The sequence below is a fragment of the Delftia sp. K82 genome (assembly GCF_002193035.1).
In the GTDB taxonomy this organism is placed as follows: Bacteria; Pseudomonadota; Gammaproteobacteria; order Burkholderiales; family Burkholderiaceae_C; genus Comamonas; species Comamonas acidovorans.
The window spans coordinates 2,626,441-2,680,919 of sequence record NZ_MYFL01000001.1 but is presented as its reverse complement, the minus strand read 5'-3'; the positions used below and the strand labels follow the sequence as shown (position 1 = coordinate 2,680,919).

The following is a 54,479-nucleotide window of genomic DNA, read 5'->3' as shown; positions in this document are numbered from 1 at the left end:
CGCCCTGGTGGGCGGTTGAGCCGCAGCGGCGCTGCTGCCGAGGTGACAGTTTTTCCCGCAGATCGGGCCGCCGCGCGCGGTGGCGCCTGCCGGCGCCCTTATGCTCGGCTCCATTGCGATCTGAACTGGAGAATTTCGTGCTGGATTTTGGCCACCCCATCCCCTTCGTCGACCACCTGGGTTTCACCCTGCACCGCATGGAGGACGGGGAGTCCGAACTGCGCTTCGAGGCGCGTCCCGAGCACCTGAACACCTTTGACGTGACCCACGGCGGCGCCACTATGACCCTGCTGGACGTGACCATGGCCGTGGCCGCACGCAGCCTGCAGCGCGACATGGGCTGCGTGACCATAGAGATGAAGACCAGCTTCATGCAGCCGGCGCGCGGCCCCCTGGTGGCCAAGGGCGTGGTGCTGCACCGCACGCGTTCCATGGCCTACACCGAGGCGCGCGTGTTCGATGCCTCGGGTCGGCTGTGCAGCCATGCGACCGGAACGTTCAAGTACATGCCGCGCGTGGCCAAGCCGGCCGCCGCCGAGACAACCCTCGCCACGGACTGATCCGCACGGCGAATTTGCCAGATACCCAATGCCACACGCCAGCCCCGGCAGCACCGGGAACTGGTTCCATTGTTTGTGATGCCACCGGAGGTTTTCCCATGCCCGTGAACCAGCAGATCCTGCTCGACAACCGCCCCGAGGGCGAAGCCGTGGAAAGCAATTTCCGCCTTGCCAAGACCGAGACCCCCGCGCTGGCCGAAGGCCAGGTGCTGGTGCGCCACCACTACCTGAGCCTGGACCCCTACATGCGCGGCCGCATGAATGACAGCAAGAGCTACGCCCAGCCGCAGCCGCTGGGCGAGGTGATGATCGGCGGCACCGTGGGCGAGGTGGTGGAAAGCCGCCATCCCAAGTTTGCCGTTGGCGACAAGGTCGTGGGCATGGGCGGCTGGCAGGAATACAGCGTGGTCGATGGCGATGCGCCCGGCATGCTGCGCAAGGTGGACACTACCCATGTGCCGCTGTCGCACTACCTGGGCGCCGTGGGCATGCCCGGCGTGACGGCCTGGTACGGCCTGGTGAAGATCATCGCCCCCAAGGCCGGCGAGACCGTGGTGGTCAGCGCCGCCACGGGCGCCGTGGGCAGCGCCTTCGCGGCCCTGGCCAAGGCACGCGGCTGCCGCGTGGTGGGCATTGCGGGCGGCCCCGAGAAGTGCCGCTACGCCACCGAGGAGCTGGGCTTCGATGCCTGCATCGACTACCGCGAGCACCCCGACACCAAGACCATGGCCAAGGCGCTCAAGGACGCCTGCCCGCAGGGCATCGACGGCTACTTCGAGAACGTGGGCGGCTACATCCTCGACGCCGTGCTGCTGCGCACCAACGCCTTTGCGCGCATCGCGCTGTGCGGAATGATCGCCGGCTACGACGGCACGCCGTTGCCCATGACCAATCCCGCGCTCATCCTGATCAACCGCATCCGCATCGAAGGCTTCATCGTCAGCGAGCACATGGAAGTCTGGCCCGAGGCGCTGCAGGAACTGGGCCGCCTGGTGGGCACCGGCAAGCTGCGCCCGCGCGAGAGCATTGCCGAAGGCATTGCCTCCGCACCTTCTGCTTTCCTGGGTCTGCTCAAGGGCAAGAACTTCGGAAAGCAACTCGTCAAATTGATCTGAACCACCACAAAAACCAGGAGACAAGGGAATGATCAAGAACTTCAAGGGCAAGACGGCGGTGCTGACGGGCGCGGGCTCGGGCTTCGGCCTGGAGTGCGCGCGCATCGGCGCGAAGCTGGGCATGAACCTGGTGCTGGTCGATGTGCAGCAGGAGGCGCTGGACAGGGCCGCCGCCGAGTTCGAAGGGCAGGGCGTGCGCGTGCTGGCGCGGCGCGTGGATGTGTCCGACGCGGGCCAGATGCAGGCCCTGGCCGACGAGGTGCGCCAGCAGTTCGGCGCGCCGCACTTCGTGTTCAACAACGCAGGCGTGGGCGCGGGCGGGCTGGTCTGGGAGAACACGCTGGAAGATTGGCAGTGGGTGCTGGGCGTCAACCTCTGGGGCGTGATCCACGGCGTGCGGCTGTTCACGCCCATGATGCTGGAGGCGGCCAAGGCCGATCCGTCCTTCGAGGGCCACATCGTCAACACGGCCAGCATGGCCGGCCTGCTGGCGCCGCCCAACATGGGCATCTACAACGTCAGCAAGCATGCCGTGGTGAGCCTGACCGAGACGCTGTACCAGGACCTGGCCCTGGTCTCCGACCAGATCAGCGCCAGCGTGCTGTGCCCCTTCTTCGTTCCCACGGGCATCAGCCACAGCGAGCGCAACCGGCCCAGCCATCTGGCCGCCCAGCCGCTGACGGCCAGCCAGAAGATCGGCCAGGCCATGAGCGAGAAGGCCGTGGGCTCGGGCAAGGTCACGGCCACCGATGTGGCGCAGAAGGTTTTCGATGCCATTGCGGCCAACCAGTTCTACATCTACAGCCATCCGCAGGCGCTGGGCTCGGTCCAGACCCGCATGGAAGATGTGGTGCTGGGGCGCAATCCCACCGACCCGTTCGCGCACAAGCCCGAACTGGGCGCCAGCTTGAAGGCCTCGCTGCGCGCGGCCTGAGCGTCAGTCCTCCTCGTCCGGGTCCGGCCTGTGGGGGGCTGGCCTGGCGGGAGCCTCGGCCTTTTCATCGGGCGGCGCGGAGGGCAGGGGCCGCACCAGCCGCACCATGAGCTGGTTGCCGCGCCCCATGTCGGGCCGCGTCTCCAGGCTGTCGAGGTCAATCGCCCAGGCCTGCTGGGCCGACAGCTGCGTACCGGCGCTGCCCGAGATGTTGCTGTAGTTGTAGGGATTGACGGGCCGCGCGTTCACCGCTGCCGTGCCCGTCCAGTGCCAGCCGCGCGGTGCGCCCGGAAACAGCTCGGGCGACAGGCCTTGCGGCCGTATATCGCGTGAGATCAGCCGGCGCATCTCGTTGACGCGCGGCAGCCGCCAGCGCACGCCGTCCTGCTTGGCCCGCTCGGCGGCCAGGGCCTGCGCCTGCTTGTGCGTGAACAGCTCCGGCAGGCCCGTGCAGGTCTTGCCATTCCACTGCATGCCTTCCACGCAGCGTGGCCACAGCAGGCGGGCGCGCCGGTCGATCACGTCACGGCCGTCTTCGGATACTTCCAGCATGGCAGTGGCGCTGGCCTTGGCGTCACCGCGGGCCTGCGGGGGCGCCGCATGGGCCGGGCCCTGCATGCACGCGCCCAGCAGCAGGGCGGCGAGCAGGGGCCTTGGCAATGCGTTGAGGGTCGGTAGGAAGAGGGGCGTGGATGAGTGCATGGGGTGTCTATGCTGCTGTGGTGGCAATCTCGTATCCGAGCGTAACAGGGTTGCAGCCCCGCAAACTTGTGCCACGGCAAGCCACCAGCGCCGCGCGCGCCGGCCTGCCTGCCCAGGAAATGTGAGCACCGCCCTGCAGCCCTCAGCGCTTGCCGCCACAATGGCGCGTCTATGTCTTCTCCCTCTTCTTCTCCCGCTTCCCCTGATTCCCACACGCTGCGCCTGGTGCTGATCCTGGGCCTGCTGTCGGCCATCGGTCCGTTTGCCATCGACATGTACCTGCCCGCGCTGCCCCAGATCGGCAGCAGCCTGGGTGCCCAGGTGGGCGCGGTGCAGGCCAGCCTGACGGCCTTCTTCCTCTCGCTGGGCGTGGGCCAGCTGCTGTACGGGCCGGTCTCGGACATGGTGGGGCGCAAGCCTCCGCTGTACTTCGGCCTGACCGTGTTCGCGCTGGCCAGCGTGGGCTGCGCCATGGCCACCAGCATCGAGACGCTGGTGGTGCTGCGCTTCATCCAGGGCCTGGGCGCGGCCGCCGGCATGGCCGTTCCGCGCGCCGTGGTGCGCGACCTGCACACCGGCCACGCGGCGGCCCGCATGATGTCGCTGCTGATGCTGGTGTTCAGCGTCTCTCCCATCCTGGCGCCGCTGGCCGGCAGCGGCGTGATCGCCGTCAGCAGCTGGCGCGGCGTGTTCTGGGCCGTGGCCGTGGCGGCCGTGATCGGCCTGGTGGCCGTGTTCATGGGCCTGAAGGAAACGCGCGGGGCCGCCGCGCGGCTGGACAGCAGCGTGGCCGGCGCACTGCGCGCCTACGGCGTGCTGCTGCGCGACTGGCATTACCTGGGCCTGGTCTTCATCGGCGGCTGCGCCATGGCGGGCTTTTTCGTCTACCTGGCTGGCTCCCCCTTTGTGCTGATCAATTACTACGGACTGAGCTCCACACAGTACAGCCTGGCCTTCGGGCTGAACGCCATCGCCTTCATCGGCGCGGCGCAGTTCACGGGCTGGCTGGGCCAGCGCTTCGGGCTGGTGCGCGTGGTCAAGGTGGCTGCCACCGGCTCGGGCCTGGTGATGCTGTCGCTGCTGTCGTACTACCTGCTGGGCGGTGAACGGCTGGCCGTGCTGATCGGCCTGTACTTCGTGGCCAGCGCGCTGATGGGGCTGGTGATTCCGACGACCTCGGTGCTGGCGCTGGAGGAGCACGGCGCCATTGCCGGCACGGCCTCGGCGCTGCTGGGCACGCTGCAGATGCTGTCGGGCGCTGCGGCCATGCAGATCGTGGGGCTGTTCTCCACGGGCAAGCCCCTGCCCATGGTGGTGGGCATGGCCACGGGCGCGCTGATCGGTGTGGCCCTGGCCTGGATCACGCTGGGCGGTGCGCGTGCCCATCGCGTGGGCGCAAAGGGCCATTCATGAGCCTGGCACCCGCGGCAGAGGCTGCGCCTGTCCACGATGGACTTCCGTCAGGCCCTCGCGGCCAGGCGATGCTGGTCATCATCCTGGGGCTGACGCTGTCGGTGCTGGACAGCACCCTGGTCAATCTGGCACTGCCGGCCATGGCGCGCGAGCTGCAGGCCAGCTCGGCCCATACGCTGTGGGTGGTCAATTCCTACCAGCTTGCCAGCCTGGTGCTGCTGCTGCCGCTGGCCGCCCTGGGCGAGCGCCTGGGCTACCGCCGCGTGTATCTGGTGGGCATGCTGGTGTTCTCCCTGGCCTCGCTGGCGGCCATGCTGGCCACGTCGCTGCCCACGCTGGTGGCGGCGCGTGCGCTGCAGGGCCTGGGCGCTGCCGGCGTGATGAGCGTCAACGCCGCCCTGGTGCGGCTGATCTATCCGCGTGCCCTGCTGGGGCGCGGCATGGCCGTGAATTCGCTGGTGGTGGCCACGGCATCCATGGCCGGGCCCTCGGTGGCGGCGGCGATTCTGTCGGTGGCCAGCTGGCCCTGGCTGTTTGCGGCCAATTTGCCGCTGGGCCTGTTCACGCTATGGCTGGGGCGACGCGCGCTGCCTGCCAATGCCGTGGCCGGCCATGCAGGGGCGCGGCTGTCGCCGCTGGATGTGCTGCTCAACATCCTCATGTTCAGCCTGATCTTCCTGGGCGGCGAGCAGCTGGGCGTGCGCGCCGGCGGTGCCGATTCTTCCCTGCCTTCGGGCTGGTGGCTGCTGGGCGCGGGCCTGCTGGTGGGCGCCTGGTATGTGCGCCGCCAGTGGCGCCTGCCCGCGCCGCTGCTGCCGGTGGACCTGCTGCGCATTCCGGTGTTTGCGCTGTCCATGTGCGGATCGGTCAGCGCCTTTTGCGCGCAGATGCTGGCCTACCTGGCGCTGCCGTTCCTGCTGCTGGAGTCGCACGGCATGTCGCCCATCGAGGCCGGGCTGCTGATCACGGCCTGGCCGCTGGCCACGGTGCTGACGGCGCCCATCGCGGGCCGGCTCATCGGCCGCTATGCGGACGGGCTGCTGGGCGGCATCGGCATGGCCATGTTCGCCTGCGGGCTGTGGGCGCTGGCGGCCATGCCCGATGCGCCTTCGACCGTGGACATGGTCTGGCGCATGCTGCTGGCGGGCAGCGGCTTTGCGCTGTACCAGTCGCCCAACAACCACACCATCGTGACCACGGCGCCCCTGGCGCGCAGCGGCGCGGCCGGCGGCATGCTGAGTTCGGCGCGGCTCACGGGGCAAACCCTGGGCGCCGTGGTGCTGGCCACCATCTTCACCTTCGCGGGCGGGCATGGTGGCCATGCTGAAATCGTGGCCCTGGCCGTGGCGGGCTGCTTTGCGGCCATGGCGGGCGTGTTCAGCCTGCTGCGCGTGCGCACGGCACCCGTGCCTAAGCACTGAACAGGCCCCTAAATGGCATTGAACTTGCATGTGTCGGCGCGCTCCGACACATGCATCATCCTGGATGGACTTGCCAGGAGATTTCGGTGGCATGCCATCCGCTTTACAAACAAGAAATATGGGCACTGCACAATCGTGCGATGCCCCCAACGACTTCGCTGCTCCCATGATTTTTGACGTGCCCTTTTCGCCGAGCCCGCGCCTTGCGGCGCCTTCCGATTCCCAGCCCGGCGCAGGGCACGTACAAGCTTTCGCCTCGCCGGCCGGCGGCCGGCGCATCGGCACCGCCGTGCTGTGCGCACTGGCGCTGGCCGCAAGCCTTGCGGCCTGCTCCAAGAAGGATGCCGCACCTGCCGCCACGGCCAAGGCCGCGACCGAGGTGGGCGTGGTCACGCTGCAAAAGCAGAGCCAGCAGCTGGACGCCACGCTGCCGGGCCGCACGCGCGCCTCGCTGACCGCCGAAGTGCGGCCCCAGGTATCGGGCATCGTGCAAAAGCGTTTGTTCACCGAGGGCGCCCTGGTGCGCCAGGGCCAGCAGCTCTACCAGATCGACGCGGCCTCGCTGCGCGCCACCGAGGCCAGCGCCCAGGCGGCGCTGGCCAAGTCCGAGGCCAGCGCCCGCACGCTGGAGGCCACGGCGCGGCGCAACGCCGAGCTGGTCAAGATCGATGCCATAAGCCAGCAGGCCTTTGAAGAAAGCCAGGCCGCCGCAGCCCAGTCGCGTTCTGACGTGGCCGTGGCCAAGGCCAATCTGGAGACCGCGCGCATCAACCTCAAGTACAGCCGCATCGAGGCGCCCATCAGCGGGCGCATCAGCCTGTCCACCGTGACGCCGGGCGCGCTGGTGACGGCCAACCAGACCGAGGCGCTGACCTCCATCGTGCAGCTGGACCCCATGTATGTGGACTTCACCCAGTCCACCAGCGAGCTGCTGCAGCTCAAGCGCGACTGGGATGCCGGGCGCTTCCAGAAGGTGGAGGGCGACAAGGTGGCCGTGCGCATCCGCCTGGACGATGGCACGGACTACAGCCACCAGGGCAAGCTGCAGTTTGCCGGCGTGATCGTCAATGCCACCACGGGCAGCGTGACGCTGCGCGCCGTGGTGCCCAACCCGCAGGGCGTTCTCATGCCCGGCATGTATGTGCAGGCGCTGCTGCCCACGGGCCTGGCGCCCGAGGCGCTGCTGGTGCCCCAGCAGTCGGTGACGCGCGACCTGACCGGCAAGGCCAGCGTGCTGGTGGCCAAGGCCGACGACGTGATCGAGCGCCGGCCCGTGAACATCGACCGCGCCGTGGGCAATATGTGGCTGCTGCAGGACGGCCTGTCGGCCGGCGAACGCGTGGTGGTCGATGGCTTCCAGCGCATCAAGCCCGGCGACAAGGTGCGCGCCGTGGAGGTGGACCTGCGCGCCAAGGCCCAGGCCCGCAAGGGCAAGCCGGCCGACGGGCCGGCAGCACCTGGCGCGGCGGACAAGGCGCCTGCTCCAGCACCGGCAGCGGCTCCTGCTCCGGCCGCCGGCTAAGCCGCAGGAACCCGTCACATGGCTCAGTTCTTCATCAACCGGCCCATCTTCGCGTGGGTCATCGCCATCGTCATCATGCTGGGCGGCGCGCTGTCCATCTTCACGCTGCCGCTGGAGCAATACCCCGACATCGCGCCGCCGCGCGTGACCATCGGCGCGCAGTACACGGGCGCCTCGGCCGAGACGGTCGAGAACTCGGTGACCCAGATCATCGAGCAGCAGCTCAAGGGCATCGACAACATGCTCTACATGAGCTCCACGTCCGACGCCTCGGGCCGCGCGCGCACCACGCTGACCTTTGCGCCGGGCACCAACATCGACGTGGCCCAGGTGCAGGTGCAAAACAAGCTGCAGTCCGCCGTGAACCGCCTGCCCGACGCCGTCAAGAGCCGGGGCGTGTTCGTGAACAAGGGCGGCCAGGACTTCCTGGTCACCTACAGCTTCTTCTCCAAGGACCCGGCCATGACCGCGGTCGACATCGGCGACTACCTGACCAGCAACCTGGTCGATGTGATCGGCCGCCTCGACGGCGTGGGCGATGTCAACGTCTTCGGCACCAACTATGCGATGCGCATCTGGATGGACCCGGCCAAGATGGAGAAGTACGCGCTGATGCCGTCGGACCTGGTCAATGCGCTGAACTCGCAGAACGCCCAGGTCTCGGCCGGCCAGCTGGGCGCGCTGCCCGCCGTCTCCGACCAGCAACTGAACGCCACCATCACGGCGCGCACCAAGCTCAAGACGGTGGAGCAGTTCGAGGACATCGTCCTGAAGTCGTCCGTGGACGGCTCGGTGGTGCTCATGAAGGACGTGGCCCGCGTGGAGCTGGGTGCCGACAACCTGACCATCAAGGCCAAGCTCAACGGCCTGCCGGGCGCGGGCATGGGCATCGTGCTGGCCGATGGCGCCAACGCCATGAACGTGGCCGACACCATCGCCGCCAAGCTGGCCGAGCTCAAGCCGTTCTTCCCCAACGAGATCGACTACTTCGTCAGTTCGGACTCCACGCCCTTCGTGCGCGCCTCCATCAAGGAAGTGGTCAGCGCGCTGGGCGAGGCCATGATCCTCGTGGTCATCGTGATGTTCATCTTCCTGCAGAACTTCCGCGCCACGATGATCCCCGCCATCGCCGTGCCCGTGGTGCTGCTGGGCACCTTCGGCGTGCTGTCGCTGGCCGGGTACTCGATCAATACGCTGACCATGTTCGCCATGGTGCTGGCCATCGGCCTGCTGGTGGACGATGCCATCGTCGTGGTGGAGAACGTCGAGCGCGTGATGCACGAGACGGGCATGTCGCCCAAGCAGGCCACGCGCCAGTCCATGCGCGAGATCACGCCGGCCCTGGTGGGCATCGGCGTGACGCTGTCGGCCGTGTTCGTGCCCATGGCCTTCTTTGGCGGCTCCACGGGCGTGATCTACCGGCAGTTCTCCATCACCATCGTCGCGGCCATGGCGCTGTCGGTGTTCGTGGCGCTGACGCTCACGCCTGCGCTGTGCGCCACGCTGCTCAAGCCGCCCGCAGCGGGCGGGGCCGGGCATGACCGCCCCATCCGCAGCGGCATCCTGGGGGTGAACGACCGATTCTTCCGCTGGTTCAACCACCATTTCGACGCCACGGCTGCGCGCTACCAGGGCACGGTGGCCTACTCGCTGCGCCGCGCCAAGCGCATGATGCTGATCTTCCTGGCCGTCTGCGGCGTGGTCTGGCTGCTGATGGCGCGCCTGCCCACTTCCTTCCTGCCGGACGAGGACCAGGGCTTTGTCTTCGTCAACATCAACCTGCCTTCGGGCGCGGCCGATACGCGGCTGCAGGGCGTGCTCGACGAGGTACGCGACTACTTTGCCAAGCAGCCCGACGTGGTGAGCTTCTACCAGGTCTCGGGCCTGAACGGCGACCAGGCCTCGGCGCGCGCCTTCGTGCGCTTGAAGACCTGGGAGGAGCGGCCGCTGCCCGGCCAGTCGGCCTCCGAGATCGCGCACCGCGCGACCAAAGACCTGTCCTCCATCCGCGATGCGCGCGTGCTGGTCATGCTGCCGCCGGCCGTGCGCGGCCTGGGCTCCAGCTCGGGCTTCAACTTCATGATCAAGGACATGAACGGCCTGGGCCACCAGGTGCTGCTGGAGGCCAAGGAGAAATTCCTGACCGAGGCCCGCAAGCGCCCCGAGCTCACCAATCTGCGCATGACCAACCTGGAAGACGCCAGCGAGCTGCGCCTGGACATCGACGACCGCAAGGCCGCCGCACTGGGCCTGTCGTACACCGACATCAACAGCGTGCTGTCCAGCGCCATGGGCGGCACCTATGTCAACGACTTCCTGAACAACGAGCGCGTCAAGCGCGTCTACATCCAGGGCGATGCGCCGCACCGCATGCTGCCCCAGGACATCGCCAAATGGACGGTGCGCAACGCCAAGGGCGAGATGGTGCCGTTCAGTTCGTTCTCCAGCAGCTACTGGGCCTACGGTTCGCCCCAGCTCATGCGCTACAACGGCAACCCGGCCTATGAAATGGAAGGCCGCGCCGCGCCGGGCGTCAGCTCGGGCACGGCCATGCAGATCGTGGAGGACATCCTGCGCACGCTGCCGGCCGGCATAGGCTACGAGTGGACCGGCGCCTCGCTGCAGGAGCGCCAGTCGGGCGCGCAGGCGCCGCTGCTGTACGCCATCTCCATCCTCTTCGTGTTCCTGTGCCTGGCGGCGCTGTACGAGAGCTGGACCGTGCCGCTGTCGGTGATGCTGGCCGTGCCGCTGGGCGTGGTGGGCGCGCTGGCCGCCACCTACACGCGCGGGCTGACCAACGACGTGTACTTCCAGGTGGGCCTGCTGACCACGGTGGGCCTGGCGTCCAAGAACGCCATCCTGATCGTGGAATTTGCGGTGCAGCTGCAGGAGCAGGGCAAGAGCATCTTCGACGCCGTGGTCTCGGCCGTGCGCCTGCGCCTGCGTCCCATCTTGATGACCTCGCTGGCCTTCGGCTTCGGCGTCATCCCGCTGGCCATCGGCACCGGCGCCGGCGCGGGCGGGCGCAATGCCATCGGCACGGCCGTGCTCGGCGGCATGCTGGCCTCCACGGTGCTGGGCATCTTCCTGGTGCCCGTGTTCTTCCTGCTGATCCGCAGCTGGTTCAAGAGCCATTCGCGCACCGAGGACGATGCGCCCCAGCCGACTGCCGGATCACCTGATTCACCGCATACCGCAAAGGAGAGCGCAGCATGAGGCGCCCAACGAATGTCTCCGCACTGGCCGCAGCGGCGGCGCTGGCGGCGCTGCTGACCGGCTGCAACCTCGCGCCGCAGCACCGCACGCCCGACATGCCCGTGCCCGATACCGTGGGCAGCACGGCCGCAACGCCGGCCCAGGCCGACGAGGCCAGCCTGCAGGCCGCCGCCGCGCTGGGCTGGGTGCAGTCCCAGCAGCTGCGCGAGGTCATTGCGCTGGCCCTGGCCAACAACCGCGACCTGCGCGTGGCCGTGGAAAGCATCGAACGCGCGCGCGCCCAGTACGGCATCACGCGCGCCGACCTGCTGCCCAGTGTCAACGCCCAGGCCCAGGCCAGCCGTGCGCGCACGGCCGCCGGCATGACCAGCGCCACCCAGGCGGCCTCGGTCAGCACCCAGTACACGGCCCAGCTGGGCTTTGCCAGCTATGAGATCGACCTGTGGGGCCGCGTGCGCAACCTCAGCGAGGCCGCGCTGCAGCAGTTCCTGCAAAGCGAGCAGAACCGGCGCAATGTGCAGATCGGCCTGGTGGCCGATGTGGCCAACGGCTGGCTCACGCTGGCGGCCGACCAGGCCCGCCTGCAACTGGCGCGCGACACCCTGGCCAGCCGCGAGAAGGCCTACGAGCTGACGCGGCGCATGCACGAGATTGGCTCCACATCGGGCCTGGTGCTGGCCCAGAACCAGACCACGGTGGACACGGCGCGCGGCGACGTGGCCAGCTTCACCTCCCAGGTGGAGCGTGACCGCAACGCCCTGCAATTGCTGGTGGGCGGCCCGTTGCCCGAGGCCCTGCTGCCCGGCGCCGCCACGCTGCGCGCCGATGCCCGGCCCGCGGCCGCGCTGCAGCCCGTGCCGGCGCCCTTGCCCTCCAGCGTGCTGCTGGTGCGCCCCGACATCCAGGCCGCCGAGAACAACCTGCGCGCCATGGAAGCCAACATCGGCGCCGCACGCGCTGCCATGTTCCCCACCATCAGCCTCACGGCCAGCGTGGGATCGGGCAGCCGCGAGCTCGATGGCCTCTTTGGCGGCAGCAGCAGCACCTGGAGCTTCATCCCCCTGGTGCGCCTGCCCATCTTCGACGGTGGCCGCAACCGTGCGGGCGTGCAGGTGGCCGAGGCCAACCAGCGCATCGCCATCGCCCAGTACGAGAAGGCCGTGCAGACGGCCTTCCGCGAAACCGCCGACGTGCTGGCCGACCGCGCGCAGTGGGACGAGCGCCTGGCCGCCCAGACCAGCATGGTCGCCGCCACGCAAAAGGCCTTCGACCTGTCGGAGGCCCGCTTCAAGGCCGGCGTGGACAACTACCTGACCGTGCTGGATGCGCAGCGCAGCCTCTACACGGCCCAGCAGACCCTGATCGGACTGCGCCTGTCCGAGCAGCTCAACCGCGTCACGCTGTGGAAGGTGCTGGGCGGCGAGCAGGTGCAGGCGTCGTCCGCCTCGGCACCGGCGAATTCCTGAGCGCGGGCGGTGTATTGCGCGGTCCCGCAGAACATGCCGCCCCGACCACGATGAACCCCTTTGCCAACACCCCCGAGCCGCCTTACTACGCCGTCATCTTCTCGTCGCGCAGGACGCGTGACGACGATGATGGCTACGGCCTCATGGCCCAGCGCATGGTGGACCTGGCCGCGCAGCAGCAAGGCTTCCTGGGCGCGGAAAGCACGCGCGGCGAGGACGGTTTCGGCATCACCGTGTCGTACTGGTCCACGGCCGAATCCATTGCGCGCTGGAAGCAGGATGCCGAGCACCTGGTCGCCCAGCAACTGGGCAAGGACGCCTGGTACGAGCACTATGAATTGCGCGTGGCCCGCGTGGAGCGCGCCTACGGCAAGCGCTGAATCCGGGCCACCTCCGCTTGCACCACGGCCTCGGCCAGCAGCGCAATGGAGCGCGGCGCGCAGCCTTCGGCATCGTTGCTCACCGTCACGAAGGCGGGCAGCCCGCGGCTGGTGATGCCATCGATGGTCTTGGCGAGGATGGCGCGCGTGTGCACATCGGGCGTGCGGATCTCGTCAAAGGGATCGTGCTTGGTTTGCGCATCGGGGTAGCCGTAGGCCCCGAACTCGCGGTTCAGGTTCCAGCGGCAGACCAGGGGGCTGGGCCACAGCCGCCGCAGAAAAACCAATTGCTCTTCGATGGGCGGCATCTTGCCGTGCAGCCCCAGGCAGAAGGTGGCGCCCGCAGCGCGCAGCGTGTCCGCCAGCTCGGGCGTCAAAAGCTCCGGGTCGCGCACTTCCACCGCCACGATGATCTGCGCGCCCAGCGGATGGGCGGCCAGCGCCGCTCGCACCGCGTCCAGCATGGCCTGCAGCCGCGCCAGCAGTTCGGTGGGGCGGCTCAGCAGGCCCCAGGTCATGGGACTGAGCTGGAACACCAGCACGCCGAGCTGCTCGCCCAGCCCTTCGAGCGTGGGCTCGACGAAGCTGGTCACGGCCAGATCGGGTTGAAGGAACACGGGGTTCAGCGACATGCCCTTGCCATCCTCGTCGCGGACCTGCGCATCGGTGACCACCGAAGGGCACTTGACCACGAAGCGGAAATCGGCCGGCACCTGGCCCGCGAAGGCCAGGTACTGGCTGGCCGTCAACGGCCTCCAGAAGCTGCGGTCCACGCAGACCGTTCGCATCAGCGGATGCCGGCCATAGGCCTCCAGTCCCTTCTTGGCGAGCACGCTTTTGTCATAGGCGCCATCCCAGATCAAACCTTCCCAGCCCGGGTAGGACCAGGTGGAGACCCCCATGCGCAAGCCCTGCGGAAGCTGGTCCGCCAGCGCCTGCCACTGCAGGGCCTGGGGCGCCAGCTGCACGGCGCCGACGGCCTTGCGGGATGCCGGCTTGCGGCCGCCAGGCGCCGCGCTGGCGGCAGGCGGGACCGGGGCTAAAGAGGGTGGGGAAGGCGGCGGTGAGGGCGGCGCGCCAAACAGATCGTCTTGCATGGGCTGGAGCATGGATTGTCCATGATGCCGCTGCGCCAGCGCAGCCCGCGTAGGCACTCAGGCCACGCAGGCCCCGGCCGCACTGGCGATGTGCTTGCAGGCCAATGCCGCGTCGCAGGCCTGGGGCGGGATCGATTGACGGAGCCTAAGGCGCTCTTGAGGAATCACAGTTTTCAGTGATTGCCACCCACCCGCTTCCTTTGAACAATCCGCACTGACACCTCACGGGCAGCTGTACCGCCGTGTCGGGGTGCCCCAAGACATGCGAAACACGCAAAACACGCAAAGGAGAGGGTGATGCTGACCATAGAACAGGTAGTGGCGGGCCCGCAGCGGTCCGTGCTCATCACATCGGAGGGCGTATTCGCCTGGGGCAATCTGGAGGTGTTGCGCACCCTGCCCGAAGGCGTGGACGCTGCCGAGGTCTGTGCGCCCGATGCCACGCGCATCGGCCACCGCAGCTTTTTCCAGCCCGTGCCCCAGCGCCTGAGCCCCCGTGGCACGCGTTGGGAGGGGCTGGTGGACGCGGGCCATTCGCTGCTGGCCTGGGCGGATGGCCATGCCTATGCCGTTGCGCCCCAGGTCCGCGATGCCGCGGGCGCCGTGCCCAGGCCTTTGGCCTTGGGCCGGCAGGATGCCGGGGTGCGGCGCATCTGGGCGGGTGAGCAGCAGGCCTATGTGCAGGACCGCGAAGGCGCACTCTGGGGATGGTCGGATGCCATGCCCGGTGCGCAGCGCGTGCAGGGCCTGCCCTCCGTGCGCAGCGTGTCCGTGGGCATGGGCCATGTGCTGGCGCTGGATGCCAGGGGTCAGGTCTGGTCCTGGGGCGCCAATGCTGCGGGCCAACTGGGGCAGGGCGATCTGGTGCAGCGCAGCCGTGTGCAGCGCGTGGTGCTGCCGCAGGGCGCTGCGGCCGTGGTGGCGGTGGCGGCGGGGGCCACGCACAGCCTGGCGCTGGATGAGAAGGGGCGGCTGTGGGGCTGGGGCTCCAACCACCAGGGCCAGCTGGACCAGGGGCTGCAGGCGGCCTACAGTCCCGGCCCCGTGCGCATTGCCGTGCCTGAGCGCCTCAGCAGTCTGGCGGCGGGCCTGCATTTTTCGGCGGCGACCACGCAGGGCGGGCAGGTGCTGGCCTGGGGCTGGAATGGCCTGGGCCAGTTGGGCCAGGGCGATGCGGCACCCCGCGCGGGCTTTCGCACCGTGCCCGGCCTGGAGGCGGTGCAGCAGATCAGCGTGGGCGGCACGCATGTGCTGGCCCTGGAGCGCGGCGGGCGCTGCTGGGCCTGGGGCGACAACCGCCATGGCGCCTGCCAGGGCGAGGACGGGGCCCAGGCCCAGTCCCGCCCCCATGCGCTGGCCTTGCACGCCCTCAATGACCTGACCGAAACCAACGCATTCGCCGGCACGGCAAAGGAGGCCCTGTGAAGCACCTGCAACAGGAACAGTCAATGCCAGCCCCGGGCCTGAACCGCAGGGCGCTGCTGCAATGGGGCGCCTTGCTGACGGCGGGCGCCGTGCTGCCCGGCTGCGGCGGTGGAGGCGGGCCGCGCGACGATCTGCCCGAGCCGCAGGCGCTGCGCTCCGTCAACGGCGTGCTGGAGCTGCACCTGAACGTGGGCTATGCGTCCATGGACATGGACCTGCCGGACAGCGATATTGCGCGCTGGGCCCGCTATCCGGCCGATCGGCAGCCCGGGCGGCGTCTGGAGCTGCGCAGCTTCAATGGGCGATACACGGCGCCCACGCTGTGGCTGCGCCCCGGCGACACGCTGAAGATGTGGGTGCACAACCAGCTGCCGGCCTCGCCCCAGGGCTCGGACTGGGCGCTGCTCAACCACCAGAACAGCACCAACATGCATTTCCACGGCCTGCACGTGGACCCGCGCGAGATACGGCCCGGCGTGTTTGGCGACTACGTGGTGGACGGGCCGGATGCCGGCATCGCGCCCGGCGCCACGCGCTACCACGAGATCCATCTGCCCGACGACCACAGTTGCGGCATCTACTGGTACCACCCGCATCTGCACGGCGCCACCAATGCCCAGGTCTCCAGCGGCATGTTCGGCGCCATCATCGTGGCCGATGCGCAGGACCCGTTCCGTGCCAGCGTGAACATGCGCGAGCGCGTGCTGTTCGCCCACAAGCTCACCGTCAACGCCAAGGGCCGCACCGATACGCTGGAAGACTCGATGCAGAATCCGGCTGGCGCCTTTTTGCTCAACGGCGCCTACCAGCCCACCATCGTGATGCGGCCCGGCGAGGTGCAGCATTGGCACATCGTCAATCCTTCATCGTTCTACCCGCTGCATCCCGTGCTCGACGGGCATGTGATGAATGTCTATGGCCGCGACGGCAACCATTACGGCGGCATCTACCGGCCGCTGAGCCGGCAGACGGCCGGGCAGCCGCTGGACATGCGCGACTGGCCCGGCAACTACATCTACCCAGGCGGGCGCCTGTCCATGGTGGTGCAGGCATCGATGGCGCCGGGCGAGTATTTCCTGCGCGCGGCCGCGTGCCCGTCCTTTCACCGGCCAAGCGGCAACGAGCCCTTCGAGGAGGTGCTGGCCCGGGTGGTGGTGCAGGGCGAGCCCGTGCAGGCCCGCGTGCCCGACCCGGCCCTGCTGCGCAGGCCCGGCGACTACACGCCCATCACCGATGCCGAACTGGCCAGCCATGGTGGTGTGCAGCGCGTCCTGCGCCTAGCCGTGCTGGCCGACGACGAGGACAAGGGCGTGCGCGACCCGGCCCTGGCGCCCATGCCGGCCGGCGAGAGCTGGGTGCTGAAGGTGGGCGGCAACCGATCGGTGTTTGCGGTGGGCACCGAGGCCATGCCGCTGGGCATGTCGCCCATCCATTCCAGCCTCACGCCTGTGCAGACCGTGCCCTTCAATGCGGTGGAGGAGTGGACGGTCTACAACTACAACGGCTACCCGCATCCCTTTCACATCCACGTCAACGATTGCTATGTGGTCAGGGTCAACGGCGCGCCGGTGACGCCGTTCTGGGCCGACACCCTGCCCGTGCCGCCGGGCACGGGCAGCAGCGGGGCGGCGGGGGTCACCAAGGGCAGCATCACCTTTCGCATGCGGTTCGCGGATTTCCACGGCAAGTTCGTCTGGCATTGCCATGCGCTGGACCATGAGGACCTGGGAATGATGCAGATCGTGGATGTGCGGCCCTGAAAGCCGGGCTTGTCCGATCGGCCATTCCCGCGCCCTTCCGGCTTCTGTTGCAAGCCCTTGAATTCATTGGCCTGCAAGAAATGCTTGCATTTGCGGGCGGGCCGTGAGCGGCCCGGCCCGAATCGCGTGTGGCACACTTGGCCGCTTTCCGGATTCCACGCCACGGGGCGCCTCTCGAATGCAAAAAATCATTGGCCAAATCGCCGCAGAACTGAATGTCAAGCCGCAGCAAGTGGGTGCTGCGGTCGAATTGCTTGATGGCGGAGCCACGGTTCCGTTCGTCGCCCGCTACCGCAAGGAAGTGACCGGCGGCCTGGACGACGCGCAATTGCGCCAGCTCGACGAACGCCTGGGCTATCTGCGCGAGCTGGAAGACCGCCGGGGCACGGTGCTCAAGGCCATCGACGAGCAGGGCAAACTGACCGATGCGCTGCGCCTGGCCATTGCCAATGCGCCGACCAAGCAGGAGCTGGAGGACATCTACCTGCCCTTCAAGCAAAAGCGCCGCACCAAGGGCCAGATTGCCAAGGAATTCGGCATCGAGCCGCTGGCCGACAAGCTGTTTGCCGACCCCACGCTGGACCCGCACAAGGAGGCCGAGGCCTTCTGCAAGCCCGCCACCACCCTTGACGACGGCAAGCCGGGCCCCGATTTCTCCACCACCTTCGCCGTGCTCGATGGCGTGCGCGACATCCTGTCCGAGCGCTGGGCCGAAGACCCGGCGCTGGTGCAGAAGCTGCGCGAATGGCTGTGGGAAGACGGCCTGCTGCGCTCCAAGAAGATCGAGGCCAAGAACGAGAACGACCCCGAGGTCGCCAAGTTCCGCGACTATTTCGAGTACGACGAACCGATTGGCCGCGTGCCCTCGCACCGCGCCCTGGCCGTGTTCCGTGGCCGCGCGCTGGAGATCCTCGAAGCCAAGCTGGTTCTTCCCGTGGAGCCCGAGCCCGGCCAGCCCAGCCTGGCCGAAGGCAAGATCGCCCTGCACCTGGGCTGGAGCCACGCCAAGCGCGCCAGCGACGACCTGATCCGTAAGTGCGTGGCCTGGACCTGGCGCGTCAAGCTGAGCCTGTCCACCGAGCGCGACCTGTTCTCGCGCCTGCGCGAAGACGCCGAGAAGGTGGCCATCAAGGTCTTTGGCGACAACCTGCGCGACCTGCTGCTGGCCGCGCCTGCGGGCCAGCGCGCCGTCATCGGCCTGGACCCGGGCATCCGCACGGGTGTCAAGGTGGCCGTGGTGGACAGCACGGGCAAGCTGGTGGACACCACCACCATCTACCCGCATGAGCCGCGCCGCGACTGGGACGGCTCCCTGGCCGTGCTGGCCCGCCTGGTCGAAAAGCACCAGATCAACCTGATTGCCATCGGCAACGGCACGGCCAGCCGCGAGACCGACAAGCTGGCGGCCGACCTGATCAAGATCGCCAGCAAGGCCGACCGCCAGATCGAGAAGGTCGTGGTCAGCGAGGCCGGCGCTTCCGTGTATTCCGCCAGCGAGTTCGCCTCGCAGGAAATGCCCGATGTGGACGTGAGCCTGCGCGGCGCCGCCAGCATTGCGCGCCGCCTGCAGGACCCGCTGGCCGAGCTGGTCAAGATCGACCCCAAGAGCATTGGCGTGGGCCAGTACCAGCACGACGTGAACCAAAGCGAGCTGGCGCGCCAGCTCGACGCCGTGGTCGAGGACTGCGTGAACTCCGTGGGCGTGGACCTGAACACGGCCTCAGCGCCGCTGCTGTCGCGCGTCTCGGGCCTGTCGGGCAGCGTGGCCAAGTCGGTGGTGCGCTGGCGGGATGCCAACGGCTCCTTCAAGAGCCGCAAGCAGCTGATGGACGTGGCCGGCCTGGGCGCCAAGACCTTCGAGCAGTCTGCAGGCTTTCTGCGCATCCGCGGCGGCGACAACCCGCTGGACATGACGGGCGTGCACCCGGAAACCTATCCCGTGGTCGAACGCATCATTGCCACCACGGGCAAGAGCGTGGACCAGCTCATGGGCCGCTCCGAGGTGCTCAAGGGCCTGAAGGCCGAGCAGTTCGTGAACGAGCAGTTCGGTGCCATCACCATCAAGGACATCCTGGGCGAGCTGGAAAAGCCCGGCCGCGATCCGCGCCCGGACTTCGTCGTCGCCCGCTTCAATGACGGCGTGGAAGACATCAAGGACCTCAAGGAAGGCATGACGCTGGAGGGCACGGTCAGCAACGTGGCCCAGTTCGGCGCCTTCGTGGACCTGGGCGTGCACCAGGACGGCCTGGTCCACGTCAGCCAGATGAGCCACAAGTTCATCGAGGACGCGCGTGAGGTCGTCAAGACCGGCCAGATCGTCAAGGTCAAGGTGCTGGAGGTCGATGTAGCGCGCAAGCGCATCAGCCTGACCATGAAGCTGGATGCGGCGCCCGCGCGGCGCGATGGCCCCCGTGACAACCGCTTCGAGAGCGCAGGCCGGGGCAGCCAGGGCCATCAGGGCGGCCAGCGCCGCGCGCCCGAGCCGGCGCAGCAGTCGGCCATGGCCTCGGCCTTCGCCAAGCTGCAGACCCGCAAGTAAGGCCGGGCAGGGCAAGGCAGGAAACGCGATGGCTGCGCACGCACTGGATCTGCAGACGCTGTTGACCCAGACGCTGGCCCTGCCGGCGCAGCCGCGCATTGTCGCGCTGCTGCTGCGCGAGCTGGTGCCCGAGCAGCCCAGCCTGCGCCGGCTGAGCCAGCTGTTCGCGGCCGATCCCGCGCTGGCTGCCGGGCTGCTGGCGCAGGCCAACGGCCCGGTCTTCGGCATGGCGGGCCGTGTCACCGGCATTCCGGAGGCGCTGGCCCTGCTGGCGCCCGCGCAGTTGCGACAGATCGTGCGGGGCATGCCGCTGGGCGTGGGCACGCATGCCGTGCCGGGCGTGGCCATGCCGGCCTTCTGGCGCTACAGCGTGGATGCCGCACGCGTGGCCCGCGCGCTGGCCGGCACGGTGCAGGCCAGCCCCACGGCGGCCTATGCGGCAGGCCTGCTGCACGGGCTGGGCGAGCTGGCCATGCACATGATCGATCCCGGCCGCGCGGCCACCATCTCCGAGCTGGTCGGTCCGCTGGACCCGCGCCGTGCCGAACTGGAGATGCGGCTGTGCGGCTACGCATACAGCCATGTCAGCGCAGGCCTGGCCCGGCGCTGGAATCTTCCGCCGCTGCTGGCCGACGCGCTGCAGCACCTGCACGCGCCGCTGGCCCAGCCCGGCTTCGATCCCCTGGCCTGCGTGCTGCACATCGCCGCATGGCGCGCCCGATCGCGCGAGGCGCAATGGGGCGAGCGCGCGCTGGCCGTGAGCTTTCCCGGCGAAGTGGGGGTGGCCCTGGGCCTGGACATCGACATGGTGCTGCGCCAGGACCCGGTGGACTGGATGGCCGACACGGGCCTGGATGTGCTGCTTTAGGGCAGGACCCAGGGCCGCCTGCGTCAGTTCCGGTGCCAGGGCGCCGGCACCATGTCGAAAAGCGGCGTGGGGTCGCGCCGGTAGGGCGCGGGGCTGATGGGCGCCATGGGCTGCATGGTCATGGGGTCGATGCGTGCCAGCTGCTGCATCCAGCCAATGTCCACACCGCCGCCCTGTGCGGGGCGCGAATAGATCAACTCCAGCATGCGCCGCGATGCCACATGGCCGTGGGACGCCGCCTGCTGGTACAGGCGCAGGGCCTCGGTGTAGTTGGCCGGCACGCCTTCGCCACGGTGATAGCGCTGGGCCTGCTCCCACTGCTGCTGGGCCGTGATGGGCTGGCGCACCTGGATGTCCTGCTCGCTGGGCGAGCCCCGCAACTCCGGCGTGCGCTGCAGCCGTTGCGGCCCCTGCGCCGCAGGCGGGGCAGACGTGCCCTGGGCCGACACCAGCTGGCCCGCAGGCCGCATGCGGTCGCCCAGCATCTGCGCATTGGCCGCCGCGCTGGATGAGCGTGGCGCCGCCGTACGGAACTGGCGCAGGGCGGCCTCGGGCTCGTCCTGCGCGAGCAAGGCCAGGCCCCATTCGAGCTGTGCGCCAGGGCTGCCCGAACGCGCCGCGCGCTGCAGCTGTTCCTGGTCGGGCGTGCCTGCCACGGTCAAGGCCTCGCCCACGGGCTCGGCCGTGGACAGCGGCGCCAGGCGCCGGGCCAGCAGCCATTCCAGGTATTGCGCACGGGCCGGGTCGGTCTTGGCCAGCTGGGCGATCCAGGGCCTTGCGGCCGGTGGATCGGGGGGCTGGCCGCAGCCGTCCATGGCGCACCAGGCCAGTCCCGCGCTGGCCAGCGGATGGCCGGCCCGCTGGGCACGCTCGAACCAGTTCCTGGCCTGTGGCCCGTCCTGGGCCATGGCAATGCCATGCAGTGCCAGCAGGCCCATGACCCATTGCGCCTCGCGCTGCGTGGCCGGGCTCACGCCCTTGCCTTCGGCGCGGCTGCGCAGTTGGGACAGGGCCCGTTGCTGGGCGGTATCCGAGGTCGAAGTGATGTTGCTGGTGCCCGGCTGGGAGCCGTACACGCTGGCCGTCGCCACCCGGATGGGCATGACCGGCGTGAAGCGGGCTGCCGCCTGCACATGCGGCAGCACGGCGGGCGCCAGACCGGGCAGCACCACCAGCAGCCCGGGCAGCACAAGCCTGGCGGTCAGGCGCAGCCCGCGGCGCCGCCGCGGCGAGGTTTCATGAGCGCTGGAGGGCATGGCAGGTGCCTCTGGTTGGCTTGTGGTCCGCACCGTGCATCAGCGCTTGGCCTGGGCCGGCACCACCTGCCAGAAGCGGGCCGAGCCGGTGTACCCGTCTGCGCCCAGCGAGCTGGCCATGTACTGGTTGACATCCTCCAGGGAGCGCATGCCCGGGATGGCGATGAAGGCCTTGCCCTGCAGCAGCGTGGGCAGCTTGTCGGTCATGTTCTGCTCGGTGGCGAAGCAGGCCACGCCTTCCTTGCCGGGAGGGCCGGCGTTGATCACATAGCCGGGGTTGGGGCTCATCCAGTCGGGCAGGCGCACGGACTGGGCGGCAGTGATCCAGCCCGAGCGGTTCACGTCGTTGGGCACCAGCCGGGTGACCTCGCCATCGGCGCCCGCCATGAAGCACGACAGGTAGGAGGCACGCGACACGGTGGTGGACAGGAAGAGCTGTTCACCCGTCTCGAAGGAGGTGCGGGTGGGCGTGATGTTCTCCACCCACAGGTCCAGCTTGCGGTCGGGCGCGGGGGCGCCGTAGCGGTAGTCGCCCGTGCCCACGGCCACGTTCTCGGAGGCGGTGGTGACCGGCGCTGCGCTCTTGGTGTTCCAGCCAATGCGCGTGATGTGCCCATCGGCGCCCACGGCCACGAAGTCGCGCAGTGCGCGCTCGTAGGTGTTGAAGTCCACCACGCCGTTGACCACCATGCCGCTGTCGGCCTGGAAGCGCCCTATGGCCTCGCGCCACTGCGGGTTGCCTGCGGTGAAGGCCGGGGCGTCCGGCGGCAGATAGCCCTTGCTGATCAGCGACTGGCGCACCAGTTCCTGGTGGATGCCGGCTTCGCCTTCCTCGTACCAGTCGCGCAGCTGGCGCTGGAAGTCGGGATGGGTCTGGTCCAGCGTCAGGCACTGCCAGTAGGGCAGGCGCGACCATTTGCCCAGCAGCTCGATCATGCCCAGCTCGACCAGGGTGCGCACGGCCGGGCCCGAGCCCTGGGCATAGTCGCGGCCCACGCTGAACTGCACGCCGTAGGTGCCGATGCGGCCGGACAGGTCCAGCCCCTGGCTGCCGTTGCCGATGACGACCTCGTTGGCCGAATCCAGGCCCGGGATGATGGTGCGCGTGCGGAAGTCGCCCAGGTGCAGCTCCATGCCCAGCACGGCGCCGCTGCGGTTGGCGCTGTAGCCGGTTTCCAGGCGCGAGGCGCTGGTGCCTATGTCCACGTTGTTGCGCAGCACGTTCTGGTCCATGAAGGACACGGCGCCCGACACATACAGGGCAGGGCGCTGCAGCTGAATCTGGTTGTTGTTGAGCAAGATGGTGGTGAGGTTCTGCACCGTATCCTGGCGGGCGATGTCCACCTCATAGTCCACGTAGCGGAAGGCACTGCTGACGCGCGACATCTGGGACAGGGCGGTGACCACCATCTCCTTGGCGGCCACGGCCACGCGGCCCGAGTAGTCGGGCAGCTGCTTGCTGGTGATCAGCACCGTGGGCATGTGGCTGTTGCGGAACATCCTGTCCATGCACATCAGCGAGTCGGAAAAGCTCGATATCGAGCGCACCGGCCGCACCACGGGGCGGTCGGCCGCATAGACCTTGTCCAGGTACTTGGCGTCCTTGCGTGCATCCAGCGGCGCGCAGCCCGACAGCAGCACGATGGAGGCAGAGACGGCGCAGGCAATGGCCCGCATGCAACCCTGTCTGCCGGACCATCGCTGGCGGAAAGTCCCACGGTCGTCCGCATGGCCGCCGAGTGCCGGCTGCAGCGCGGCATCGGGGCGGGGAAGTCCTGGCGATGGAAGGCGGTTGCGCATGATGGACCTCTGCTGGAAAACGGCGAGCCAGGGCACAGGCGCGCACGGGCGTCGGCGCCGGAAATGGGGGGATCGATAAATGGTGGGCGGCCCGAAGGCTGGCCGCCCTGTGTCGCGCTAGCGGCAGACGTTGACCAGGTCGCCCTTGAGGACCACGATCTGGTCCTTGGTCTGGGGCCCATAGCGGTTGAATGCGCTGGCGTTGGTGTTGCTGGCCAGGTCCTGGGTGCAGGTGCGCTGCATGCCCGTGCTGCTCGTCGTGGTCGTGGTCACCACGTTCGCCTCGGTGGAGATACCGGGCGCATTGGTCATGGACATGGCTTCGTAGCGCGCGATCTTGGCCTTGACATTGATGGGGATGTCGGTGACGGTGTCCAGCCCCGACGATGTCGGCTGCTTGGCCGTGGGCAGCCTGAGGTAGTCGACGGGCTTGTTCAGCACCACCGGGTCTTCGCCGGGGGCCGCTGCATGAAGGGGGTTCGCTCCGAGGGCGAGCCAGGCCAATAGGGCAGCCGAACAGAGATGGGCGGCGGTGTGCATGGTGGGCTCTCCTGGTGCGGTGAGCTGGGTCTTCGCCGGGAAGGTGCCGCCGGGTGGCCTGGGGCCGCCCGGCAGTTTCCTTCGTCCGGCAGCCAGGCTCAGTGGTTGTTGTAGCAGGTCACGCAGCCGTTGTTGCTGGAGATGTTCTGCACTGCCATGGAACCGTTGCCGGCGTAGTTGATGATGCCGGAGTTCTTGGCAGCCACCACCTGGATCGAAGTGCTCTTCACGTCCACTTCGCCATAGTTGGAGGCCAGGTTGTTGACGGCCACTGCGCTATAGCCATCGGCCTTGTTCAGGATGCCGCTGCCGGTGGCTGCGACGACTTGCAGCGAGCTGCCACTGCGATCGATGGTCACGTTGCCTGCATTGCTGGCCAGGTTCTGGGAGGCCTTGCCACCACCCGTTGCCACGTTCAGCACGCCGCTCCTGTTCAGCAGGGTGACCTGAACGCTGGGGCCATTGATTTCGATCTGGGAGCTGCTGCTGCCGCCGCCGCTGCCGCCACCGCCGCCACCACCCATGGGGCCTGCCATGGCAGCTGTTGCGATCAAGCTCAGGGAAAGAATTGCAAGCGATTTCATGATGGCTCCTTGATGAAGAATCGGACTATCAGGAAGAGGTGTGTAAGCACCCGTTTTGCAGACACTTTGCGGAGGTTTCCGGCTTTGTCTCCCTGGACCCCTGCTCGTTGTCTGGACTCCAATGTGCTCGGGGAGATCCGTCCATTCCATCTCTTGTCCGGGGTAGCCATGAGCGCTGATCCACTTGCCGGGTACTTACCCACCCAGGCCGTTTGCAGGCAGGCTGCATCGCGTTAAAGCGGCAGCCGTGCGCAATGAATGGATCTGGGTAGTTTCAAGGTGTAACGACAGAAAATTTACGGTTGCAGCTTTGCTTGGGGTCGCCGTCTCGGCGGGTGCGGGGGCTTTTGGGCAACCTGGTGTATCGAAGTGCACGCACCAGAGGCCGGCGGCGGCAACAAAGGCAGGATCGGCCCTTGTCACAGGGCGAGATTGAAGGCGTGGTGCGCGGTGTCTGGATCCGCAAGATCTGCCGGGCCGGCGCTCAGGAAACTCCGTAGTCGATTCCTCACACAAAAGTGTTAATTTGTAATCTACGCAATCTTTCACAAACTTCGTCAAAGATTGTGGATATCGGTTGCGATTTCTCTTAATGTGGAAAGGCAAGTCTGTGATCGGTTGCGTCATATACATGGCGTGACATTTGAGGAGAGCAGCATGAATCCATCCGACGTTCCCGCCGATGCCCGTCCCCTGATCGCCGAGTCCCCTCGCGCCCAGGGCATGCTGGGCACAGGTCTGAGCTCTGCCATGTGGCCCGACTACCTGGCGGGCCAGCCCGACAAGCCCGTGCGGGTGCTGCTGGTGGACGACGATGCCCATATCCGCATGGTCATTGCGCAGGAAATCATGAACGACCCGCGCACCCTGGTCGTGGCCCAGGCCGGCAGCGTGCGCGACGGGCGCAAGGCCATCCGCCAGCATGAATTCGACGTGATGCTGGTGGACCTGAACCTGGGTGACGGCGAGGGCTTCGAGCTGCTGGACATGATGAAGACCGTGCGGCCCACGGCCGAGGCCGTCATCATCTCCGTGATGGAAAACGACGAACAGGTGCTGCGCGCCTTCGAACTGGGCGCCACGGGCTACCTCGTCAAGAACTCCTGGTTCGGCAACTATCCGCAGGCCGTGCTGCAGGTGGCCAATGGCGGCGCATCCGTCACCCCCAGCCTGGCGCGCAGGTTGCTGCAGCGCTTCGACAAGACCCAGGGCGCCGAGCCCAAGCGCCGCACGCCCGACGAGGCAGACCGCCTGTCCACACGCGAGCGCGAGGTGCTGCGCATGGTGGCCAGCGGCTACACCAGCGCCGAGATCGGCTCGCGCCTGATGATCAGCGCCATGACGGTCAACACGCACATCAAGAACATCTACCGCAAGCTGCAGGTGCGCACACGCGCCCAGGCGGTGCGCTTTGCATCGCTGCGCGGCCTGTTCTGATCCTGGGGCGGCGTCCTGCCCGCAGCGGCCTGCCGCCGCCCGGGCCATGGCGGCCGCGCCTGGCACGGCTTGGCCATGAAAGATTCTCTTCGCACGCTGGCCATCTGCCTGGCCCTGGGCCTGCTGCAGATGCTGGGCCTGTGCGCCTGGCTCTGGCAGGCGGGCGCCCAGGCCCCGCCGTGGCTGAGCCTGGCCAGCCTGGCCCTGCTGGTATCCACGGCGCTGCTGTGCGCCATGGGCGCCTGGCGACTGCACAGGCTGCTGCTGTGGCGACGCCGGCGCAGTCCCCGGCCCTCACGCGAAGTGCAGGCCGAGCGCCGGCGCATTGCCGCCGACCTGCACGACGGCGTGGGCGGGCTGCTGGTGCATGCCATGGCCTTGCTGGACCCGCGCGAGACCCGCCAGCGCCAGGCGCAGGAACTGCTGGAGCAGGCCTTGCTGGACCTGCGGCTCATGGTGGATGCCATGGACGCCATGGAAGACGCCTTGCCCGTGCGGCTGGCGCGCCTGCGCCACCGGCTGCAACCCGTGCTGGACCGGCGCGGCATGCGCATCTGCTGGAGCGTGGCCGATCCGCATGCCGCCGCCGGGCTGCGCGGGGTGCCGGACTTGCCAGTCTTGCAAGATCTGCCAGACTTGCCGCGTGGCCAGCCGTCCCAGCAGTTGCTGGCCATCGCCCAGGAGGCCGTGAGCAATGCGCTGCAGCATGCGCGCGCCACCACGCTGTGGCTGGTGCTGGAGCCGGTAGATCGTGCAGATGCTGCAAGCCCTGGCCGCGATGCCCGGCGTGCATTGCACTGGGAACTGCGCGTGGAAGATGACGGCTGCGGCCTGCCGTCCGACCCTGGCCCTGGCCCTGGCCCTGCGCAGGGTGCCATCCCGCCTGGCCTGCAGGGCATGGGCCTGGCAGGCATGCATCGCCGCGCCCATGCCATCGGGGCTGTGCTGGACATCCTGCCGCGGGCCGGTGGGGGTACTGTGGTACGTGTGCGCTGGTGATCGGGTCGATGCGCCGGCGGCAACGGCGTTCCGGCAATTGCGGTGCCCGCTGACAGGGCAGGCCTGCGGCGCGCTGTGCAATCCCCCGATATGCGGATGTGAGGCAGTATCCATACCTGCATCCAAGCCTGACATCCCGTTTCCATGAACCCACATTACGACCCTGCGCCGTCGCCTTCACGGCAGGCCCTTCCTGCAGCCACCGAAGGTGCCAATGCTGCCAATGCAGCCGCGAATTCCGCTACCCATGCAGATTTCGCGCGCAGCGTGCGTTCGGCCCTGCCGGGCCTGGCACAGCTGGCCGACATGGTGCCTGCGCTGCGCCTGCTCACCGGGCTGCTGGTGGCCAGCATCGTCATCGCCGGCCTGTATTTCGGCCAAGGGCTGTTGATTCCGCTGGCCCTGGCGCTGTTGTTCGGTTTTTTGCTGGATCCGGCCGTCTCCCGGCTCAAGCGCTGGGGCATGCCGCGCATGGCGGCCACGCTGCTGGTGGTGGTCATGGCGCTGGCGACGCTGGCGGGAATGGGTACCTATCTGGGCAGCCAGGTGCAGCAGCTCAGCGCCGATCTGCCGACCTACCAGAACACCATCCGCGACAAGCTGCGCAGCCTGCGCAGGAACGCCAACATGCCCAGTGCCTGGGACGGCGCGCTGCGCACCTATGACACCGTGGAGCGCGAGATATCGCGCGGCGCCACCACGCCCCGCGTGCAGAAGGTGGAGATCCAGTCGCCCGAGCAAAAGCCCACGGCGCGCATGCTGCAGTGGCTGGGCCGCGTGGCCGAGCCCGTGACCATGGCCGGCATCGTGCTGCTGTTCGTGATCCTCATCCTGCTGGACCGCGATGACCTGCGCGACCGGTTGCTGCGCCTGATGGGCGGCAACCTGCACGTGGCCACCGACGCGCTGGATGAGGCCTCTCAGCGCATAGGCAAGTACCTGCGCATGCAGTTCGTCGTCAACATCACCTACGGACTGCCCATGGCGGCGGGGCTGTGGTTCATTGGCGTGCCGGGCGCCATTCTCTGGGGCGTGCTGGCGGCCATCATGCGTTTCGTGCCCTATGTGGGGGCCATGATCTCGGCCGCCTTCCCGCTGGCGCTGGCCTTTGCCGTGGACCCGGGCTGGCAGATGCTGCTGATGACGCTGGGCCTGATCATGGCGCTGGAGCTGATCAGCAACAACCTCATCGAGCCCTGGCTGTATGGCAGCAGCACGGGCCTGTCCACGCTGTCCATCATCGTGTCGGCCACCTTCTGGACGGCGCTGTGGGGGCCGATAGGGCTGATCCTGTCCACCCCGCTGACGGTCTGCCTGCTGGTGCTGGGGCGCTACATCCCGGCGCTGCAATTCATGGAAGTGCTGCTGGGCAGCTCGCCCGTGCTGGGGCCGGCCCAGCGCCTGTACCAGCGCCTGCTGGCCGACGACGTGGAAGACGCGGTCACGCTGGCGCATGAACTGGTGGACGCAAGGCTGCCGGCGCGCGCCTCGGCGGACGAACGCTCGGCCGCAGTGGCCGGTTTCTATGACGAGGTGGCCATCCCCGCACTGCGCCTGGCCACGCAGCAGCACCTGGAATCGGCCACGGCCGAACACCGGCTGCGCCTGTCCAGCGGCATGGATGCCCTGATCGAGGAACTGCGCGAAAGCCATCCGGCGCCCGCCGCGGCCCTGGCCACGCGCGCCCTGCGCATCCATTGCGTGGGCGCGCGCTGGGAGGTCGATGCCCTGGCCGCCGCCATGGTGGCGCACAGCGAGGCGCTGCGCGGCCACGTGGTCAGCTGCTCGGACTGGGCCCTGGCCGCCGACCCGCAATGGCGCCAGCTGGGACCGGGGCAGGGCGGCCTGCCGCAAGGCCACGCAGGAGCGCAGGCCCTGGCCGAGGCGCAACTGCTGGTGCTGTCCGTCTTCAGCACCCAGCCCCAGACCGTGGTGCGCCAACTGATGCGCCGCGTGCGCCGCCATTGGCCGCACCTGCGCGTGGTGCTGGCGCTGTGGAATGCGCCGGCCGTGGTGTCCGACCCCGAGTTCGCGCGCCGCTGCGGCGCCGCCGCCTGCGTGTCCGGCCTGCGCGAGCTGCAGTTGTGGGTGGACGCCTTGCGCCTGCCTGACGCGGCAGGCCAGGGCCTGGCCGCGCCCATTCCCGATGACGATGAGCAGCGCGTGCGCCAACTGCACGACAGCGGCGTGCTCGGGCCCGGCCTGCCGCCGCTGTACCACGAGGCAGCCCAGCAGGCCGCCAATGCCTTCGATGTGAAATGGGCCCAGGTCTCATGGGTCGATGCCGACCGCGTGCACACGCCCGGCAGCCTGCTGGTGGCGGACCAGGGCGACCCGGCTTCCGCCGGCATGCCGCGTGCGCAGTCCATCTGCTCCTACGTGGTCCATGGCGGTGACGCCCTGGTGGTGCATGACGCCGCGCGCGACCCCCGATTTGCCGGCAACCCCGCGTTGCAGGCGATGCGGCTGCGCTTTTACGCGGGCGTGCCGCTCAAGAACCGCCACGGCACGGTGCTGGGCAGCTTTTGCATCATGGACGACGCGCCGCGCGAGGTCTCGGCGGCCGATCTGGAACTGCTGGGCGTCATGGCCGAGCAGTTGATGCAGAACGTGGAGGTGCGCCGGATGATGGAAGCTGGCGCTGCACCGGCTCCGGTGCAGACTCCTGCACAAACTTCGGCGCAATTGACATCCCAAACGACACCCCAGCCACCATCGTCGTCACCATCGACAACACCCCAACCGAGTGCTGGCGGCTGAGTCCCGCTTACAGCGAGGTGGCCAGCATCTGCTCGTAGTCGTCGGCGCTGGCCAGGCGCGGGTTCGTGCCGTGGCAATGGTCCTTGAGCGCGCCGCCGATCACGGCCGCGAACTGCGCGCGCTCCACACCCATGGCCGCCAGGCCCGTGGGCAGGCCCAGGCGGGCGTTCATGTCGCGTATGGCTTCGGGAATGTCGCTGCCCGAGTCCAGGCCCATGGCGTGGGCCATGCGCTGCAGGCGCTGTTCGGCACGCACGCTCTCGGCCTCGGCATTGAAGCGCACCACGGCGGGCAGGAACATGGCGTTCAGCGTGCCATGGTGCAGGCGCGGGTTCACGCCGCCCAGGCTGTGGCTGAGGCTGTGCACGCAGCCCAGACCCTTCTGGAAGGCCATGGCGCCCTGCATGCTGGCGCTCATCAGCTGGCGGCGCGCCTCGGCGTCCTGGCCGTTGCGCGTGGCGCGCTCGATGTGGGCCCAGCCGCGCGTGAGGCCATCGAGCGCAATGCCGTCGGCAGGCGGGTTGAAGGCCGCTGCCATGAAGGTCTCCATGCAATGGGCGATGGCGTCCATGCCCGTGGCGGCCGTCAGCATGGCGGGCAGGCCGTAGGTCAGTTCCGGGTCGCAGATGGCGGCACGGGGCACCAGGTGCCAGCTGTGAAAGCCCAGCTTGCGGTGGTCGTCCACGATGATGATGGCGCCGCGCGCCACCTCGCTGCCCGTGCCGCTGGTGGTGGGCACGGCGATCAGCGGGGCCACGCGCTCGCTGATGCGCGGCGAGCCTCCCTCGATGGTGGCGTAGTGCGACAGCGGCCCTTCGTGCGTGGCTGCAATCGCCACGCCCTTGGCGCAGTCGATGGCGCTGCCGCCGCCCACGGCGATCAGGCCGTCGCAGCGCTGCTCCTGGTAGATCGCAGCGGCCGCGCGCACGGCGGCCTCGGTGGGGTTGGAGGGCGTCTGGTCGAACACTGCATGCGGCATGCCGCCCAGCGCATCCAGCGCCTTTTGCAGCACGCCAGCGGCCTTGACGCCCTGGTCGGTGACGATCAGCGGCCGCGTGATACCCACGCGCTCGCACTCCTGGCGCAACAGGCGCACGGCGCCGAAGTCAAACTGGATCTGGGTGACGTAGTTGATGAAGGCCATGGTCGGTGACTCGTTGCGGGCCGTTGCGGCCCATGGTGGGGATCAGGGGGAGTGTGCCGAATCTAGACCGCGCGTGCTGCACTGCAAACAAAGCAAACCCTGAGAGGGCGCTGCGGCGGTCACGGGGGCGACAGCGCGGGCATGCGCTGCCATCGCATGGCTGCCAGGGCCTTGTGCTCGCGGCACAATGCCTGCTGCGCCGCACCTTGCCGGCTGCACCTCGCCGGCCGCACCTTGCCGGCCGCACCGAATTGCCTTGCCAGATAGTCGCTACCGAACCTGTCCCTGAACGTGCTCCTGAACGTGCCCCAGACTGAATCCTCCTCCTATGCCACGCCGCTGCCGGCGTCCCTGACCCACCAGATGCGCGATGTGCTGCGCCGCATGGAGCGCGCCGCGCGCACGCCCCTGCACCAGCTGGGCGCCGAGGGCGCACGTGCCGCCTACGAGGCGGGGGCCGGCGTGCTAGAAATTCCCAAGCCGGCTCTGCCGCGTGTGGAGGATCTGCAGATTCCCGCGCACGATGGCGCCTTGCTGCCCGCTCGGCTCTATGCGCCCGTGGAGCGCAGCCAGGCGCCGGCCACGGGCTTGCCCGTGCTGCTGTACCTGCACGGCGGCGGCTTCACCGTGGGCAGCGTGGCCACGCACGACGTGCTGTGCCGCCAGCTGGCCCATCTGTCGGGCGCCATGGTGGTCTCGCTGGACTATCGGCGCGCGCCAGAGCACAAATTCCCCACGGCCCACAACGACGCCTGGGACGCGCTGCAGTGGCTGGCCGCGCAGGCGGCCTCGCTGGGCGCCGACCCTGCGCGCCTGGCCGTGGGCGGCGACAGCGCAGGCGGCACGCTGGCCGCGGCCTGCGCCATCCATGCGCGCGACACCGGCCTCAAGCTGGCCCTGCAACTGCTGATCTACCCGGGCACGACGGCGAACCAGGACACCGACTCGCACCGCCGCTTCGCGCACGGGCTGGTGATCGACGAGCCGGCCATCACCTGGTTCTTCGCCCAGTACCTCAACAGCCCCGCCGACCGCGAGGACTGGCGCTTTGCCCCGCTGCTGGCCCCCGATGTGGACGGCGTGGCCCCGGCCTGGATAGGCCTGGCCGAATGCGACCCGCTGGTGGATGAGGGCGTGGAATACGCCGACAAGCTGCGCATGTCGGGCGTGCCCGTGGACCTGGAGATCTACCGGGGCGTGACCCATGAATTCGTCAAGATGGGCCGTGCCATTGCCGAAGCGCGCCGTGCACATGCCGACATGGCGCGCGCCTTGAGCGACGCCTTCGCGGCCTGAAGGCCAAGACGCACCAAAAACACACCAAGACACCCCAAGACAACAGGAGAGAAACACCCCCATGCAACGCCAAGATTTCCGCACGCTGCAACGCATCGAAGTGCGCTGGTCCGAAGTGGACGCCCAGAAGATCGTCTTCAACGCCCACTACCTGATGTACGCCGACGTGGCCGTCACCGACTACTGGCGCCAGCTGGGCATGCCCTATGAATCGTCCTTCGCGGCCCTGGGCGGCGAGCTGTTCGTCAAGAAGGCCACCACCACCTACCACGCATCGGCCACGCTGGGCGACGTGCTGCATGTGGGCATACGCTGTGCCAGGCAGGGCAATACCTCGCTGCTGTTCGAGGCCGGCATCTTCCGGGGCATGGAACTGCTCAATACCGTGGAGCTGGTCTATGTGTTCGCCGATGCCACCACGCGCCAGCCGCTGCCCGTGCCGCAGCAGCTGCGCGACGTGCTCACGGCCTATGAGGCCGGCCAGAGCGTGGTGCGCGTGGCATCGGGCAGCTGGAACGACCTGGGCCGCGACGCCGAGCGCCTGCGCCTGGCCGTGTTCGTGCACGAGCAGGGCGTGCCGCGCGAGATCGAGATCGACGAGTTCGACCCCGTGGCCCGCCACGCCGTGGTCTACAACGGCCTGGGCCAGCCGATCGCCACCGGCCGCCTGGTCAGCGACAGCCCCGGCGCGGGCAGGATCGGCCGCATGGCCGTGGACCGCAGCGTGCGCGGCGGCCGCTGGGGCCGCATCGTGCTGGACAGCCTGGTCGAAGCCTCGCGCCAGCGCGGCGACCGCGAAGTCGTGCTGCATGCGCAGCGCCATGCCGAGTCGTTCTACCTGCGCGCGGGCTTCAAGCCGGAAGGCGAGCCCTATGAAGAGGCCGGCATCCCCCACATCACCATGAGGAAAGTGCTCACCGCCTGAGCTGCAGGCAGCTCAGGCGGTGCAAGGTTCAAATCTCAAATGTCCTCGCGCAACGTGTAGGGCAGGGGCTTGAGCTGCAGCGCCACGGCCTGTGCGGCATCGGCGCGCTGGCCTTCGCCCAGGGCGGCGTGGGCCAGCAGGGGCTGGTCGGCCGAGCTGGTCTGCATGGAGACGATGGCGTCCCAGCCCCCGCCGGGCACCGGGGCGGCCTGGACCACGGTGCCGGTGGCCTGCTCCAGGTCCTCGGGCGTGAAGACCTCCATGCCGGTGGCCAGCGGCTGCTGTGCATGGGCCAGGTAGGCGCGGCGCTTGAGCGTGCCCCGGAACTGGCTGCGGGCCACCACTTCCTGGCCTGGGTAGCAGCCCTTCTTGAAATTCACGCCTTCCACCGATTCGTAGTTGAGCATCTGCGGCACAAAGGCATCCACCACAGGCGCCGACAGCGTGGCAATGCCGCTGGCGACTTCGCTCCAGAGCCAGTCGGCCTCGCTGAGTGCAGGGCCTTCGGGCAGGGGCGCGCCCACGGGCGCCACGCGCAGGGCGCGCGGCTGGCCAGCGGCCGGGTACAGGGCGATCAGGCTGGCGTCGCCGTCATCGGTCTTGGTCCAGGGCACGGCTGCCGGGCCCAGGGCCTGCGCGGCGGCATCGCCAGCCAGCCCGTGCAGCGTGAATTCGGCCGTGGCGTCGCTGAGCTTGCACTTGGCGCGCAGCACGAACATGGACAGGCGCTTGAGCGTGGGTGCCAGCAGGCTGCGGTCGCACAGCAGCAGGATCTCGTCCTTGCTGCGCTTGAAGCCGATGAAGCTGGCCAGCATGCGCCCCTTGGCCGTGCAGAACGCCGCCAGACGCGCATGCTGCAGATCCAGCAGCGCGAAGTCGTTGGTCAGCTGTCCATGCAGGAACTGGGCGGCGTCTTCGCCGAGGGCGCGTATCACGCCGAGATGGGAAACGGAAGCAATGCCGTTCAGTAAAGGCTGGGTCATGGCTGAATTATGATCAGCCGCTCTATTGCTTGCTTGGACCGAGGTTGTGCGCTTTATCTTTCGCGCTTTGATGATGTTGCTGGTGCTGGCCGCTGTGCTGGCCGGTGCCGGCTGGTGGTGGCTGAACCAGCCGCTGCCGCTGGCCCAGCCCACGCTGGAGCTGGAGGTCGAGCCCGGCACCACGCCGCGTGGCGTGGCCCGCGAAGTGGTCAAGGCCGGCGTGCAGACCGATGCGCGGCTGCTGTACGCCTGGTTCCGCGTCTCGGGGCAGGACCGGCAGATCAAGGCCGGCAACTATGAGCTGACCACGGGCCTGACTCCCTATGTGCTGCTGCAAAAACTCGCGCGCGGCGAGGAATCGCTCAAGGCCCTGACCCTGGTGGAAGGCTGGAACTGGCGCCAGGTGCGCGCGGCCCTGGCCCGCGAGGAATTCCTGCGCCAGGAAAGCGCAGGCATGGACGACGCTGCCCTCATGCAGGCCCTGGGCCGCGCGGGCGTGGCGCCCGAGGGCCGCTTCTTCCCAGATACCTATACCTATGCCAAGGGCAGCTCCGACCTGGCCGTGCTGCGCCGCGCCCTGCACGCCATGGACCGGCGCCTGGCCGATGTCTGGGCGCTGCGCTCGGCCGACACGCCGCTCAAGACGCCCGACGAAGCGCTGATCCTGGCCAGCATCGTCGAGAAGGAGACCGGCCGCGCGGCCGACCGCGCACAGATTGCCGGTGTCTTCAGCAACCGCCTGCGCATCGGCATGCTGCTGCAGACCGATCCCACCGTGATCTACGGCCTGGGCGAGAAATTCGACGGCAACCTGCGCCGCCGCGACCTGCAGACCGATACTCCCTGGAACACCTATACCCGCGCGGGCCTGCCGCCCACGCCCATCGCCATGCCCGGCAAGGCCGCCCTCATGGCCGCCGTGCAGCCCGGACAGACCAAGGCGCTGTACTTTGTGGCGCGTGGCGACGGCACCAGCCATTTCAGTGCCTCGCTGGACGAGCACAACCGCGCCGTGAACCGCTACCAGCGCGGCCAGCAAAGCCCTGGGCAAAAGCCCTGAGATATTCCCCCAGGGCTGCTGCGCTTTGCGCAGCGCTTGCGTATCCTCTCTTCCCATATGACCACTGCAAATCCCGCCGGCCTGTTCATCAGCTTCGAAGGCATCGATGGCGCCGGCAAGTCCTCGCACATCGCGTCGCTGGCCCAGGCTTTCCGTGACCAGGGCCGCACGGTGACGCTCACCCGCGAGCCCGGCGGCACGCCGCTGGCCGAAAAGCTGCGCGCGCTGATGCTGCACGACGCCATGGACGCGCTGACCGAGGCCCTGATCGCCTTTGCCGCGCGACGCGACCACCTGGTGCAGGTGATCGAGCCCGCGCTTGCGCGCGGCGAAGTCGTGCTCTGCGACCGCTTCACCGACGCCACCTTTGCCTACCAGGGTGCGGGCCGGGGCTTCGACCTGCAGCCGCTGGCCACGCTGGAGCGCATGGTGCAGACGGGCACCGCCCCCCAGCCCGATCTGCTGCGCGAGCCCCACCTGACGCTCTGGTTCGACCTGCCCGCCGAGGTGGCCGCCGAGCGCCTGGCCTCGGCCCGTGTCCCGGACCGCTTCGAGTCCGAGCCCGGCAGCTTTTTCGCACGCGTGGCCCAGGGCTATGCGGCGCGCGCTGCCGCCGCGCCCCAGCGCTTTGCGCGCATCGACTCCAACGCCAGCCGGCATGCGGTCTGGCAGCAGATCACCCAGGTCATGGTGCGCCGGGGCTGGCTGGCCATCATGGTCGGCGGACAGGCAGGTGCGGCATGAGCGAGGCCCTGCCACAACCGGCCGAGACCGACACCGCCTGGATCGCCGGGCAACGCACGCGCCTGCTGGCCCAGCGCGGCCACGCCTGGCTGCTGCAGGGGCCTTCCGGCCTGGGCCAGTACGCGCTGTCGCTGTCGCTGGTGCGCGCCTGGCTGTGCGAATCGCCGTCGCCCCATGGGGCCTGCGGCCACTGCGGCAGCTGCCACGCCATCGACGTGCGCGCCCATGCCGATCTGTGCGTGCTCATGCCCGAGGTGCAGATGATGGCGCTGGGCTGGCCGCTGCCCGAAAAGGCCCAGGCCGATATCGACGACAAGAAACGCAAGCCCAGCAAGGAAATCCGTGTCGAGGCCATGCGCGACGCCGTGGAGTTCTGCCAGCGCACCAGTGCGCGCGGGCGCGGCAAGGCCGTGCTGGTCTACCCGGCCGAGCAGATGAACGCCATCACGGCCAATGCGCTGCTCAAGACGCTGGAGGAGCCGCCGGGCGATGCCCGCTTCGTGCTGGCCAGCGAGGCGGCCCACCAGCTGCTGCCCACCATCCGCAGCCGTTGCCTGACCCACACCATGGCCTGGCCCGATCAGCAAGAGGCCCTGGACTGGCTGCAGGGGCAGGGCGTGGCCCCGGAAGCGGCCGCCGTGGCGCTGCGCGCCGCAGGCGGGCGGCCCGGCGACGCGCTGGCATTGGCGCACAGCGGTGGCGGCAAGGACATGGCCGCTTGGTCCCAGTTGCCGCGCGCGCTGGCCAAGGGCGATGTGGCGGCCCTGGCCGCCTATGCTCCGCCCCATGCCGTGGAGGCCTTGCAGAAGATCTGCCACGACCTGATGGCCCTGGCCGCAGGCGCCGCGCCGCGCTACTTCACGCCGGCCGACCTGCCTTCGCGGCCGCTGGACATGGGCCTGCTGGCCGAATGGTCACGCGCCCTGGCCCAGGCCGCGCGCACGGCGGACCACCCCTTCAACGCCGGGCTCATGACCGAGGCCCTGGCCGCCGAGGCCCGGCGCGTGCTCATGTCCGGCCAGCCTGCCCGCCAGCGCCGGGGATGAGGCGCGGGGCGTGGCGGCAGTGCGGCAACGCGGCTGGGTGCTTTTCGCCACATGAAAGCCCGTCCTGTTAACCTACTGCCCTGGGCCCGGTGCCGATCGCGCCGGCCGCTCACCGAACCAATGTCTGCAAACCACCCATGAGCACCGCACCCACCACACCCCGTCCCAGCGTGATGCAACTGGCGATCAAGGAAAAGGCAGCGCTGTACGCCGCCTACATTCCCATGTTCGCCGAAGGGGGCGTTTTCGTGCCCACGCAGCGTGAGTACCGTCTTGGCGATGATGTCTACGTGCTGCTGACCCTGCCCGACGAGCCGCAGCGCTATCCCGTGGCCGGCCGCGTGGCATGGATCACGCCCGCGCGCGCCTCGGGCAACCGCACGCAGGGCATAGGCATACAGTTCCCCAAGGACGAGAAGTCCGCCGAGCTCAAGGCCAAGATCGAGAACATCCTGGGCTCGGCCCTGGCATCGGACAAGGCCACGCAGACGGTCTGAGTCCTGCACCTGCCTCTGCCCGCATGCCGACACGGAGGAAATGCTCTCCGGTCGGCATGCCTGTTTCTGAACCACGAGATTCCATGTTTACCGATTCCCACTGCCATCTGAATTTCCCCGAGCTGCAAAGCCGCCTGCCCGAGATCCGCGAGGCCATGGCGGCCGCGCGCGTCACGCGTGCGCTGTGCATCTGCACCACGATGGAGGAATTCGGCGATGTGCACCAGCTGGCGCTGGACCACGACAATTTCTGGGCCACGGTGGGCGTGCACCCCGATACGGAACACATGACCGAGCCCAGCGTGGCCGACCTGGTCGAGCGCGCCGCACTGGCGCGCGTGGTGGCCATCGGCGAAACGGGACTGGACTACTACGGCATGGAAGACCGCAAGGGCGGGCGCACCATTGCCGACCTGGAGTGGCAGCGCGAGCGCTTTCGCGTGCACATCCGCGCGGCACGCCAGACACACAAGCCCCTGGTCATCCACACGCGCAGCGCCTCTGATGACACGCTGGCCATCCTGCGCGAAGAAGGCGAGGACGGCTCGGCAGGCCAGGCTGGCGGTGTCTTTCACTGCTTCACCGAGACCATGGAGGTCGCGCGTGCGGCGCTGGACCTGGGCTACTACATCTCCATGTCGGGCATCGTCACTTTCAAGAACGCCCAGCACCTGCGCGACGTGGCCGCCTTCGTGCCGGCCGACCGCCTGCTGATCGAGACCGACAGCCCCTACCTGGCGCCCGTTCCCTATCGCGGCAAGACCAACAATCCGTCCTACGTGCCTTACGTGGCACAGCAGATTGCGCAGGTGCGCGGCATGGCCGTGGAGGACGTGGCGGCCCTGACCAGTGCCAACTTCGACCAGCTGTTCAAGGGGGTTGTCGCATGCGACTGAATGCTGTGGCCGTCGGCCGTGTGGACCGTCGCCGCTGGCTGGCCCGGGCCGGCCAGGCCGTGGTGGCCCTGGCCGCAGCCAGCGGCGGGCTGGCGCATGCCAGCCAGTACGACGACTACGTGCGCGCCATCATCAGCGACAACGAGCGCGCCATGGTCAACCTGATCTTTCGCGGCTTCGACCCCAACACCCGCGACACGCGCGGCCGCCCGGGCCTGGTAGCGGCCCTGCACCAGGGCTCGCTGGGTGTCTTCGACGTGCTGCTCAAATCCCCGGGCATCAAGGTCAACGAAGCCTCCCAGCAGGGCGAAACGCCGCTGATGATGGCCTGCATCAAGGGCCACCTGGACCTGGCAAAGGAACTCATACGCCGGGGCGCCGATGTCAACCGCCCCGGCTGGACGCCGCTGCACTACGCCACCTCGGCCGACCTGCCCAAGACGCTGGACATCGTCAAGCTGCTGCTGGACAACAGCGCCTACATCGACGCCGACTCGCCTAACGGCACCACCCCGCTGATGCTGGCCGCCCAATACAGCAGCGAAGCCGTGGTGGACCTGCTGATCAAGGAGGGCGCCGACGTCGTCCTGCGCAACCAGCGCGGCTTCACCGCCGCCGACTTTGCCCGGCAGGTGGACCGCCAGTACATGGTCGACAAACTCACCAAGGCCATCAAGGCCGAGCGCAAGACCCAGCCTTCGCGCGGAAGCTGGTAGCAGAAAGCCAGGCGAGTGGCACTGCCGGTGCCGCCGCTGTCCACCTCAGGTTGTGTGATTCCTGCTCAATCGGGCGTACAGGCCGTCCCGCGCCAGCAGCTCGGCATGCGTACCCTGCTCGGCAATGCGGCCGCGCTCCATCACCACCACGCGGTCGGCATGCTCGATGGTCGAGAGCCGGTGGGCGATGACCAGGGTCGTGCGGCCCTGCATCAGCCGCGTCAGCGCCTCCTGCACCAGGCGCTCGGATTCGTTGTCCAGGGCCGAGGTGGCCTCGTCCAGGATCAGGACCGGCGCATCCTTGTACAGCGCCCGCGCAATCGCCAGCCGCTGGCGCTGGCCCCCCGACAACTGGCTGGCGTTGTGGCCCACCACCGTCTGCAGGCCGTTGGACAGGCCGCGCACGTGGGTGCCCAGATTGGCGGCATCCAGCGCGGCCCACAGCTGGGCCTCGTCTTCCACCCCGCCCAGCGCCACGTTGGCGGCAATGGTGTCGTTGAACATCACCACATCCTGGCTGACCATGGCGAACTGCTGGCGCAGCGCGGCCAGATCCCATTCGGGCAGGGGCGTTCCGTCCAGCAGCAACTGGCCGCCCGTGGGCTGCAAAAATCGTGGCAGCAGGTTCACCAGCGTGGTCTTGCCCGCACCGGAGGGGCCGACCAGGGCCACCACCTCGCCCGGGCGCACGCGCAGGTCCACATGGCTCAGTGCGGGTGCCTTGTCCTCGCCAAACTGCACGGACACGTCGCGCAACTCGATCTCGCCACGCGCCTTGCCGGGCACCTGCGTGCCGCCGGTCTCGTCGCCCGAGCCCTCCAGCAGATGCAGGCCCCGCTCCAGCGCCGCCACGCCACGCGTGATGGGGTTGGCCACATCGGCCAGGCGTCGGATAGGGGCAATCAGCATCAGCATGGCCGTGATGAAGGCCGCAAAGCTGCCCACCGTCACGTCCTGCACATTGGCCGCAGCAGCGCCCGTGCCCCGGCTTTGCCACAGCGCAATGCAGATCACGGCCGACAGGGCGGCGGCGGCCAGCAACTGGGTCAGCGGCGTCATGGCCGCCGAGGCGATGGTGGCCTTGATGGCCAGCTTGCGCAACTGCCCGCTCAGGCCGCCAAAGCGCTTTTGCTGGCCCTGTTGCGCGCCATGCAGGCGCACCATGCGGTGGGCCAGAACGTTCTCTTCCACCACATAGGCCAGGGAATCGGTGGCCTCCTGGCTGATCTTGGTGATGCGGTACAGGCGGCGCGACAGCGTCTTCATGATCCAGGCCACGCCCGGCACCACGGCCGCCACCACCAGCGTCAGCTGCCAGTTCAGATACAGCAGGTAGCCCAGCAGCGCCACCAGCGTGAACCCGTCGCGCGATATGCCCAGCATGGCCTGCACCAGCAGCGTGGAGCCGGTCTGCACCTCATAGACCACGGTGTTGGACAGCGATGAGGCCGATTGGCGCGAGAACAGCGCCATATCGGCCGCCAGCAGCCGCTCGAACAGGCGCTTGCGCAGCGCCAGCATGCCCTCGTTGGCAATGCGCGCCAGCGCGTACTGGCCCACGAACTGCGACAGGCCCCGCACCAGGAACACGCCGATGATGGCCAGCGGCACCGACCACAGTGGCAGCGTGCCGTCGGTGAAGCCGCTGTCCAGCAGCGGCTGCAGCAGGGCAGGGATCAATGGCTCGGTGACCGCGCCCACCAGCGTGGCAGCCACGGCCAGCGTCCAGGCCAGGCGCTGGCCACCAAAGTAGGGTGACAGGCGCTTGAGGCGCTGCGACAGGGTCAGGGTGCTGGCGAGATCAAGGGCCGCCGGTGCGGCGGACGGCGCAGGGGCCGGCGGCGGTGAGGATGGTGCTTGCATGAAGCGCGGATTTTACGGCGGGCTTGCCTGGGGCTGCCTCATGGGGAACTGATGCGGCTGGCGGGGATCGAGAAAGCCTGGGCCGACAGACCCTACAGTGCACGTTCTTACATCGAGACGCATCCAGTGTGTGTAACATTCGCACCTGTGCAAGTACCGGGGTCTTCCCGTAGATATTGATGAATGCCAATGACTATTGACCGACTCCTTTCTCCCTCCTCCCTGGCGGCCGTGCCGCGCACTTCGCGCCGAACCCTGCTGGCCGCTCTCGCTTCAACCCCCGCAATTCCCGCGCTGGCCCAGTTCCGCGTCGAAGTGACGGGCGTGGGCCTGACCCAGTTGCCCATCGCCATTGCAGCATTCAAGGGAGAAGGGCAGGCGCCCCAGAAGATCTCGGCCATCATCCAGGCTGACCTGGAGCGCAGCGGTCAATTCCGCGCCGTGGACACGGCCGGCGTCCAGCTGGACGAAACCTCGCGCCCCGATGTTGCCATGTGGCGCCAAAAGAGCGCTGACTCGCTGGCCGTGGGCAGCATCACGCGCCTGGCCGATGGCCGCTACGACGTGCGCTTTCGCCTTTGGGACGTGGTCAAGGGCCAGGACCTGGGCGGCCAGGGCTTTGCCGTCACCACCGGCGACCTGCGCCTGGTGGCCCACCGCATCTCCGACTACATCTACGAAAAACTCACGGGCGAGAAGGGCGTGTTCTCCACGCGCATCGCCTACGTGACCAAGGCGGGCAGCAACTACCGCCTGTGGGTGGCTGATGCCGATGGCGAGAACGCCCAGTCGGCCCTGTCCAGCCCGGAACCCATCATCTCGCCTGCTTGGTCGCCCACCGGCACGCAGCTGGCCTACGTGTCCTTCGAGTCGCGCAAGCCCGTGGTCTATGTACACGATGTGGCCAGTGGCCGCCGCCGCCTGGTTGCCAACTTCCGGGGCTCCAACAGCGCACCGGCCTGGTCGCCTGACGGCAACTCCCTGGCCGTCACGCTCAGCCGCGATGGCGGCTCGCAGCTGTACCTGATCAGCGCCCAGGGCGGCGAGCCGCGCCGACTGATGCAAAGCAGCGGCATCGACACCGAGCCGAACTTCTCCAGCGATGGCCGCTCCATCTACTTCGTCAGCGACCGTGGCGGTGCTCCGCAGATCTACAAGGTGCCGGCCTCCGGCGGCAGTGCGGAACGCGTCACCTTCACCGGCAACTACAACATCTCGCCCAGCGTCAGCCCCGATGGAAAGTGGCTTGCCTACGTCTCGCGCGTGGGCGGCGGCTTCAAGCTCCACGTCATGGACCTGGGCACCGGCACAGTGAATGCCATCACCGACACCACGGCCGACGAAAGCCCCAGCTTCGCCCCGAACAGCCGCCTGATCGTCTACGCCACCCTGCAGCAGGGCCGCGAATCCCTGATGACCACCACGCTCGACGGCAAGATCAAGGCGCGGCTGGCAGGGCAGGGCGGTGACATCCGCGAGCCCGACTGGGGTCCGTTCCAGCGCCAGTGATATCCGGCTTCCTCGATTTCTTTTCAGTCAACCAGTCAACTCAGCACGAAGTCCACCCGGACATACGGAGATTTTTCATGATCACCATCAAACGACTTTCCCTGGCACTTGCAGTCACCGCACTCATGGCAGGTTGCAGCTCGGGCGTCAAGCTTGACGAAACCCCGGTCACCGACGCGGGCGCCACCAGCACGGGCCAGGGCAGCGGTGCCGGCACCGGCAGCACCTCGCAAAGCGGCATCTCGGGCGTGGACCTGACCGGCTCGGCCGCCGACAAGGCAGGTCCCCAGGGCGTCAGCCGCGTCGTCTACTTCGACTTCGACAGCTACGTCGTCAAGGCCGATGCCCAGCCCCAGATCGAAGCCCACGCACGCTTCCTGAAGGCATCTTCCGCTCGCAAGGTCCAGATCGAAGGACACACCGACGAGCGCGGCGGCCGCGAATACAACCTGGCCCTGGGCCAAAAGCGCGCCGAAGCTGTGCGCCGCTCGCTGGGCCTGCTGGGCGTCAGCGACGCGCAAATGGAAGCCGTGAGCTATGGCAAGGAAAAGCCTGCCTCCGAAGGCCATTCCGAAGACGCCTACGCGCAAAACCGCCGCGCTGAACTGTCCTACCGTTGATGAACATGCAGCGCTCCCCGATCCTGCATCGCACCGCGCTGCGCACGCTGCTGGCTGCTGGCCTGATGGCCGGCTACGCCGCCAGCGGCCATGCCGCACTGTTCGGCGATGACGAGGCGCGCCGCGCCATCCTGGAAATGCGCCAGCGCGTCGACAGCATGCAGCAGTCGCAGCAGCGCATGACCGAGGAAAGCTCGCAAACGCGCCGTGGCCTGCTCGAACTGCAGTCGCAGATCGAGCAGCTCAAGTCCGAGCAAGCCAAGCTGCGCGGCCAGAACGAGCAGCTGCTGCGCGATGTGGCCGAGCTGCAGCGCGGCCAGCGCGACATTGCCAAGGGCGTGGACGAGCGCCTGCGCCAGTTCGAGCCCGTCACGGTGACGGTGGACGGCCAGGAATTCGCGGCCGACCCGGCAGAGAAACGCGACTTCGAAGCCGCCCTGGCACAGTTCCGCGCAGGCAGCTTTGCCGAAGCCGGCACGGCGTTCTCGTCCTTCCTGAACCAGTGGCCCAAGAGCGGCTATGTGCCCTCGGCACGCTTTTGGCTGGGCAACGCGCAGTACGCCAATCGCAACTACAAGGACGCGATCACCAACTTCCGCGCGCTGCTGGCAGCAGCCCCCATGCACGGCCGGGCGCCGGAGGCGGCACTGTCCATCGCCAACTGCCAGATCGAGATGAAGGACACCAAGGGCGCGCGCAAGACGCTGGAAGACCTGATCAAGGCCTATCCCAACGCCGAAGCCACGGCTGCGGCCAAGAACCGTCTCGCCAGCCTCAAGTGATGAACGACACGGGCTCTTCATCCCTCCCGGAAGAAGACAAGACAGCGCCTGAAGCAGGCGCTGTTTTTTCTGATGCCGACCTGCAGCGCCGCTTCGGCGGCCTGGAGCGCCTGTATGGCGTGCCGGGCGCCGCGCGCATCCGAGCCGCGCACGTCGTCGTGGTGGGCATCGGCGGCGTGGGCTCCTGGACCGCCGAGGCGCTGGCGCGCAGCGGCGTGGGTGAGCTCACTCTGATCGACATGGACCATGTCGCCGAGTCCAACATCAACCGCCAGATCCACGCGCTCTCCACCACCGTGGGCCAGGCCAAGATCGAAGCCATGCGCGAGCGCATCGCCCAGATCAACCCCGCCTGCCGCGTGCACTGCATCGACGACTTCGTTGACCCGGACAACTGGCTGCGCCTGCTGCCCCAGGACGCCGACGCCGTCATCGACGCCTGCGACCAGGTCAAGGCCAAGACCGCCATGGCCGCCCATGCGCGCGCCACGCGGCAATGCTTCATCGCCGTGGGTGCAGCGGGCGGCAAGCGCCTGGCTCACAAGGTCGATATCGACGACCTCAGCGCCACCACGCACGACCCGCTGCTGGCACAACTGCGCTACCGCCTGCGCCGCGAACACGGCGCACCCAAGGAAGGCAAGCGCATCGGCATCGCCTGCGTCTTCAGCCGCGAGGCCGTCGCCCCGCCCGATGCCTCTTGCGCCATCGAAGGCGACGGCACGCTCAACTGCCACGGCTACGGCTCGGTAGTGGCGGTCACCGCCACCTTCGGCCAGTGCGCCGCAGGCTGGGTCATCGATCAACTGAGCCGCATCAAGAATTGAAGCGTAAATTTTGGTGCTAGAATCTATGTCTTCGCTAAGCAGCATCTGATGCATGCAAAGCGTGGTTCGGGTCTTTAGCTCAGTCGGTAGAGCAGCGGACTTTTAATCCGTTGGTCGCGAGTTCGAATCTCGCAGGACCCACCAACAAACACGCGGAAGCCGCGCTATCGTAAAGGTAGCGCGGCTTTTGTTTTATTCCCAATTTGGGAATAGAGGTCAGCCCAGGGACTGCCGTTTCGAGACCTTCGAGCGGTCGTAGACCCGGGCCGTGGTGGCCGAGCTGGCGTGAAGCTCGGGCAGGGCGCCATACCGTGCCTTGTGCTGGGTCGTGTAGTACGCCCGCAGGTCGTGGAAGGTGAAGCGCCGGCTGATCACCTTGGTCTCCAAGGCCTCGACCATCGCCCGCTGCCAGCCCGTGGTGAAGCCCGATTCCGTGAGCGGGCTGCCGTGCTGGTTGATGAAAACGTGCAGCGATGTCTCAGGGCGTGGCAGCTGCAGCAGCCTCTTGGCCAGGTCCAGCATGGCCGGGCCCATGGCGATGTTCTCCGCCCGCTTCGTGCCGCCGTGCTGCTTGGCGCGCATCAGCCGGATCTCGCCGGCCTGCATGTCGATCTGAGGCACCTGCAGGGCCAGGAACTCCACGCGGCGCGAGCCAGCCAGGGCGGCGAACTCGGCCATCAGGGCCAGGGTCTTACGCGCAGGGCTGCCGGCCTCCAGCCAGTCCAGGAAGGCACGCAGCTCGGCCGGCTCCGGCGCCTCTGTTCTGGCCCGCTCGCTGTTCTTCTTGACCTGCTTGCACGGGTTGGCGTCGATCAGCCCTCGCTCAATGGCCACGTTCATCAGGTTGGAGAGGAGGGCGATCTCTCGATTGCCTCGCACGGGTGCGTCTGCACGCTCCACGCGCAGGAACCTGGCGATGTCTGTAGGGCGCACCGCGGCGGCAGGCACCTCGCCCATGACCTCGATGAGCTTCACGCTGTAGGATTCGTAGTCCTTCTTGGTGCGATCCCCCAAGGCCGTCCAGCGCGCGGTCTTCTGGTACAGGCCCCAGAGCTCGCGGATCGTGCCCTGGGAGTTGGGCGCGTGGTTCATCTCCAGCACCGCCTGCATGGCTGCCGTGCGGTCGGTGCCCAGGTTGATGGGCTTGCCACCCACCGGGTGGTATCGGTAGGTGACAAGCCCATTCTTTCGAGGCCTGGCCTCCATGCGGGGCAGCAGGCCGAAACCTGATGCCCGCTCTCTTCTGCGACCCATCACTTACTCCATTTGAATCCGCGCTCGGACGCGGACGGCTTTTTGTTGTTGAGCTTTTCGTCCACCATGGTGCGGCCCACCAGGGGCAGCCCGTCTGGACGGATGCCGGCCACCGGGAGGCCCAGCACCTGCTCGATGTACCGACGCTGGGCGAAGCGCTGTTTCAGGGGTTTGCACAGGCCGTCGATCTCCTCTTCGGTCAGGTAGAGGCTGGTGGTGATGGCTTCTGCTGTCACGGCTTGGGCCCTCCTATCGTGCGCTGGGGGCGTTCGGCCCGGGTGCTCGGGCGCCGGCCCATCTCTTCGCGCAGCTTGTTCGCCTTGCGCAGGGCACGACGGGCACGCGCCAGTTGGGCCTCGTCTTCAGCGAGATGCTCGGGGTATACGCCCTCCAGCTTGCGGGTGGCCTCGAGGATGTCCGCCATAGCCTTGACGGCATGCCAGAGCGCTGTGGTGTCCTCCCGCGTGAGGCGGTTTTCTGCTCGGCGGCCGGTCATTGATCAGTCTCCCTAGAGGGGCAGGCGCACTGCGGCAGGGTGGCGCCATCGGCCTCGGCCTTCTTTCCACGCTCCTTTGCGGCCAAAACGATCTGAGCCACGTCAGTGGCAAATATGACCACCATGCAGACGCAGAACGCGAAAATGCCACGCCGGATTGATTTCCAATTCTTCTCGTGATCAAAAGGGGTGCTCATGGGTGAATCTCCTGGATCTGCTTGCGCGCCACCTTGAGCACGCCGGCCGCTTGGTTCAACGTGCCGGCCGTCTGCGGGTAACGCTTCGAAGCGGCCGCCATTTCCCCCAGCCGGCGAGACAGCAGGGCCAGGATGTCGGTATGCATGGCCTGCCGGCCGGCGTTGAACTCATGGCTGGCGAGCCCGCGCACCAAGTCCTGCACGGCCTCCTGGCCCTCGCCAGGATGTGGTTCGGTGCTGGTCGTCTGGCCCAGGGCCTGCCGGATGCGGGCCGCCAGCTCGGCCGAAGGGGCCGTGCCCTGAGCCATGCATGACTGCACCAGGGCCAGCAGATCCCGGGCCTGGGCGCGCGCGATGTGCGCAGCCTGCAACTCGGCCTGCAGCACTGCCACCTTGGCGCGCGCCTCAGACAGCTTCTCGAACGGGATTGCGTGGCGGCCGTCGGCGGCCAGCACCACGGGCGCCGCATCGCCTACCACCTGCTTGGCGTGCGCGCGCAGCGCCGTGTATGCCTGGGCAATGGGCTGCAGCGCTCCGTCCGTGGCGCGGCCGGCCGGCTTGGCCAGGGCGCGCGCCATCATGTGCAGCAGGTGGTGGGTCAGCGCTTCGTGCTGCTCCAGCCAGGCTGAGCCGTTGAGCGTGCGCGGCGCCGTGCCCAGTAGGGCCTGGGCGCTGGTCTTGGGTTTGCGTGCTTCAGCCACAGCGCAGCCCTCCCTCGAAAACGCTCTGCAGGTCGCGCAGGGGCGGGGTGCCCACGGTGGCCGGGTCTTCGCCGTGCAACTGGCCTGCGAAGTAGACGAGCCCGGAGAGCTGCGCAATGCGAGCCGCCATTCCATGGAAGACGGGCTGTGCATCAGCGTCCAGCTGGTCAGCCAGCAGGATCAGGGTCTGGGCCAGCCGCTCGATCTGGTAGTTGGCACCGCGTGCGAGCTTGAGGCGTTCTTCCTGGTCCTGCTGCTGGGCTGCTGGTGCAGCTGCGTCTGCCATCAGCTCGGCCACGGGCATGTCCGCGATCCAGGCCAGGTCGGCCATGGCCTGGTCCAGCAGCTTCTTGGCTTCGGCAGGTTCTGCTGGGCCGGGAGCACGGCGCGCGGCCTTGATCAAGGCCACGATATCGAAGGCAAAGTCGCGTGCACTGGACAGATCGTTGATGAATCTCTCGGCATAGTGCTCGATGTCATCTTTTGCCGTGAGCAGCAGCCTCACTGGCTCGCATCGCTCAGTTTTGTCGGGCCAGCAGTTGCTGGAGACCTCCAAGGAAGAACCTATGCGGAAGAAGGTCGCCAGCATGCTGGCAGGCGTGCGTATGGGGTCGGTGGTCCCGGAAGCGGGGCGGGGCGCAGCGGCCGGCTGCTGGATGCGGGGCGTTGCCCGAGCCCGGGCCTTTGCAACGGCGGTGCTCATTGAAGATCCTCCAGCTTCGAAGTGTTCGCGCCTCGATACAGCATGTGCTTCATGTCCAGCACGCGCAGTGCGTCTTCGTCAATGAAACTCATCAGGATGCTGTTCAGGTCCCGGATGCGCGTGCCGTAGCAGCGCAGCAGGGCAGTGATGCGTGTGAAGTTCACAGCCTCATCGTCCAGTTCGTCGCCCATCAACGTGACGGCATCCGCCAGACCCTGGATGTCATAGGAGCAATCGAGGGCGAAGAGGCGGATGGTTTCGAGAGGCGACTTGCCAGCGCCCTGTTGTGCGGGTCGGGCCTCGGCTTGAGCGCCCACCATGGAGGCGCCCTGGATCGTCGCAAGCGCCCGCAGCTGCGGCAAGTCCTGGCTGGTGTAGGCCGCCTCCAGTGCCTTTGTGAGTGCCATGGCGTGGCCTGTGGCCACCATGCAATGGACGGTCAGTCCCACAGCACGGGGATCCCGCTCCCCTGCCTGGGCAATTGCGCTGTCGAGCAGCGTGTAGCCAAAGCGCAACTGGCCCACGATGTCCGCCGGCATTCCTTCGATGCTGGGCTCGAAGTCCATGTCGTACACATGCCGGAAAAGCAGCGCAGCCTCTTGAAGCGGCTTGATGCACCAATGCGACGAAATGGTCTTGGCGCCTCCCGCCATCTCCACGAGATGGCAGACCACTATGGCGGCATTGCGGCAGAGGGTTTCTGCCTCGCTCATGGGTTGCTGCGTCGGCGTGGCCACCGGGGTGGCCTTCTTGCGGGCATGGCCCGGCCTTGCGCTCGCAGGGGAGCGCGCGATAATCTCGCTCATGGTTCGGTTTCCTGGGAAGGGTTCGGATCTAGAAGCCGGTTTGCGGGTCCAAGCGCATGCCGGCTTCGCCTTTTGTGGCCTGCTGCGGCCGGGGCGGTGGGTGGGGGGTGGTCACTGGTTCTCCTTTGAAGTGGGTTTTTTGATCCTGCCTTTGAGGGTGGAGCGCAGGCGCGCCAGGATCTCGCCGTTCAGGCTGCGGTCATTCGCTGCGGCCTCAGCCTGCAGCAGGGTCTTGAGGTCGGGGGGGATCCGCACGGGGGTCGGTGGGAGCTGGTGACGGTCTGTTTTGGACATGATGTGGATGAAATTTAGATTCTATTTTTGTGGATGTCAATGAGATTCTTTGTAAAGAATCGATTTGATGTCCACAATTCGGGAATGGCCACAGATAGACACCAAGCCCCCTCCTACCCGCTGCGCATGCCCGACGAGTTGAAGGCGCGCATCCAGGCTGCTGCAGACGCCAGCGGCAGAAGCCTTCACGCAGAGCTTCTGCATCGTTTGCAGAGCTCGACCGAAGAGGGGGCCGGGCCAGCTGTCATAGTTGATCAGGCTCATCAAATATGGGAGCTTCGGCAACGAGTTGCCCAGTGCTACGTCGCCATCGGGCAAGCTCTGGGCGTGCTGCTGGAGGAGCCAGGATATGACGCGGCCGAAGTGATTCCTGGTTTGAAGGCAGCTCTGCAGGGAGCTAGCGCCGATGCTGGTGAGGTCTTGAACCGGCTGATATCGGAGTACGCCCAGCGGGCAGATGCGCATCTGAATGCTGACCTTCGCGCGCTGGTTTCCGCAATATCCAATCACGATTTTTCTTCTCCGGGATGACCGCTGTGGTTCACACCGGCCCAGGCGCCGACGAATTTCGTCGCCGGCCCGCGCGGCCCAGCTTCCCCGATGATTTCGGGTAACCCCAATCCGACGTAATACGCCGGCTTGGACCGTGGTGGAAATCGCCATGGTTGCCTCACTGCAGCGGGAATACTGGACCGTCGTAGAGGTCGCCGGGTCCGATGCCCGATTGAGCGATGAAACGCTCCACCTCCTCTACACACACGCCGTGCTTGTCCGCGATCTGCTGGGCTGAGAAAACGGCCTGGCCATCGGCGCCGACATGCGTCGGCTCAGGCATCAGGTTCATCTTCTTCGCCATGGCGACCATCTCGGCTTGAAACTCCTCGGGCGCATACTTCATGAATTGCCGGTACAGAGCTGCATGCTCCGGCTTGTGGATCGCCTCGTTGCCCTCCGTCTCGCGGATGTGGCGCAGCTTCTGGCCGGCTTCGATGAAGCGGGGGTCGATGCCGCTGGGCCCGGGGCGGCGGAAGTTCGGATTCGTCTCAGGCTCATGCTGGCCTGGGTGCTTGAGGGCCGTCACCAGAGGACGCGCGTCAGATGCCTGATCCGCTGTGCCCATCGCCTCTCGCATGATCTGCGTGTGAACTTCGTTGGGCAGCAGTCCTGTCGCCTCCTGCACCAGATTGGCCAGGCGCGGATTCGGCGTGTTGCGACGCATCAGCGCCCAAACGGTGGACGTGTGCTTAAAGCCGCGCTGCTCGGCCTCTTGAAGAACGCGCTCGACCAACTGCATGGCGTTGGTGCGCCCCTGGGGCGTGGTCTCGGCGGGGTTTCCGAATATGGCGTCGCCAGCGATCAGCACGCAGCCGGCGAGGTTGATGAGGTATTGCTGGCCATCGGGATGCGGCTTGAACATGGGCTTTTTGGTCATGGTCGGATTTCAAATCTGAGTGGGGTGCAGGCAGCGATGGGCGGGGATTTCCCGCTCGAACTGCTCCAGGCGCAGTTGGAAAACGACGGACTTCTCGGTGGCAGCGGCCACGTTGAACCGCAACCAGGAGCGGACCGCAGCCAGCTCGAGGGGCGACAGGTCAGCCTGGGCGATCCAGACCACCTCGCCGCAGCGGATGATCGGAAAGATCTGGCCCTCGGCCTCGAAGGCTGTGCCGTGAGGAGCCAGATCGCGGGCGCGAGGGACCAGCGGCAGAAAGTGCTGGTCCAGCGCGTTCGCGGCGATGGTGAGGCATTCCAGCGCGGCCTTGCCGCCCAGGTATTCGGCCGTGATCGCGCCGTTCTGCCATTCGCATTCCACGTTCAAGGCGCGGGCGGTGATGCGCTCCAAGATCTCACGCGGCACGGTGGCCAGGTCCAGCGCCATGACAGGGCCGTCGGCTGTGAAGGAAGTGAGCAGGGTGGGGTGGCCGGGGCAGGCGGCCACGTTGAGCTTTGCTTCGGGCATTGCAGCTCCTGGGAGTTAGAGACGTTGACGGGCGGCGCGCTCAACGTCGGTGCGGCGGTCCAAGTGCTTTCGACGCTGGCTGGTCAGGTGGTTGCGCCACAGCAGGCCGGCAGCCCAGCGCAGCGCCGCGATGTGGCCTGCGCCAGTGCTGCGGCGCATGACCATCAGGCGCCAGAGGCAGCGGATTGATTGGCGGCTCATGACAGGTCCGCCTGTTCGAGGCTGCTGCTGTCCAGCGCGGCGCCGAGCGCGGCGGCTTGGGGCGGCAGAGCAGCGGGGACGTGGGCAGCCTGCAGCACGCCGTTCATGGCGCGGCGGACGCGGGCGGCGTGCTCGCGGCCCAGGCCGTGCGCCAGGGCCAGCAGGCCAGCTTCCAGGGATTCGAGGGTGGGGGCTCCAGCAGGGCCCAGCAGGTCTGCCGTGGCATGGCATTCCAGCGCCATGGGTACGGTGGAATGCGCGCGGCCGCTTTCGCCCTCGGCCTCGCACCAGGTGGCCAGGATGCGGGCTTGATCAGCCCATTCCTGGGCCACGGTTGCCTCAGCCCTGAGCAGGGCGGCTGCGCTGGGCCAGCGGCGGCTTTCAATTGCATCGATCGCCAGTAGGCACTGGCGGCGGTGCGCTTCGGGTGCTGCCCCTAGCAGGGCGGCGCGGTTGGGGTTGCTCATCTTCGCTCCTTGCCTCGACTGAGAGGCGTTGGAACGAAGTTTCGTTTAGTCGAAACATAAAGTCAAGCGTAGGCGAAACTTTTTTCTTAAACTATACGTAGCCCGGTCGGAGCTGGGTTGCAGGCTCCTGGCTCGTGGATGCGGGAAGAGCGCATGCAGCGGGCAGAAGGAGTGGGTATGTCAACTCAGGAAGACTCCGGGACACACAGTCAGGGGGAGGTGCGTGTACTGGTGAAGGCTATGCGCTTGGAGCAGCGCATAGGCGTGTGTGTCGAACGTAATAATTGGCGCCGCTGTTTCACAATCCCAATTGTCGGCGGCGTTCTGCCAGCCGAGTATCAGGGAGATGCACAAATCGAGGCCGCTTATATACAGGTGAGAGACCACTACGACAAATTGCAGCGTAGGGTATTTTTCCCCAGTTCCGGTGATAGAGCTCCAGATTAACGACTAATCTCGGATATTTCTCAGAAAATAATTTTCTGAGCATATTCTGCATTTGATCACCATTGCGAATCCAATAGTTGAACATGCTCCATGGACGTGGCGCTGCTGGATCAATTTCAACAGCAACATCCAAATCACTGTCTGGGCGCGCCTCTCCTCTTGAATAACTCCCAAAGATCCACGCCCTCTTGATCGTCAAGTCAGCAGACGCCCATTCCGATATCAAGGAATTGAACTCCTGGGGGTATAGCATTTTGAAGTGCTAGGCTAGAAGCGACTCTTGATCTTTTTTCGAGGTACCTCGTGAGCAGCGTAGTACATCCAAGTTATGTCTATATCTTCAATATGGATGACGCCAGAATCATTAAAGCTGCCAAGAGTTATGCTGCCGTTTCTTCTGGAAAGGAGGCGCTTGAGAAGTGTTTCGCCACTATCCAGTCGAACCAAGACGCAATCCTCGAGATCGATTGACGTGTTTGGTTCTATCAAAGCGAAATTTTTATGCTCATACTTGGGATACATGCTTTGACCGATCACTTCTGATAGAAATGCATCCGGGTCACTGCTTCCAAGTTCCGCATAGTCGCTTCCTGCGCCCACGGGGATATCGCTATCAGTCCATATCCTTTCAGGCATGAGCCCCCCAGATCCTTTTCCGACAACCCATATTTTTCTGAATGATGATCGCGGGATAGGCTCGCCGGGCGGGGCTGATTCAATGAGTTGCAAACCTCTGCTTTTTTCCTTCGGCGTCGGGAGAGAAAGGTTGAACCAGTCTGCAGGTAGGCGCAACTCAGCCGCGAGACGACGAGCGGCCTCTTCGCCGAAGGGTTCCTTGGTGCCGGCCATCTGCGACACACGAGCCTTGTTCAAGCCAGTAGCGCGGACGAAGTCCACCTGCTTGCCGTAGTCAGTGGCTATCAGGTGCCTCAGCCGTTCCTTGCGGTGTTCGTCATTCATGTTGCGTAAATCATAAACATTGTTGGTTTCGCGGTGCCTTGACCTTTCGTTTCGTGATAGCTAAACTTGCTGCCTATGACGAAACTTAAGACATGGATCTCGGGCGGGCGTGGGCGCGCGTCCTCCTTGGCTGCCCACCTTCAGGTGTCCCGCTGCCGTATCAGCCAGATGCTCAACGATGGAGTTCCGACCAAGTACATGTTGGCGGTTCGTGACTTCACGGGGGGCGAGGTAACTCTGGAGGACATGGTTGCTGCTCACACCCCGGTGGCAGTCGCTTCGCCAACCTCGCAGCAGACCAGCCAAGCTCCAACACATGCCTGAAGCTCTGGCCCCTGTTCAAAACGGCCCTTGCGGCCGACGCCGGGCGCGCTGCTGCTCGGCATCCACGTCGACCACCACGCGGTTGCCTCGCCAACTGATCACCAGGACTCCTGTGTCCCATCCCATCTCCAGCTTCGAAACGGTCATGACCTGCTCGCGTCGGCCTGTCGATGGGTTGACGTTTTCCGACAGCCTGGTGTGGCTGGACCTGTGGAAGACCTGGCCGGCTGGGCCGCGTGTTTGGTGTGCTGTGTTCATGCCCTGCAGTCTCTTTTTTTTGCCCAACGGAGTCTTTACGAACGCTTACGAAGAGTTCGCAAAGGCTCGTAAGGAGTAGTCATGGAATCGTTCAATGACGCGCTTGTGGTCTGCGTGAAGGCGTGCGGCGGCACCAAACAGGTGGGCGCGCTGCTGTGGCCCGAGAAGGCTCCGGACGCGGCTCAGCGGGCCCTGCTGGACTGCCTCAACGAAGACCGCCCAGCGAAGCTCTCGCCTGAGCAGGTCCTGCTGATCCTGCGACTGGCGCGTGGCAAGGGTTGCCATGACGGCATGGAGTTCATCACTGCTGAGCTGGGGTATGCGCCACCGGTGCCTGTGGAGCCGCGAGACGAGATTGCGGAGCTGCAGCGGCAGTTCATCGAAGCCGTTCGTGCCCAAACGGAATTGGCTCAGCGGATCGAGCGCGCCGCTGGCCGGGTCAGCATGAGGGCCGTGGCATGAGCAGGGCTGTGCCACAAAGTCGTCTCCCCGAGCGGTTTCCCACTGCGCTGGATTGCGTGCGTGTGTGCGCTCATGAAAACGGGCTGCACCTGAAAACGATTGCGGCCGCCATGTGCATGAGTCCATCCGACTTGTCGCGCAAGCTGGCCAACAAACCGAAAGATCCTCGGCGATTCACGCTCAGTGACTTCGAGGCTTACGTGGCTTTCACAGGCGACATCACGCCAGTCCTTTACCTCCTGCAGAA

56 protein-coding genes and 1 tRNA gene (2 of these 57 only partly in view) are annotated in these 54,479 nt (G+C 67.3%); 33 read left to right on the top strand and 24 right to left on the bottom strand.

What is annotated here, in order from left to right; genetic code table 11:
* The 4 genes from KDK82_RS11830 to KDK82_RS11815 form a co-directional block, all read left to right on the top strand.
* Window positions 1-19, top strand: the 3' portion of a protein-coding gene (locus KDK82_RS11830; RefSeq protein ID WP_012205198.1) for an SDR family oxidoreductase. The gene continues 773 nt to the left of window position 1, outside the view; only the last 19 of its 792 coding nucleotides appear in the window; the start codon falls outside the window, past its left edge; it ends in the stop codon at window positions 17-19.
* A gap of 118 nt (window positions 20-137) precedes the next feature.
* Window positions 138-560, top strand: a complete 423-nt coding sequence (locus KDK82_RS11825; RefSeq protein WP_016446794.1) for a PaaI family thioesterase — start codon at window positions 138-140, stop codon at window positions 558-560.
* 98 nt (window positions 561-658) lie between these two features.
* The gene (locus KDK82_RS11820) at window positions 659-1,675 is read left to right on the top strand and encodes an NADP-dependent oxidoreductase (protein WP_013802725.1); all 1,017 of its coding nucleotides are present in this window, start codon (window positions 659-661) and stop codon (window positions 1,673-1,675) included.
* A 28-nt stretch (window positions 1,676-1,703) separates the two neighbouring features.
* Window positions 1,704-2,609, top strand: a complete 906-nt coding sequence (locus tag KDK82_RS11815; protein WP_088164980.1) for an SDR family oxidoreductase — start codon at window positions 1,704-1,706, stop codon at window positions 2,607-2,609.
* Between the two features lie 3 nt (window positions 2,610-2,612).
* On the opposite strand, the gene KDK82_RS11810 is transcribed toward KDK82_RS11815, so the two are convergent.
* Complete coding sequence (locus tag KDK82_RS11810; RefSeq protein WP_088164979.1) at window positions 2,613-3,311, bottom strand: DUF1566 domain-containing protein; 699 nt, start codon at window positions 3,309-3,311, stop codon at window positions 2,613-2,615.
* A gap of 171 nt (window positions 3,312-3,482) precedes the next feature.
* On the opposite strand from KDK82_RS11810, the gene KDK82_RS11805 reads away from it, so the two are divergent.
* The 6 genes from KDK82_RS11805 to KDK82_RS11780 all read left to right on the top strand — a co-directional run bounded on the left by KDK82_RS11805 (window position 3,483) and on the right by KDK82_RS11780 (window position 12,729).
* A complete protein-coding gene (locus KDK82_RS11805) occupies window positions 3,483-4,724 on the top strand; it encodes a multidrug effflux MFS transporter (protein WP_034392783.1) in 1,242 nt (413 codons plus the stop codon).
* Window positions 4,721-6,145: an MFS transporter gene (locus KDK82_RS11800; RefSeq protein ID WP_043820870.1), complete on the top strand. Its 1,425-nt coding sequence runs from the start codon at window positions 4,721-4,723 to the stop codon at window positions 6,143-6,145. Before KDK82_RS11805 ends, KDK82_RS11800 begins: the two co-directional genes overlap by 4 nt.
* A gap of 166 nt (window positions 6,146-6,311) precedes the next feature.
* Window positions 6,312-7,667 carry an efflux RND transporter periplasmic adaptor subunit gene (locus KDK82_RS11795; RefSeq protein WP_088165500.1) on the top strand — a complete coding sequence of 452 codons (1,356 nt, stop codon included), beginning with the start codon at window positions 6,312-6,314 and terminating at the stop codon, window positions 7,665-7,667.
* Between the two features lie 18 nt (window positions 7,668-7,685).
* Window positions 7,686-10,883, top strand: coding sequence for an efflux RND transporter permease subunit (locus tag KDK82_RS11790; RefSeq protein ID WP_088164978.1), 3,198 nt, complete (start codon window positions 7,686-7,688; stop codon window positions 10,881-10,883).
* Window positions 10,880-12,349 (top strand): efflux transporter outer membrane subunit, encoded by a 1,470-nt coding sequence (locus KDK82_RS11785; protein WP_088164977.1) that lies wholly within the window; start codon window positions 10,880-10,882, stop codon window positions 12,347-12,349. The genes KDK82_RS11790 and KDK82_RS11785 overlap by 4 nt, the downstream gene beginning before the upstream one ends.
* A gap of 50 nt (window positions 12,350-12,399) precedes the next feature.
* A complete protein-coding gene (locus tag KDK82_RS11780) occupies window positions 12,400-12,729 on the top strand; it encodes an antibiotic biosynthesis monooxygenase (RefSeq protein WP_088164976.1) in 330 nt (109 codons plus the stop codon).
* On the opposite strand, the gene KDK82_RS11775 is transcribed toward KDK82_RS11780, so the two are convergent.
* A complete protein-coding gene (locus KDK82_RS11775) occupies window positions 12,714-13,826 on the bottom strand; it encodes a DUF72 domain-containing protein (RefSeq protein WP_088165499.1) in 1,113 nt (370 codons plus the stop codon). The genes KDK82_RS11780 and KDK82_RS11775 overlap by 16 nt on opposite strands.
* A 297-nt stretch (window positions 13,827-14,123) precedes the next feature.
* On the opposite strand from KDK82_RS11775, the gene KDK82_RS11770 reads away from it, so the two are divergent.
* From KDK82_RS11770 to KDK82_RS11755, 4 genes are all read left to right on the top strand, one after another.
* Window positions 14,124-15,251: a chromosome condensation regulator gene (locus KDK82_RS11770; protein WP_088164975.1), complete on the top strand. Its 1,128-nt coding sequence runs from the start codon at window positions 14,124-14,126 to the stop codon at window positions 15,249-15,251.
* A gap of 23 nt (window positions 15,252-15,274) precedes the next feature.
* Window positions 15,275-17,011, top strand: coding sequence for a multicopper oxidase family protein (locus KDK82_RS11765; protein ID WP_063326329.1), 1,737 nt, complete (start codon window positions 15,275-15,277; stop codon window positions 17,009-17,011).
* A gap of 178 nt (window positions 17,012-17,189) precedes the next feature.
* A complete protein-coding gene (locus KDK82_RS11760) occupies window positions 17,190-19,550 on the top strand; it encodes a Tex family protein (protein WP_043820880.1) in 2,361 nt (786 codons plus the stop codon).
* Between the two features lie 28 nt (window positions 19,551-19,578).
* Window positions 19,579-20,418 carry an HDOD domain-containing protein gene (locus KDK82_RS11755; protein WP_043820881.1) on the top strand — a complete coding sequence of 280 codons (840 nt, stop codon included), beginning with the start codon at window positions 19,579-19,581 and terminating at the stop codon, window positions 20,416-20,418.
* A gap of 23 nt (window positions 20,419-20,441) precedes the next feature.
* Here KDK82_RS11755 and KDK82_RS11750 read toward each other — a convergent pair whose 3' ends face one another.
* The 4 genes from KDK82_RS11750 to KDK82_RS11735 all read right to left on the bottom strand — a co-directional run bounded on the left by KDK82_RS11750 (window position 20,442) and on the right by KDK82_RS11735 (window position 24,598).
* Window positions 20,442-21,674, bottom strand: a complete 1,233-nt coding sequence (locus KDK82_RS11750; RefSeq protein ID WP_088164974.1) for an SEL1-like repeat protein — start codon at window positions 21,672-21,674, stop codon at window positions 20,442-20,444.
* A 39-nt stretch (window positions 21,675-21,713) separates the two neighbouring features.
* Window positions 21,714-23,351, bottom strand: coding sequence for a DUF4384 domain-containing protein (locus KDK82_RS11745; RefSeq protein WP_043820886.1), 1,638 nt, complete (start codon window positions 23,349-23,351; stop codon window positions 21,714-21,716).
* A gap of 240 nt (window positions 23,352-23,591) precedes the next feature.
* Window positions 23,592-24,014: a hypothetical protein gene (locus tag KDK82_RS11740; RefSeq protein WP_012205216.1), complete on the bottom strand. Its 423-nt coding sequence runs from the start codon at window positions 24,012-24,014 to the stop codon at window positions 23,592-23,594.
* A gap of 98 nt (window positions 24,015-24,112) precedes the next feature.
* Complete coding sequence (locus tag KDK82_RS11735; RefSeq protein WP_012205217.1) at window positions 24,113-24,598, bottom strand: hypothetical protein; 486 nt, start codon at window positions 24,596-24,598, stop codon at window positions 24,113-24,115.
* Between the two features lie 657 nt (window positions 24,599-25,255).
* On the opposite strand from KDK82_RS11735, the gene KDK82_RS11730 reads away from it, so the two are divergent.
* From KDK82_RS11730 to KDK82_RS11720, 3 genes are all read left to right on the top strand, one after another.
* Window positions 25,256-26,035: a response regulator transcription factor gene (locus KDK82_RS11730; protein WP_012205218.1), complete on the top strand. Its 780-nt coding sequence runs from the start codon at window positions 25,256-25,258 to the stop codon at window positions 26,033-26,035.
* A gap of 75 nt (window positions 26,036-26,110) precedes the next feature.
* Complete coding sequence (locus KDK82_RS11725) at window positions 26,111-27,034, top strand: sensor histidine kinase (RefSeq protein ID WP_256974457.1); 924 nt, start codon at window positions 26,111-26,113, stop codon at window positions 27,032-27,034.
* A 144-nt stretch (window positions 27,035-27,178) separates the two neighbouring features.
* Window positions 27,179-29,794: an AI-2E family transporter gene (locus tag KDK82_RS11720; RefSeq protein ID WP_088164972.1), complete on the top strand. Its 2,616-nt coding sequence runs from the start codon at window positions 27,179-27,181 to the stop codon at window positions 29,792-29,794.
* Between the two features lie 7 nt (window positions 29,795-29,801).
* Here KDK82_RS11720 and KDK82_RS11715 read toward each other — a convergent pair whose 3' ends face one another.
* On the bottom strand, window positions 29,802-30,938 hold the full coding sequence (locus tag KDK82_RS11715) for an iron-containing alcohol dehydrogenase (protein ID WP_012205221.1): 1,137 nt from the start codon (window positions 30,936-30,938) through the stop codon (window positions 29,802-29,804).
* A gap of 291 nt (window positions 30,939-31,229) precedes the next feature.
* On the opposite strand from KDK82_RS11715, the gene KDK82_RS11710 reads away from it, so the two are divergent.
* The gene (locus KDK82_RS11710; protein WP_088164971.1) at window positions 31,230-32,234 is read left to right on the top strand and encodes an alpha/beta hydrolase; all 1,005 of its coding nucleotides are present in this window, start codon (window positions 31,230-31,232) and stop codon (window positions 32,232-32,234) included.
* Window positions 32,235-32,295: 61 nt separating this feature from the next.
* The gene (locus KDK82_RS11705; protein WP_088164970.1) at window positions 32,296-33,159 is read left to right on the top strand and encodes a YbgC/FadM family acyl-CoA thioesterase; all 864 of its coding nucleotides are present in this window, start codon (window positions 32,296-32,298) and stop codon (window positions 33,157-33,159) included.
* Between the two features lie 35 nt (window positions 33,160-33,194).
* Here the strand turns inward: KDK82_RS11705 and KDK82_RS11700 are convergent, their stop codons facing one another.
* Window positions 33,195-34,142, bottom strand: coding sequence for a folate-binding protein YgfZ (locus KDK82_RS11700; RefSeq protein WP_088164969.1), 948 nt, complete (start codon window positions 34,140-34,142; stop codon window positions 33,195-33,197).
* A gap of 46 nt (window positions 34,143-34,188) precedes the next feature.
* On the opposite strand from KDK82_RS11700, the gene mltG reads away from it, so the two are divergent.
* From mltG to KDK82_RS11670, 6 genes are all read left to right on the top strand, one after another.
* On the top strand, window positions 34,189-35,202 hold the full coding sequence (mltG, locus tag KDK82_RS11695; RefSeq protein WP_080736847.1) for an endolytic transglycosylase MltG: 1,014 nt from the start codon (window positions 34,189-34,191) through the stop codon (window positions 35,200-35,202).
* Window positions 35,203-35,259: 57 nt separating this feature from the next.
* The gene (gene tmk / locus KDK82_RS11690) at window positions 35,260-35,946 is read left to right on the top strand and encodes a dTMP kinase (RefSeq protein ID WP_088164968.1); all 687 of its coding nucleotides are present in this window, start codon (window positions 35,260-35,262) and stop codon (window positions 35,944-35,946) included.
* Window positions 35,943-36,992, top strand: coding sequence for a hypothetical protein (locus tag KDK82_RS11685; protein ID WP_088164967.1), 1,050 nt, complete (start codon window positions 35,943-35,945; stop codon window positions 36,990-36,992). The genes tmk and KDK82_RS11685 overlap by 4 nt, the downstream gene beginning before the upstream one ends.
* 137 nt (window positions 36,993-37,129) lie before the next feature.
* Entirely contained in the window at window positions 37,130-37,489 is a 360-nt protein-coding gene (locus KDK82_RS11680; protein WP_012205228.1) for a PilZ domain-containing protein, read from the top strand.
* A gap of 83 nt (window positions 37,490-37,572) precedes the next feature.
* Window positions 37,573-38,385: a TatD family hydrolase gene (locus tag KDK82_RS11675; protein WP_088164966.1), complete on the top strand. Its 813-nt coding sequence runs from the start codon at window positions 37,573-37,575 to the stop codon at window positions 38,383-38,385.
* Complete coding sequence (locus KDK82_RS11670) at window positions 38,376-39,101, top strand: ankyrin repeat domain-containing protein (protein ID WP_071955534.1); 726 nt, start codon at window positions 38,376-38,378, stop codon at window positions 39,099-39,101. Before KDK82_RS11675 ends, KDK82_RS11670 begins: the two co-directional genes overlap by 10 nt.
* 45 nt (window positions 39,102-39,146) lie before the next feature.
* Here KDK82_RS11670 and msbA read toward each other — a convergent pair whose 3' ends face one another.
* Entirely contained in the window at window positions 39,147-40,964 is a 1,818-nt protein-coding gene (gene msbA, locus KDK82_RS11665) for a lipid A export permease/ATP-binding protein MsbA (RefSeq protein ID WP_088164965.1), read from the bottom strand.
* A 189-nt stretch (window positions 40,965-41,153) separates the two neighbouring features.
* Here msbA and tolB point away from each other — a divergent pair, with 189 nt between their 5' ends.
* The 5 genes from tolB to KDK82_RS11640 all read left to right on the top strand — a co-directional run bounded on the left by tolB (window position 41,154) and on the right by KDK82_RS11640 (window position 44,846).
* Window positions 41,154-42,473: a Tol-Pal system beta propeller repeat protein TolB gene (gene tolB / locus KDK82_RS11660; RefSeq protein WP_013802697.1), complete on the top strand. Its 1,320-nt coding sequence runs from the start codon at window positions 41,154-41,156 to the stop codon at window positions 42,471-42,473.
* A gap of 77 nt (window positions 42,474-42,550) precedes the next feature.
* Window positions 42,551-43,093 carry a peptidoglycan-associated lipoprotein Pal gene (gene pal, locus KDK82_RS11655; protein WP_013802696.1) on the top strand — a complete coding sequence of 181 codons (543 nt, stop codon included), beginning with the start codon at window positions 42,551-42,553 and terminating at the stop codon, window positions 43,091-43,093.
* Entirely contained in the window at window positions 43,093-43,875 is a 783-nt protein-coding gene (gene ybgF, locus KDK82_RS11650) for a tol-pal system protein YbgF (RefSeq protein WP_012205234.1), read from the top strand. Before pal ends, ybgF begins: the two co-directional genes overlap by 1 nt.
* Window positions 43,875-44,702 carry a ThiF family adenylyltransferase gene (locus tag KDK82_RS11645; protein ID WP_088164964.1) on the top strand — a complete coding sequence of 276 codons (828 nt, stop codon included), beginning with the start codon at window positions 43,875-43,877 and terminating at the stop codon, window positions 44,700-44,702. Before ybgF ends, KDK82_RS11645 begins: the two co-directional genes overlap by 1 nt.
* A 68-nt stretch (window positions 44,703-44,770) precedes the next feature.
* A tRNA-Lys gene (locus KDK82_RS11640) sits at window positions 44,771-44,846 on the top strand.
* 72 nt (window positions 44,847-44,918) lie between these two features.
* Here KDK82_RS11640 and KDK82_RS11635 read toward each other — a convergent pair.
* The 8 genes from KDK82_RS11635 to KDK82_RS11600 form a co-directional block, all read right to left on the bottom strand.
* A complete protein-coding gene (locus KDK82_RS11635) occupies window positions 44,919-45,956 on the bottom strand; it encodes a tyrosine-type recombinase/integrase (RefSeq protein WP_088164963.1) in 1,038 nt (345 codons plus the stop codon).
* Window positions 45,956-46,192, bottom strand: a complete 237-nt coding sequence (locus KDK82_RS11630; protein WP_088164962.1) for a hypothetical protein — start codon at window positions 46,190-46,192, stop codon at window positions 45,956-45,958. Before KDK82_RS11630 ends, KDK82_RS11635 begins: the two co-directional genes overlap by 1 nt.
* A complete protein-coding gene (locus KDK82_RS11625) occupies window positions 46,189-46,452 on the bottom strand; it encodes a hypothetical protein (RefSeq protein WP_088164961.1) in 264 nt (87 codons plus the stop codon). Before KDK82_RS11625 ends, KDK82_RS11630 begins: the two co-directional genes overlap by 4 nt.
* Window positions 46,449-46,649, bottom strand: a complete 201-nt coding sequence (locus KDK82_RS11620) for a hypothetical protein (RefSeq protein ID WP_088164960.1) — start codon at window positions 46,647-46,649, stop codon at window positions 46,449-46,451. The genes KDK82_RS11625 and KDK82_RS11620 overlap by 4 nt, the downstream gene beginning before the upstream one ends.
* A complete protein-coding gene (locus KDK82_RS11615; protein ID WP_088164959.1) occupies window positions 46,646-47,350 on the bottom strand; it encodes a hypothetical protein in 705 nt (234 codons plus the stop codon). Before KDK82_RS11615 ends, KDK82_RS11620 begins: the two co-directional genes overlap by 4 nt.
* Entirely contained in the window at window positions 47,343-48,053 is a 711-nt protein-coding gene (locus KDK82_RS11610; RefSeq protein WP_143343460.1) for a hypothetical protein, read from the bottom strand. Before KDK82_RS11610 ends, KDK82_RS11615 begins: the two co-directional genes overlap by 8 nt.
* A complete protein-coding gene (locus KDK82_RS11605) occupies window positions 48,050-48,859 on the bottom strand; it encodes a hypothetical protein (protein WP_088164957.1) in 810 nt (269 codons plus the stop codon). The genes KDK82_RS11610 and KDK82_RS11605 overlap by 4 nt, the downstream gene beginning before the upstream one ends.
* 111 nt (window positions 48,860-48,970) lie before the next feature.
* Window positions 48,971-49,153: an Arc family DNA-binding protein gene (locus tag KDK82_RS11600; RefSeq protein ID WP_088164956.1), complete on the bottom strand. Its 183-nt coding sequence runs from the start codon at window positions 49,151-49,153 to the stop codon at window positions 48,971-48,973.
* A gap of 39 nt (window positions 49,154-49,192) precedes the next feature.
* Between KDK82_RS11600 and KDK82_RS11595 the strand changes: the two genes are divergently transcribed.
* Window positions 49,193-49,684 (top strand): Arc family DNA-binding protein, encoded by a 492-nt coding sequence (locus KDK82_RS11595; RefSeq protein WP_179217892.1) that lies wholly within the window; start codon window positions 49,193-49,195, stop codon window positions 49,682-49,684.
* 139 nt (window positions 49,685-49,823) lie between these two features.
* On the opposite strand, the gene KDK82_RS11590 is transcribed toward KDK82_RS11595, so the two are convergent.
* The 7 genes from KDK82_RS11590 to KDK82_RS32030 form a co-directional block, all read right to left on the bottom strand.
* Window positions 49,824-50,585, bottom strand: a complete 762-nt coding sequence (locus tag KDK82_RS11590) for a hypothetical protein (RefSeq protein ID WP_088164954.1) — start codon at window positions 50,583-50,585, stop codon at window positions 49,824-49,826.
* 9 nt (window positions 50,586-50,594) lie between these two features.
* Window positions 50,595-51,113 carry a hypothetical protein gene (locus KDK82_RS11585; RefSeq protein WP_088164953.1) on the bottom strand — a complete coding sequence of 173 codons (519 nt, stop codon included), beginning with the start codon at window positions 51,111-51,113 and terminating at the stop codon, window positions 50,595-50,597.
* A gap of 15 nt (window positions 51,114-51,128) precedes the next feature.
* Window positions 51,129-51,314, bottom strand: coding sequence for a hypothetical protein (locus KDK82_RS11580; RefSeq protein ID WP_088164952.1), 186 nt, complete (start codon window positions 51,312-51,314; stop codon window positions 51,129-51,131).
* On the bottom strand, window positions 51,311-51,781 hold the full coding sequence (locus tag KDK82_RS11575) for a hypothetical protein (protein WP_088164951.1): 471 nt from the start codon (window positions 51,779-51,781) through the stop codon (window positions 51,311-51,313). Before KDK82_RS11575 ends, KDK82_RS11580 begins: the two co-directional genes overlap by 4 nt.
* Before the next feature lie 298 nt (window positions 51,782-52,079).
* Entirely contained in the window at window positions 52,080-52,481 is a 402-nt protein-coding gene (locus KDK82_RS33440; RefSeq protein WP_088164950.1) for a nucleotidyltransferase domain-containing protein, read from the bottom strand.
* 14 nt (window positions 52,482-52,495) lie between these two features.
* Entirely contained in the window at window positions 52,496-53,188 is a 693-nt protein-coding gene (locus KDK82_RS11565; protein WP_088164949.1) for a S24 family peptidase, read from the bottom strand.
* A gap of 339 nt (window positions 53,189-53,527) precedes the next feature.
* A complete protein-coding gene (locus tag KDK82_RS32030; protein WP_143343459.1) occupies window positions 53,528-53,770 on the bottom strand; it encodes a hypothetical protein in 243 nt (80 codons plus the stop codon).
* Between the two features lie 81 nt (window positions 53,771-53,851).
* Here KDK82_RS32030 and KDK82_RS11550 point away from each other — a divergent pair, with 81 nt between their 5' ends.
* Together KDK82_RS11550 and KDK82_RS11545 are read left to right on the top strand one after the other, a co-directional pair.
* Window positions 53,852-54,232 (top strand): hypothetical protein, encoded by a 381-nt coding sequence (locus tag KDK82_RS11550; RefSeq protein WP_088164946.1) that lies wholly within the window; start codon window positions 53,852-53,854, stop codon window positions 54,230-54,232.
* Window positions 54,229-54,479, top strand: the 5' portion of a protein-coding gene (locus KDK82_RS11545; RefSeq protein WP_143343458.1) for a hypothetical protein. 109 nt of this gene lie beyond the right edge of the window; 251 of the gene's 360 nt are visible here — the first part of the coding sequence; its start codon is at window positions 54,229-54,231; its stop codon lies beyond the right edge, outside the window. The genes KDK82_RS11550 and KDK82_RS11545 overlap by 4 nt, the downstream gene beginning before the upstream one ends.

Excerpts from the sequence above, each read along its gene's own strand:
- KDK82_RS33440 (WP_088164950.1), bottom strand. The coding sequence starts at position 52,481 with ATGCTATACCCCCAGGAGTTCAATTCCTTGATATCGGAATGGGCGTCT.
- tmk (WP_088164968.1), top strand. The coding sequence starts at position 35,260 with ATGACCACTGCAAATCCCGCCGGCCTGTTCATCAGCTTCGAAGGCATC.
- msbA (WP_088164965.1), bottom strand. The coding sequence starts at position 40,964 with ATGCAAGCACCATCCTCACCGCCGCCGGCCCCTGCGCCGTCCGCCGCA.
- KDK82_RS11715 (WP_012205221.1), bottom strand. The coding sequence starts at position 30,938 with ATGGCCTTCATCAACTACGTCACCCAGATCCAGTTTGACTTCGGCGCC.
- KDK82_RS11775 (WP_088165499.1), bottom strand. The coding sequence starts at position 13,826 with ATGCAAGACGATCTGTTTGGCGCGCCGCCCTCACCGCCGCCTTCCCCA.
- KDK82_RS11740 (WP_012205216.1), bottom strand. The coding sequence starts at position 24,014 with ATGCACACCGCCGCCCATCTCTGTTCGGCTGCCCTATTGGCCTGGCTC.
- KDK82_RS11730 (WP_012205218.1), top strand. The coding sequence starts at position 25,256 with ATGAATCCATCCGACGTTCCCGCCGATGCCCGTCCCCTGATCGCCGAG.
- KDK82_RS11735 (WP_012205217.1), bottom strand. The coding sequence starts at position 24,598 with ATGAAATCGCTTGCAATTCTTTCCCTGAGCTTGATCGCAACAGCTGCC.
- KDK82_RS11565 (WP_088164949.1), bottom strand. The coding sequence starts at position 53,188 with ATGAATGACGAACACCGCAAGGAACGGCTGAGGCACCTGATAGCCACT.
- KDK82_RS11585 (WP_088164953.1), bottom strand. The coding sequence starts at position 51,113 with ATGCCCGAAGCAAAGCTCAACGTGGCCGCCTGCCCCGGCCACCCCACC.
- KDK82_RS11605 (WP_088164957.1), bottom strand. The coding sequence starts at position 48,859 with ATGAGCGAGATTATCGCGCGCTCCCCTGCGAGCGCAAGGCCGGGCCAT.
- KDK82_RS11550 (WP_088164946.1), top strand. The coding sequence starts at position 53,852 with ATGGAATCGTTCAATGACGCGCTTGTGGTCTGCGTGAAGGCGTGCGGC.
- KDK82_RS11620 (WP_088164960.1), bottom strand. The coding sequence starts at position 46,649 with ATGAGCACCCCTTTTGATCACGAGAAGAATTGGAAATCAATCCGGCGT.
- KDK82_RS11770 (WP_088164975.1), top strand. The coding sequence starts at position 14,124 with ATGCTGACCATAGAACAGGTAGTGGCGGGCCCGCAGCGGTCCGTGCTC.
- KDK82_RS11780 (WP_088164976.1), top strand. The coding sequence starts at position 12,400 with ATGAACCCCTTTGCCAACACCCCCGAGCCGCCTTACTACGCCGTCATC.
- KDK82_RS11810 (WP_088164979.1), bottom strand. The coding sequence starts at position 3,311 with ATGCACTCATCCACGCCCCTCTTCCTACCGACCCTCAACGCATTGCCA.
- KDK82_RS11760 (WP_043820880.1), top strand. The coding sequence starts at position 17,190 with ATGCAAAAAATCATTGGCCAAATCGCCGCAGAACTGAATGTCAAGCCG.
- KDK82_RS11800 (WP_043820870.1), top strand. The coding sequence starts at position 4,721 with ATGAGCCTGGCACCCGCGGCAGAGGCTGCGCCTGTCCACGATGGACTT.
- KDK82_RS11670 (WP_071955534.1), top strand. The coding sequence starts at position 38,376 with ATGCGACTGAATGCTGTGGCCGTCGGCCGTGTGGACCGTCGCCGCTGG.
- KDK82_RS11580 (WP_088164952.1), bottom strand. The coding sequence starts at position 51,314 with ATGAGCCGCCAATCAATCCGCTGCCTCTGGCGCCTGATGGTCATGCGC.
- KDK82_RS11720 (WP_088164972.1), top strand. The coding sequence starts at position 27,179 with ATGAACCCACATTACGACCCTGCGCCGTCGCCTTCACGGCAGGCCCTT.
- KDK82_RS11675 (WP_088164966.1), top strand. The coding sequence starts at position 37,573 with ATGTTTACCGATTCCCACTGCCATCTGAATTTCCCCGAGCTGCAAAGC.
- KDK82_RS32030 (WP_143343459.1), bottom strand. The coding sequence starts at position 53,770 with ATGAACACAGCACACCAAACACGCGGCCCAGCCGGCCAGGTCTTCCAC.
- KDK82_RS11725 (WP_256974457.1), top strand. The coding sequence starts at position 26,111 with ATGAAAGATTCTCTTCGCACGCTGGCCATCTGCCTGGCCCTGGGCCTG.
- KDK82_RS11700 (WP_088164969.1), bottom strand. The coding sequence starts at position 34,142 with ATGACCCAGCCTTTACTGAACGGCATTGCTTCCGTTTCCCATCTCGGC.
- KDK82_RS11785 (WP_088164977.1), top strand. The coding sequence starts at position 10,880 with ATGAGGCGCCCAACGAATGTCTCCGCACTGGCCGCAGCGGCGGCGCTG.
- KDK82_RS11680 (WP_012205228.1), top strand. The coding sequence starts at position 37,130 with ATGAGCACCGCACCCACCACACCCCGTCCCAGCGTGATGCAACTGGCG.
- KDK82_RS11805 (WP_034392783.1), top strand. The coding sequence starts at position 3,483 with ATGTCTTCTCCCTCTTCTTCTCCCGCTTCCCCTGATTCCCACACGCTG.
- KDK82_RS11745 (WP_043820886.1), bottom strand. The coding sequence starts at position 23,351 with ATGCGGGCCATTGCCTGCGCCGTCTCTGCCTCCATCGTGCTGCTGTCG.
- KDK82_RS11705 (WP_088164970.1), top strand. The coding sequence starts at position 32,296 with ATGCAACGCCAAGATTTCCGCACGCTGCAACGCATCGAAGTGCGCTGG.
- KDK82_RS11600 (WP_088164956.1), bottom strand. The coding sequence starts at position 49,153 with ATGTCCAAAACAGACCGTCACCAGCTCCCACCGACCCCCGTGCGGATC.
- KDK82_RS11790 (WP_088164978.1), top strand. The coding sequence starts at position 7,686 with ATGGCTCAGTTCTTCATCAACCGGCCCATCTTCGCGTGGGTCATCGCC.
- tolB (WP_013802697.1), top strand. The coding sequence starts at position 41,154 with ATGACTATTGACCGACTCCTTTCTCCCTCCTCCCTGGCGGCCGTGCCG.
- KDK82_RS11575 (WP_088164951.1), bottom strand. The coding sequence starts at position 51,781 with ATGAGCAACCCCAACCGCGCCGCCCTGCTAGGGGCAGCACCCGAAGCG.
- KDK82_RS11595 (WP_179217892.1), top strand. The coding sequence starts at position 49,193 with ATGAGATTCTTTGTAAAGAATCGATTTGATGTCCACAATTCGGGAATG.
- KDK82_RS11795 (WP_088165500.1), top strand. The coding sequence starts at position 6,312 with ATGATTTTTGACGTGCCCTTTTCGCCGAGCCCGCGCCTTGCGGCGCCT.
- KDK82_RS11750 (WP_088164974.1), bottom strand. The coding sequence starts at position 21,674 with ATGCCCTCCAGCGCTCATGAAACCTCGCCGCGGCGGCGCCGCGGGCTG.
- KDK82_RS11755 (WP_043820881.1), top strand. The coding sequence starts at position 19,579 with ATGGCTGCGCACGCACTGGATCTGCAGACGCTGTTGACCCAGACGCTG.
- KDK82_RS11590 (WP_088164954.1), bottom strand. The coding sequence starts at position 50,585 with ATGACCAAAAAGCCCATGTTCAAGCCGCATCCCGATGGCCAGCAATAC.
- KDK82_RS11635 (WP_088164963.1), bottom strand. The coding sequence starts at position 45,956 with ATGGGTCGCAGAAGAGAGCGGGCATCAGGTTTCGGCCTGCTGCCCCGC.
- pal (WP_013802696.1), top strand. The coding sequence starts at position 42,551 with ATGATCACCATCAAACGACTTTCCCTGGCACTTGCAGTCACCGCACTC.
- KDK82_RS11610 (WP_143343460.1), bottom strand. The coding sequence starts at position 48,053 with ATGAGCACCGCCGTTGCAAAGGCCCGGGCTCGGGCAACGCCCCGCATC.
- KDK82_RS11765 (WP_063326329.1), top strand. The coding sequence starts at position 15,275 with ATGCCAGCCCCGGGCCTGAACCGCAGGGCGCTGCTGCAATGGGGCGCC.
- KDK82_RS11625 (WP_088164961.1), bottom strand. The coding sequence starts at position 46,452 with ATGACCGGCCGCCGAGCAGAAAACCGCCTCACGCGGGAGGACACCACA.
- KDK82_RS11685 (WP_088164967.1), top strand. The coding sequence starts at position 35,943 with ATGAGCGAGGCCCTGCCACAACCGGCCGAGACCGACACCGCCTGGATC.
- KDK82_RS11820 (WP_013802725.1), top strand. The coding sequence starts at position 659 with ATGCCCGTGAACCAGCAGATCCTGCTCGACAACCGCCCCGAGGGCGAA.
- ybgF (WP_012205234.1), top strand. The coding sequence starts at position 43,093 with ATGAACATGCAGCGCTCCCCGATCCTGCATCGCACCGCGCTGCGCACG.
- KDK82_RS11645 (WP_088164964.1), top strand. The coding sequence starts at position 43,875 with ATGAACGACACGGGCTCTTCATCCCTCCCGGAAGAAGACAAGACAGCG.
- KDK82_RS11815 (WP_088164980.1), top strand. The coding sequence starts at position 1,704 with ATGATCAAGAACTTCAAGGGCAAGACGGCGGTGCTGACGGGCGCGGGC.